This is a genomic window from Streptomyces sp. LUP30, assembly GCF_001746365.1.
Lineage (GTDB): Bacteria > Actinomycetota > Actinomycetes > Streptomycetales > Streptomycetaceae > Streptomyces.
On record NZ_MJAJ01000026.1, the window covers coordinates 1 to 56,057 of the forward strand.

At 72.3% G+C, this 56,057-nt stretch carries 51 protein-coding genes (1 of these 51 running past the window's edge); 23 read left to right on the forward strand and 28 right to left on the reverse strand.

Annotated features, from left to right (window positions below; all coding sequences use genetic code 11):
* On the reverse strand, nucleotides 1-259 hold a 259-nt coding region (locus BG482_RS21755), incomplete at its 3' end, for a DoxX family membrane protein (protein ID WP_141746650.1).
* Between the two features lie 283 nt (nucleotides 260-542).
* Here BG482_RS21755 and BG482_RS21760 point away from each other — a divergent pair.
* Nucleotides 543-869 carry a hypothetical protein gene (locus BG482_RS21760; protein WP_069770754.1) on the forward strand — a complete coding sequence of 109 codons (327 nt, stop codon included), beginning with the start codon at nucleotides 543-545 and terminating at the stop codon, nucleotides 867-869.
* Nucleotides 870-1,196: 327 nt separating this feature from the next.
* Nucleotides 1,197-2,294, forward strand: a complete 1,098-nt coding sequence (locus BG482_RS21765; RefSeq protein WP_256096435.1) for a D-alanyl-D-alanine carboxypeptidase family protein — start codon at nucleotides 1,197-1,199, stop codon at nucleotides 2,292-2,294.
* Nucleotides 2,295-2,575: 281 nt separating this feature from the next.
* Here the strand turns inward: BG482_RS21765 and BG482_RS21770 are convergent, their stop codons facing one another.
* The 4 genes from BG482_RS21770 to BG482_RS21785 form a co-directional block, all read right to left on the reverse strand.
* The gene (locus tag BG482_RS21770; protein ID WP_069770755.1) at nucleotides 2,576-3,331 is read right to left on the reverse strand and encodes an SDR family oxidoreductase; all 756 of its coding nucleotides are present in this window, start codon (nucleotides 3,329-3,331) and stop codon (nucleotides 2,576-2,578) included.
* Nucleotides 3,332-3,446: 115 nt separating this feature from the next.
* Nucleotides 3,447-4,433 (reverse strand): small ribosomal subunit Rsm22 family protein, encoded by a 987-nt coding sequence (locus BG482_RS21775; protein ID WP_069770756.1) that lies wholly within the window; start codon nucleotides 4,431-4,433, stop codon nucleotides 3,447-3,449.
* A gap of 53 nt (nucleotides 4,434-4,486) precedes the next feature.
* On the reverse strand, nucleotides 4,487-5,680 hold the full coding sequence (locus BG482_RS21780; protein WP_370745850.1) for a serine hydrolase domain-containing protein: 1,194 nt from the start codon (nucleotides 5,678-5,680) through the stop codon (nucleotides 4,487-4,489).
* Nucleotides 5,608-6,924 (reverse strand): multidrug effflux MFS transporter, encoded by a 1,317-nt coding sequence (locus BG482_RS21785; RefSeq protein ID WP_079142007.1) that lies wholly within the window; start codon nucleotides 6,922-6,924, stop codon nucleotides 5,608-5,610. The genes BG482_RS21780 and BG482_RS21785 overlap by 73 nt, the downstream gene beginning before the upstream one ends.
* 87 nt (nucleotides 6,925-7,011) lie before the next feature.
* On the opposite strand from BG482_RS21785, the gene BG482_RS21790 reads away from it, so the two are divergent.
* The 3 genes from BG482_RS21790 to BG482_RS21800 all read left to right on the forward strand — a co-directional run bounded on the left by BG482_RS21790 (nucleotide 7,012) and on the right by BG482_RS21800 (nucleotide 9,672).
* Nucleotides 7,012-8,025, forward strand: coding sequence for a Gfo/Idh/MocA family protein (locus BG482_RS21790; protein ID WP_069770757.1), 1,014 nt, complete (start codon nucleotides 7,012-7,014; stop codon nucleotides 8,023-8,025).
* A gap of 114 nt (nucleotides 8,026-8,139) precedes the next feature.
* Nucleotides 8,140-8,772, forward strand: a complete 633-nt coding sequence (locus tag BG482_RS21795) for a TetR/AcrR family transcriptional regulator (RefSeq protein ID WP_069770758.1) — start codon at nucleotides 8,140-8,142, stop codon at nucleotides 8,770-8,772.
* Between the two features lie 162 nt (nucleotides 8,773-8,934).
* The gene (locus tag BG482_RS21800; protein WP_069770759.1) at nucleotides 8,935-9,672 is read left to right on the forward strand and encodes a bifunctional DNA primase/polymerase; all 738 of its coding nucleotides are present in this window, start codon (nucleotides 8,935-8,937) and stop codon (nucleotides 9,670-9,672) included.
* A gap of 58 nt (nucleotides 9,673-9,730) precedes the next feature.
* Here the strand turns inward: BG482_RS21800 and BG482_RS21805 are convergent, their stop codons facing one another.
* Genes BG482_RS21805 through efeO form a run of 4 tightly spaced genes read right to left on the reverse strand, consistent with a single transcriptional unit; the run spans nucleotide 9,731 to nucleotide 14,008 of the window.
* Nucleotides 9,731-10,753 carry a hypothetical protein gene (locus BG482_RS21805; RefSeq protein WP_079142008.1) on the reverse strand — a complete coding sequence of 341 codons (1,023 nt, stop codon included), beginning with the start codon at nucleotides 10,751-10,753 and terminating at the stop codon, nucleotides 9,731-9,733.
* Entirely contained in the window at nucleotides 10,692-11,585 is an 894-nt protein-coding gene (gene efeU, locus BG482_RS21810) for an iron uptake transporter permease EfeU (RefSeq protein ID WP_069770761.1), read from the reverse strand. Before efeU ends, BG482_RS21805 begins: the two co-directional genes overlap by 62 nt.
* A 3-nt stretch (nucleotides 11,586-11,588) precedes the next feature.
* Nucleotides 11,589-12,851 carry an iron uptake transporter deferrochelatase/peroxidase subunit gene (gene efeB / locus BG482_RS21815; RefSeq protein WP_069770762.1) on the reverse strand — a complete coding sequence of 421 codons (1,263 nt, stop codon included), beginning with the start codon at nucleotides 12,849-12,851 and terminating at the stop codon, nucleotides 11,589-11,591.
* 17 nt (nucleotides 12,852-12,868) lie between these two features.
* Complete coding sequence (efeO, locus tag BG482_RS21820; RefSeq protein ID WP_069770763.1) at nucleotides 12,869-14,008, reverse strand: iron uptake system protein EfeO; 1,140 nt, start codon at nucleotides 14,006-14,008, stop codon at nucleotides 12,869-12,871.
* Between the two features lie 281 nt (nucleotides 14,009-14,289).
* On the opposite strand from efeO, the gene BG482_RS21825 reads away from it, so the two are divergent.
* Both BG482_RS21825 and BG482_RS21830 read left to right on the forward strand, forming a co-directional pair.
* The gene (locus tag BG482_RS21825) at nucleotides 14,290-14,934 is read left to right on the forward strand and encodes a PhzF family phenazine biosynthesis protein (RefSeq protein WP_069770764.1); all 645 of its coding nucleotides are present in this window, start codon (nucleotides 14,290-14,292) and stop codon (nucleotides 14,932-14,934) included.
* 105 nt (nucleotides 14,935-15,039) lie between these two features.
* Nucleotides 15,040-15,246: a hypothetical protein gene (locus BG482_RS21830; protein WP_069770765.1), complete on the forward strand. Its 207-nt coding sequence runs from the start codon at nucleotides 15,040-15,042 to the stop codon at nucleotides 15,244-15,246.
* Nucleotides 15,247-15,405: 159 nt separating this feature from the next.
* On the opposite strand, the gene map is transcribed toward BG482_RS21830, so the two are convergent.
* Nucleotides 15,406-16,263 carry a type I methionyl aminopeptidase gene (map, locus tag BG482_RS21835; RefSeq protein WP_069770766.1) on the reverse strand — a complete coding sequence of 286 codons (858 nt, stop codon included), beginning with the start codon at nucleotides 16,261-16,263 and terminating at the stop codon, nucleotides 15,406-15,408.
* A 57-nt stretch (nucleotides 16,264-16,320) separates the two neighbouring features.
* On the opposite strand from map, the gene BG482_RS21840 reads away from it, so the two are divergent.
* Entirely contained in the window at nucleotides 16,321-16,554 is a 234-nt protein-coding gene (locus BG482_RS21840; protein WP_069770767.1) for a hypothetical protein, read from the forward strand.
* 12 nt (nucleotides 16,555-16,566) lie between these two features.
* On the opposite strand, the gene BG482_RS21845 is transcribed toward BG482_RS21840, so the two are convergent.
* Together BG482_RS21845 and BG482_RS21850 are read right to left on the reverse strand one after the other, a co-directional pair.
* Nucleotides 16,567-17,898: an MFS transporter gene (locus BG482_RS21845; protein WP_069770768.1), complete on the reverse strand. Its 1,332-nt coding sequence runs from the start codon at nucleotides 17,896-17,898 to the stop codon at nucleotides 16,567-16,569.
* Nucleotides 17,899-17,968: 70 nt separating this feature from the next.
* On the reverse strand, nucleotides 17,969-18,565 hold the full coding sequence (locus tag BG482_RS21850; protein ID WP_069770769.1) for a hypothetical protein: 597 nt from the start codon (nucleotides 18,563-18,565) through the stop codon (nucleotides 17,969-17,971).
* 103 nt (nucleotides 18,566-18,668) lie between these two features.
* On the opposite strand from BG482_RS21850, the gene npdG reads away from it, so the two are divergent.
* Both npdG and BG482_RS21860 read left to right on the forward strand, forming a co-directional pair.
* Nucleotides 18,669-19,397, forward strand: coding sequence for an NADPH-dependent F420 reductase (gene npdG, locus BG482_RS21855; protein WP_069770770.1), 729 nt, complete (start codon nucleotides 18,669-18,671; stop codon nucleotides 19,395-19,397).
* 56 nt (nucleotides 19,398-19,453) lie between these two features.
* Complete coding sequence (locus tag BG482_RS21860; protein ID WP_069770771.1) at nucleotides 19,454-19,672, forward strand: hypothetical protein; 219 nt, start codon at nucleotides 19,454-19,456, stop codon at nucleotides 19,670-19,672.
* Here BG482_RS21860 and BG482_RS21865 read toward each other — a convergent pair.
* Complete coding sequence (locus BG482_RS21865; protein ID WP_069770772.1) at nucleotides 19,662-20,462, reverse strand: site-2 protease family protein; 801 nt, start codon at nucleotides 20,460-20,462, stop codon at nucleotides 19,662-19,664. The two genes, BG482_RS21860 and BG482_RS21865, sit on opposite strands and share 11 nt — an antisense overlap.
* A 740-nt stretch (nucleotides 20,463-21,202) precedes the next feature.
* On the opposite strand from BG482_RS21865, the gene BG482_RS21875 reads away from it, so the two are divergent.
* A complete protein-coding gene (locus tag BG482_RS21875) occupies nucleotides 21,203-24,667 on the forward strand; it encodes a BTAD domain-containing putative transcriptional regulator (RefSeq protein WP_256096436.1) in 3,465 nt (1,154 codons plus the stop codon).
* Here BG482_RS21875 and BG482_RS21880 read toward each other — a convergent pair.
* From BG482_RS21880 to panB, 3 genes are all read right to left on the reverse strand, one after another.
* Nucleotides 24,664-25,485 carry an ABC transporter permease gene (locus BG482_RS21880; RefSeq protein ID WP_069770775.1) on the reverse strand — a complete coding sequence of 274 codons (822 nt, stop codon included), beginning with the start codon at nucleotides 25,483-25,485 and terminating at the stop codon, nucleotides 24,664-24,666. The genes BG482_RS21875 and BG482_RS21880 overlap by 4 nt on opposite strands.
* Nucleotides 25,482-26,507, reverse strand: coding sequence for an ATP-binding cassette domain-containing protein (locus BG482_RS21885; protein ID WP_069770776.1), 1,026 nt, complete (start codon nucleotides 26,505-26,507; stop codon nucleotides 25,482-25,484). Before BG482_RS21885 ends, BG482_RS21880 begins: the two co-directional genes overlap by 4 nt.
* A 259-nt stretch (nucleotides 26,508-26,766) precedes the next feature.
* Nucleotides 26,767-27,633 (reverse strand): 3-methyl-2-oxobutanoate hydroxymethyltransferase, encoded by an 867-nt coding sequence (gene panB, locus BG482_RS21890; protein WP_069770777.1) that lies wholly within the window; start codon nucleotides 27,631-27,633, stop codon nucleotides 26,767-26,769.
* 179 nt (nucleotides 27,634-27,812) lie between these two features.
* Between panB and BG482_RS21895 the strand changes: the two genes are divergently transcribed.
* The 4 genes from BG482_RS21895 to BG482_RS21910 all read left to right on the forward strand — a co-directional run bounded on the left by BG482_RS21895 (nucleotide 27,813) and on the right by BG482_RS21910 (nucleotide 32,694).
* Entirely contained in the window at nucleotides 27,813-29,405 is a 1,593-nt protein-coding gene (locus BG482_RS21895) for an MFS transporter (RefSeq protein ID WP_069770778.1), read from the forward strand.
* A gap of 80 nt (nucleotides 29,406-29,485) precedes the next feature.
* Nucleotides 29,486-30,118 (forward strand): TetR/AcrR family transcriptional regulator, encoded by a 633-nt coding sequence (locus BG482_RS21900; RefSeq protein WP_069770779.1) that lies wholly within the window; start codon nucleotides 29,486-29,488, stop codon nucleotides 30,116-30,118.
* A gap of 182 nt (nucleotides 30,119-30,300) precedes the next feature.
* Nucleotides 30,301-31,362: an endonuclease/exonuclease/phosphatase family protein gene (locus BG482_RS21905; protein ID WP_069770780.1), complete on the forward strand. Its 1,062-nt coding sequence runs from the start codon at nucleotides 30,301-30,303 to the stop codon at nucleotides 31,360-31,362.
* Between the two features lie 108 nt (nucleotides 31,363-31,470).
* Entirely contained in the window at nucleotides 31,471-32,694 is a 1,224-nt protein-coding gene (locus BG482_RS21910; protein WP_069770781.1) for an MFS transporter, read from the forward strand.
* 253 nt (nucleotides 32,695-32,947) lie between these two features.
* Here the strand turns inward: BG482_RS21910 and BG482_RS21915 are convergent, their stop codons facing one another.
* From BG482_RS21915 to BG482_RS21930, 4 genes are all read right to left on the reverse strand, one after another.
* The gene (locus tag BG482_RS21915; protein ID WP_069770782.1) at nucleotides 32,948-34,987 is read right to left on the reverse strand and encodes an NAD(+) synthase; all 2,040 of its coding nucleotides are present in this window, start codon (nucleotides 34,985-34,987) and stop codon (nucleotides 32,948-32,950) included.
* A gap of 135 nt (nucleotides 34,988-35,122) precedes the next feature.
* Nucleotides 35,123-37,063: a protease pro-enzyme activation domain-containing protein gene (locus tag BG482_RS21920; RefSeq protein ID WP_069770783.1), complete on the reverse strand. Its 1,941-nt coding sequence runs from the start codon at nucleotides 37,061-37,063 to the stop codon at nucleotides 35,123-35,125.
* Between the two features lie 295 nt (nucleotides 37,064-37,358).
* Complete coding sequence (locus BG482_RS21925) at nucleotides 37,359-37,973, reverse strand: DUF305 domain-containing protein (RefSeq protein ID WP_069770784.1); 615 nt, start codon at nucleotides 37,971-37,973, stop codon at nucleotides 37,359-37,361.
* A complete protein-coding gene (locus BG482_RS21930; RefSeq protein ID WP_069770785.1) occupies nucleotides 37,970-38,647 on the reverse strand; it encodes a DUF3105 domain-containing protein in 678 nt (225 codons plus the stop codon). Before BG482_RS21930 ends, BG482_RS21925 begins: the two co-directional genes overlap by 4 nt.
* Nucleotides 38,648-38,814: 167 nt before the next feature.
* On the opposite strand from BG482_RS21930, the gene BG482_RS21935 reads away from it, so the two are divergent.
* Entirely contained in the window at nucleotides 38,815-39,315 is a 501-nt protein-coding gene (locus BG482_RS21935) for an Rrf2 family transcriptional regulator (protein WP_069770786.1), read from the forward strand.
* Here the strand turns inward: BG482_RS21935 and BG482_RS45340 are convergent.
* Nucleotides 39,275-39,463, reverse strand: a complete 189-nt coding sequence (locus tag BG482_RS45340) for a hypothetical protein (RefSeq protein WP_079142010.1) — start codon at nucleotides 39,461-39,463, stop codon at nucleotides 39,275-39,277. The two genes, BG482_RS21935 and BG482_RS45340, sit on opposite strands and share 41 nt — an antisense overlap.
* A gap of 334 nt (nucleotides 39,464-39,797) precedes the next feature.
* Here BG482_RS45340 and BG482_RS21940 point away from each other — a divergent pair, with 334 nt between their 5' ends.
* Nucleotides 39,798-41,159 carry a glutamine synthetase family protein gene (locus tag BG482_RS21940; RefSeq protein WP_069770787.1) on the forward strand — a complete coding sequence of 454 codons (1,362 nt, stop codon included), beginning with the start codon at nucleotides 39,798-39,800 and terminating at the stop codon, nucleotides 41,157-41,159.
* A 95-nt stretch (nucleotides 41,160-41,254) separates the two neighbouring features.
* Here BG482_RS21940 and BG482_RS21945 read toward each other — a convergent pair whose 3' ends face one another.
* Complete coding sequence (locus BG482_RS21945; protein WP_069770788.1) at nucleotides 41,255-41,695, reverse strand: VOC family protein; 441 nt, start codon at nucleotides 41,693-41,695, stop codon at nucleotides 41,255-41,257.
* Between the two features lie 156 nt (nucleotides 41,696-41,851).
* Here BG482_RS21945 and BG482_RS21950 point away from each other — a divergent pair, with 156 nt between their 5' ends.
* Nucleotides 41,852-44,848, forward strand: a complete 2,997-nt coding sequence (locus BG482_RS21950) for a bifunctional [glutamine synthetase] adenylyltransferase/[glutamine synthetase]-adenylyl-L-tyrosine phosphorylase (RefSeq protein ID WP_069770789.1) — start codon at nucleotides 41,852-41,854, stop codon at nucleotides 44,846-44,848.
* Here the strand turns inward: BG482_RS21950 and BG482_RS21955 are convergent.
* Nucleotides 44,845-45,876, reverse strand: coding sequence for a DMT family transporter (locus BG482_RS21955; RefSeq protein ID WP_079142012.1), 1,032 nt, complete (start codon nucleotides 45,874-45,876; stop codon nucleotides 44,845-44,847). The two genes, BG482_RS21950 and BG482_RS21955, sit on opposite strands and share 4 nt — an antisense overlap.
* Nucleotides 45,877-45,948: 72 nt before the next feature.
* Between BG482_RS21955 and BG482_RS21960 the strand changes: the two genes are divergently transcribed.
* Nucleotides 45,949-46,875: a LysR family transcriptional regulator gene (locus tag BG482_RS21960; protein WP_069770790.1), complete on the forward strand. Its 927-nt coding sequence runs from the start codon at nucleotides 45,949-45,951 to the stop codon at nucleotides 46,873-46,875.
* A gap of 28 nt (nucleotides 46,876-46,903) precedes the next feature.
* Here the strand turns inward: BG482_RS21960 and BG482_RS21965 are convergent, their stop codons facing one another.
* Both BG482_RS21965 and BG482_RS21970 read right to left on the reverse strand, forming a co-directional pair.
* Nucleotides 46,904-47,770, reverse strand: a complete 867-nt coding sequence (locus BG482_RS21965) for a phosphatase PAP2 family protein (protein ID WP_069770838.1) — start codon at nucleotides 47,768-47,770, stop codon at nucleotides 46,904-46,906.
* Between the two features lie 150 nt (nucleotides 47,771-47,920).
* A complete protein-coding gene (locus BG482_RS21970) occupies nucleotides 47,921-48,955 on the reverse strand; it encodes a LacI family DNA-binding transcriptional regulator (protein WP_069770791.1) in 1,035 nt (344 codons plus the stop codon).
* Between the two features lie 403 nt (nucleotides 48,956-49,358).
* On the opposite strand from BG482_RS21970, the gene BG482_RS21975 reads away from it, so the two are divergent.
* The 4 genes from BG482_RS21975 to BG482_RS21990 all read left to right on the forward strand — a co-directional run bounded on the left by BG482_RS21975 (nucleotide 49,359) and on the right by BG482_RS21990 (nucleotide 54,512).
* Complete coding sequence (locus BG482_RS21975) at nucleotides 49,359-50,633, forward strand: extracellular solute-binding protein (protein ID WP_069770792.1); 1,275 nt, start codon at nucleotides 49,359-49,361, stop codon at nucleotides 50,631-50,633.
* Nucleotides 50,634-50,747: 114 nt separating this feature from the next.
* Nucleotides 50,748-51,752, forward strand: coding sequence for a carbohydrate ABC transporter permease (locus BG482_RS21980; protein ID WP_069770793.1), 1,005 nt, complete (start codon nucleotides 50,748-50,750; stop codon nucleotides 51,750-51,752).
* A 13-nt stretch (nucleotides 51,753-51,765) separates the two neighbouring features.
* Nucleotides 51,766-52,674, forward strand: coding sequence for a sugar ABC transporter permease (locus tag BG482_RS21985; RefSeq protein ID WP_069770794.1), 909 nt, complete (start codon nucleotides 51,766-51,768; stop codon nucleotides 52,672-52,674).
* Between the two features lie 149 nt (nucleotides 52,675-52,823).
* On the forward strand, nucleotides 52,824-54,512 hold the full coding sequence (locus tag BG482_RS21990; protein ID WP_069770795.1) for an alpha-amylase family glycosyl hydrolase: 1,689 nt from the start codon (nucleotides 52,824-52,826) through the stop codon (nucleotides 54,510-54,512).
* Between the two features lie 112 nt (nucleotides 54,513-54,624).
* On the opposite strand, the gene BG482_RS45345 is transcribed toward BG482_RS21990, so the two are convergent.
* The 3 genes in view from BG482_RS45345 to BG482_RS22000 are tightly spaced (each overlapping or abutting the next) and all read right to left on the reverse strand, a layout consistent with a single transcriptional unit that may run on beyond the window.
* The gene (locus BG482_RS45345; protein ID WP_256096437.1) at nucleotides 54,625-54,936 is read right to left on the reverse strand and encodes a hypothetical protein; all 312 of its coding nucleotides are present in this window, start codon (nucleotides 54,934-54,936) and stop codon (nucleotides 54,625-54,627) included.
* Complete coding sequence (locus tag BG482_RS45350) at nucleotides 54,933-55,310, reverse strand: class I SAM-dependent methyltransferase (protein ID WP_256096438.1); 378 nt, start codon at nucleotides 55,308-55,310, stop codon at nucleotides 54,933-54,935. Before BG482_RS45350 ends, BG482_RS45345 begins: the two co-directional genes overlap by 4 nt.
* Nucleotides 55,307-56,057, reverse strand: the 3' portion of a protein-coding gene (locus BG482_RS22000) for a hypothetical protein (protein ID WP_256096439.1). The gene runs 8 nt beyond the window's last position; 751 of the gene's 759 nt are visible here — the last part of the coding sequence; its start codon lies beyond the right edge, outside the window; the stop codon is at nucleotides 55,307-55,309. The genes BG482_RS45350 and BG482_RS22000 overlap by 4 nt, the downstream gene beginning before the upstream one ends.

The following is a 56,057-nucleotide window of genomic DNA, read 5'->3' on the forward strand; positions in this document are numbered from 1 at the left end:
CGGCCGCCGCCGCGCCCGCCGCCGGGGTGGCCAGCCCCAGCGCCAGCAGTGTGCCGCCGCCGGCCTCCGCCAGGCCCGCCGCCGTCGCGCTGGCCTTGCCGGGCGCGTAGCCCACGGACTCCATGAACTGCCCGGTTCCTTCCAGGCCGTGGCCGCCGAACCAACCGAACAGCTTCTGCGCGCCGTGGGCCGCCAGCACTCCGCCGGTGCCCAGCCGGAGCAACAGCAGGCCCAGATCACGTCGGTCGTAACAGGTCACGGTGACTCCCTGAACTGACAGCAGGAACAAGCAGGAACAAGCAGAACAAGCGGGGACGAGTCGGAATCAGTCGAAATGGGTCGGAAGGCGAGCGGGAACGACGGGAACGACGGGTACAGGCTGTTGAGGCGCGGGGGCGGGTGGGAGCGGGTCGGGGAATCGCCCGTAAACGCCCGGAAGCGCCTTCCACGCGTTTCCACCGTCGCATGTCTCACACCCGCCCGGCCCCTCCTGGAAGCCGTTCGGGTGGCGGGGGCCGGTCGGCGGTGTGAGTGTGGCCGGTATGGCGATTCAGACCGACAGACTCAGCGACCCGGCCGTCAGGGCCTTCGTCGCCGCCGTCAACGCGCACGACGAGGAGGCCTTCCGCGGGCTCCTCACGCCCGACGCGACCATGGCGGACGACGGCTCCGACCGGGACCTCGCCGAGTGGGCCGACCGGGAGATCTTCTCCTCGCGCGGCCACATGGACGTCACCAAGGAGTCGGACGGCGGGCGCGCGCTCCTCGCTGACTACCGCAACGACACCTGGGGCGAGATGCGCACCCGCTGGAGCTTCACCGTGGAGGACGACGGCCGGATCTCCCGGTTCGAGACCGGCCAGGCGTAGCGGGCCCGGCCGCGGAGCCGCGGAGCCGCGGAGCCGTGAGAGTCGGTGACCGACGGCCTCGTCATTCCTCGGCCGAGGCGGGGATATTCCCAGGTGAAAGGGGTTGAGTGGCGATTTCCATTTCGCCTGATCCCCTTGTACGGTCCCGCAGTGAACGCATTCTCGCGCCGTTCTCCGCAGTCGCTCCCAGACCGTTCTCCGCCCCCTTCTCCGCGTCTTTCTCCGCGTCCTTCTCCGCCGCAGCCCTCTCCCCCCGCGCGCTCGCCCCGGCATCCGGCGGCGAATCCGTCCCGGCGCTCCCTGCTGGCTCTCGCCGCAGGAGCGCCGTTGAGCGCCGTCCCGCTCGCGGCGACGCCGGCGGCCGCGGCCGGGACCGTGGTCGGCGGCGCGCGGCTGGCGGCCGACGGGGTGCAGGCGAAGCGGGGCGCCGCCCTGCCGAGGAAGCTGACCGCGCGGTCCTGGCTGCTCGCGGACCAGGACAGCGGCGAGGTGCTCGCCTGTTACCGGGCGCATCAGCGTCTCGCGCCCGCCTCCACGCTGAAGATGCTCTTCGCGGACACGCTGCTGGGCCGGTTCGCGCGCACGGAGCGGCACACCGTGACCGACGCCGACCTGGCCGCCGTTCCGCCCGGCTCCAGCCTGGTCGGCGTCCGGGCCGGGATCGCCTACAGCGTCGAGCAGTTGTGGCAGGGGGTGTTCCTGCGCTCGGGCAACGACGCCGTGCAGGTGCTCGCCCGGATGAACGGCGGGGTCGCGAGGACGGTCGCCGAGATGCAGGCGAGGGCGGCCGATCTCCAGGCGCTGGACACCCATGTCGTCAGCCCTGACGGCTACGACCACCCGGGGCAGCTGTCCTCCGCATACGACCTCGCGCTGTTCGCCCGGCACGGTCTGAAGAACGCCGACTTCCGCGCCTACTGCGCCACGAGCGCCGCCCGCTTCCCGGCCGGCGGCGGGAGGACCTTCGTCATCGAGAACACCGACCGGCTGCTGTCGGGCACATACGGGGTGGCGCCGTACCCGGGCCTGATCGGCGTGAAGAACGGCTACACCAGCAACGCCGGCAACACCTTCGCCGGCGCCGCGACCCGCGCCGGGCGCACCCTCGTGGTCACGGTGCTGCACCCGGCGAGCGGCCACAACTCCGTCTACGAGGAGGCGGCCGCCCTGCTCGACTGGGGCTTCGCGCGGGGGAGTTCGGTCGGGGCGGTGGGGACGCTGGTGGACGCGTTGAGCGAGGGCGGGACGAGGGCGTCGTCCTCGGGGGCGGCGCCGCACGCCGGGGCCCGGGCCTCGTCGGAGGGTGGCGGTCCGGGTGGCTGGGGTGTGCTGGGCGGGGCCGCTGGAGTGGTCGCGCTGGCGGCGGGCGGAGCGTACGCGCTGCGCAGGCGGCGCGGCCGTGAGACGCCGCCGCCCGAGCAGTGACGGTGCGCCGGGTCGGGCGATGGTGCGGCGGCCGTCCCGCGGCTCCGGTGTGCATCTCGCGGTTCCCCGCGAGGTCCACCCCCATCCGGAGCCGTGGGACGGCTGCCTCTCCCCCTCGGCATGGCTTACGGTCCCGCGGTGCGGAACTCTCGTGCTGCACATGTGGAGTTCTTGTGTAGGAGAGTTGAGCATAGGTCTGCTACCGGCCGCAATGGTGCGGACCATGAAATTCCGCTTGTGCAGGTTGACGACTTGACGAGCCGTGGACCGCCGGGGCGCCCTCAGCCCCGCCCGACGTACGGCATCGCGGTCGCCAGCACCGTCGCGAACTGCACGTTCGCCTCCAGGGGCAGCTCGGCCATGTGCCGCACCGTGCGCGCCACATCGGCCACGTCCATCACCGGTTCCGGCGCGGTCTCGCCGTTCGCCTGCAGCGCGCCCGTCCGCATCCGCGCCGTCATGTCGGTCGCCGCGTTGCCGATGTCGATCTGCCCGACGGCGATCCCGTGCGCCCGCCCGTCCAGCGAGAGGGACTTCGTCAGACCGGTCAGCGCATGCTTGGTCGCCGTGTAGGGCGCCGAGAGCGGGCGGGGGGTGTGCGCCGAGACGGAGCCGTTGTTGATGATCCGTCCGCCCCGGGGATCCTGCTCCTTCATCAGCCGGTACGCGCCCTGCGCGCACAGGAACGCCCCGTTGAGGTTGGTGTCCACCACGTGCCGCCAGGCGTCGTAGGGGAGGTCCTCGAACGGCACGCCCCCCGGCCCGAACGTGCCCGCGTTGTTGAACAGCAGGTCCAGCCGCCCGAACCGCTCGCGCACGGCGGTGAACAGGGCCGTCACGTCCTCGGGGCGTGAGACGTCCGTCCGCACGGCGAGACTCCGGCTCCCGGGCGCCAGCGCGGCCGTCTCCTCCAGGGTCTCGGCGCGCCGTCCGGCCAGCGCCACCGACCAGCCCGTGAGCAGCAGTTCGACGGCCACGGCGCGGCCGATGCCGGAACCGGCGCCCGTGACGACCGCGATCTTCGTCTTCGCATCCATGGGCCCGCAGCGTACGGGAGGGTCCGGCATGCGGAACCGGTCCGTCCGCCGGTCGACCGCGGGTACCGGCCGGGCGGGGGAGCGCCCCCTCAAGCAGGTGCGGGCACGGGCCCGTTCAGGAGACCGGCGGCCAGGCGTCGCCCCAGTCGGCGTCCCGGGCCGCCTTGTACAGCTCGCCGTGCTTCTTCGTCACCGTCGTACGGCTCAGCCGCTCCTCGACCTCGCACAGGTCGAGGAGCACCTGGCCCTTGCGGATCTGCGGCCGCCGGACGACGCGGGCAGGGGCCGGGGAGACGGGGAAGCGGGCGGCCGCCACATAGCTGAACTTCTCGTCCTCGTAGGGCAGCGAGCCGCCCTTGACCTGCCGGTGCAGGGAGGAGCGGCTGACCCGCGCCGAGAAGTGGCACCAGTCCGACCCGGGCACGATCGGACAGGCCGCGCTGTGCGGACAGGGCGCGGCGACCCGGAAGCCGGCCGCGATCAGCCGGTCCCGGGCCTCGATCACCCGGGCGTAGCCGTCGGGGGTGCCCGGCTCCACGATCACCACGGCCTGCGCGGCCGACGCGGCAGCGTCCACGAGGGCGGCCCGGTCGGGCGCGGCGAGCTCGTTGAGGACGTACGAGACGGTGACGAGGTCGGCGGTGTCCAGCACCAGGGACGCGTCGATGCGGGCGCGCTGCCAGCGGACGTCCTCGAGCGGCGGGTGCGCTGCGGCGACCTCGCGGCCCAGGGCGAGGGCGGGCTCCGCCCAGTCGAGGACCGTCACCGGGCGGGTCCCGGCCCAGGTCGCGCTCACCGCCCAGGTCGCCGCTCCCGTTCCGCCGCCGACGTCGACCTGGCTCTGCGGCGTCCACCCCGGCGCCGCGTCGGCGAACGCCTCCAGCGCCGAGCGCACCGCCTCGAAGGTCGCCGGCATGCGGTACGCGGCATAGGCGGCGACGTCCGCGCGGTCGCGCAGGATCGGGGCGTCGGTCGGGGTCGCGCCACGGTAGCTGGCGATCAGCCGGTCGACGGCCAGCGAGGCCTGCTTGGGCGGCAGCCCGTCGAGAAGGTCTCCGAGGGCGGTACGGAGGGTCTCGGCGGCGGATGCGGAGAGGTTCACGCACCGATTTTCTCAGGCCGCGCGCCCCGCCCTCACCGCGCACCCCGCCGCCCTCACCGCACCGCCGACGCCATCCGCGTCCCCGCCAGTGCGCGCGGCGCGCTGTCCGGCGTCCTGCGCACCGGATGCACGGTGTTCGCCAGCAGCACCACGAAGGTGTCCGTCGCCGGGTCCAGGACCAGCGAGGTCCCCGTGAACCCCGTGTGGCCGGCCGCGCCCTCGCCGGCCAGCTCGCCCATGAACCAGGGCTGGTCCACCGCGAAGCCCAGCCCCGGCGGCGTCAGCAGCAGCTCCACGAAGTCGGGGCCGAGGACGCGGGCGGGACCGTACGAACCGCCCGCCAGCAGCGTCCGGCAGAACACCGCCAGGTCGCGGCCGGTCGAGAACAGGCCCGCGTGACCGGCCACCCCGCCCAGCGCCCACGCGTTCTCGTCGTGCACCACGCCCCGCAGCATCCCCCGGTCCGCCTTCGCCCACGGCCGGCGCTGGTCCTCGGTGGCGGCCGCGCCGGGGCAGGGCCCGAAGGCGGTCGAGGTCATCCCCAGCGGACGGGTGATCCCCTCGTGGATCAGGACGTCCAGCGTGCGCCCGGTCAGCCGCTCCAGGAGCTGCTGCAGGAGCAGCATGTTCAGGTCGGAGTAGACGTACGCGCCGGGCTCGCCGACCGGCGCCTGCGCACGCAGCAGCTCCAGCCGCTCGGCGTCGTCCGCGCAGTCGTACAGGGGCAGCTCGGGGCGCAGCCCGGAGGTGTGCGTGAGCAGCTGACGGACGGTGACGTCGTGTGCGGCGGCCGCGCCGAAGTCGGGCAGATAGGCGCCGATCCGGGCGTCGATGCCGAGGGTGCCCCGCTCGATCTGCTGGACCGCCGCGACCGAGGTGAACAGCTTGGTGAGGGAGGCCAGGTCGAAGGGGGTGTCCACGGTCGTCGCGACCCGTGCCTCGGGCGGCAGCTCCACGCCCGCGTCGGCCGCCGGATCGTAGGCCGAGTACCGCACCGCCCAGCCCACCGCCTCCTGCACGGCGATCACCGGGCCGCGCCCGGCGACCACGACGGCGCCGGCCGCCCAGGGCCGGTCGCCCACGGTGAGGTCGGCGACGTCACGGACCAGCAGCCGCGTCTCCTCGGGGTCGAGTCCGGCCCGCTCCGGAGTGTCGACGCGCAGTCTCGGTGCGCTCAGCTCTCTTCTCCCGCTCTCGAAGGTCCTCGGCCGGGGAGAGAGTCGTCCAGCTTCCCCGCGTCCGTCCAGGGACGGCACATAACCACGAAGCAGGCCAGCGCCACCAGTGCGGCCGCCACCTGGACGACGGCCATCGGGACGGCGGTGCGCTCTCCGGCGATCCCGACGAGGGGGGTGGCGATCGCGCCGATCAGGAACGAGGAGGTGCCCAGGAGCGCGGAGGCGGAGCCGGCCGAGTGCCGGACCCGCATCAGGGCGAGCGTCTGCGCGTTGGGCAGCGTCACGCCCATCGCGGACATCAGCACGAACAGTGCGGCGGCCACCGGGGCCAGCCCGACCTCGCCGAACACGCCGGCCGTCATCAGCAGCAGCGCGGTCGCGGCCAGCGTCACCGTCGACAGGCCGACCGCCAGCACCCGGTCCAGCCGCACCCGCCCCACCAGGATCTTGCCGTTGATCTGGCCGACCACCACCAGCCCGACCGAGTTCGCGCCGAACAGCAGACCGAACGTCTGCGGAGAGGCTCCGTAGATCTCCTGGACCACGAACGGCGAGGCGGAGATGTACGCGAACAGCGCGGCGAAGGCGAAACCGCCCGTGAGGAGGAAACCGGCGAAGTACCGGTCGGACAGCAGCCCGCGCATCGAGCGCAGGGCTTCGCCGACCCCGCCCGCGTGCCGTCCGTCCGCGGGCAGCGTCTCGGGGAGCCGGAACCACACCAGCGCCGCCAGCACCAGCCCGACCACCGTGAGCAGCGCGAACACCCCGCGCCAGTCCGTCGTCCGCAGGATCTGCGCGCCGATCAGCGGCGCCACCACCGGGGCTACCCCGGAGATCAGCATCAGGGTGGAGAAGAAGCGGGCCATCGCCACGCCGTCGTACAGATCCCGTACGACGGCCCGTGCGATCACGATCCCGGCCGCGCCCGCGAGCCCCTGCAGCAGCCGGAACGCGACCAGCACTTCGACGGTCGGCGCCAGGGCGCACAGGGCGGTCGCCACGACGTACACCGCGAGCCCGGCGAGCAGCGGGCGCCTGCGCCCCCACCGGTCGCTCATCGGGCCGACCACCAGCTGCCCCAGCGCCATGCCGGCCAGGCACGCGGTGAGCGTGAGCTGCACCGTCGCCGCCGGTGCGTGCAGCGTGCGGGTCACCTCCGGCAGCGCCGGGAGGTACAGGTCCATCGACAGCGGGGGAGTGGCGGTCAGTCCGCCCAGGACCAGCGTGACGAGCAGCCCGGTCCTGCGCCGGCCGCGCGGCGGCGCCGGGACGACGGCCTGCGGCGCTTCGGGCACGGCCCCACCCTCCGGCATACGGCTGCCCCTCCCTCTCCGACGTCTCGGCCACCTATGCTCTCAGCTCGAACACACCGACGGGACGGCACGAGGGCGGGGCAGGGTATGACGACGGACACGGTGCGGTGGGGGATCCTGGCGACCGGCGGCATAGCCGGCGCGTTCACGGCGGACCTGATCGACCTGCCCGACGCCGAGGTCGTCGCGGTCGCCTCGCGCACCGAGGTCTCCGCCAAGGCGTTCGCCGAACGGTTCGGCATCCCGCGTGCCTACGGCGACTGGGCCGCCCTCGCGGCCGACCAGGACATCGATGTCGTGTACGTGGCCACCCCGCACGCCGCCCACCGCACCGCCGCGGGGCTGTGCCTGGAGGCCGGGCGCAACGTGCTGTGCGAGAAGGCGTTCACGCTGAACGTGCGCGAGGCCGAAGAGCTCGTGGCACTGGCCCGGCGGCACGACCGGTTCCTCATGGAAGCCATGTGGATGTACTGCAACCCGGTCATCCGCCGCCTCAAGGCCCTGGTCGACGACGGCGCGATCGGCGAGGTCCGCACCGTGCAGGCCGACTTCGGCCTCGAAGGGCCCTTCCCGCCCTCGCACCGGCTGCGCGACCCCGCCCAGGGCGGCGGCGCCCTCCTCGACCTCGGCGTCTACCCGGTCTCCTTCGCCCACCTGCTGCTCGGCGAGCCCTCGGGCATCGCCGCCCAGGCCGTCCTGTCCGCCGAGGGCGTCGACCTGCAGACGGCGCTGGCGCTGTCCTGGGACTCCGGCGCGCTCGCCGCGCTGCACTGCTCGATCTCCGGCGGGACCGGCACCACCGCCTCGGTCACCGGCTCGCGCGGCCGCATCGACATCCCGTCCGGCTTCTTCCACCCTGACCGCCTCGTGCTGCACCGGGCCGGCCGCGACCCGCAGGAGTTCGCCGCCGACCCGGTCGACGGACCCCGTACGACGTTCCGGCACGAGGCCCGTGAGGTCATGCGCGCGCTGCGGGCCGGCGAGACCGAGTCCCCGCTCGTCCCCCTCGACGGTAGCCTCGCCGTCATGCGGACGCTGGACGCGGCCCGCGAACGGATCGGGGTCCGCTACCCGCAGGAAGTCCCGCAGGAAGCCCTGTAGGACGTCCCGCACGAAGCCCCGCAGGGGGCCTTGCGGGAAGCCTCCGAGCGGCCGGGCCCCTCGCCCGGACCGTTCGCGAGACGTGCCGTCTCACAGCCTTGGTACCGTCGGGGCATGGTCACCCAGCCCGGCAAGCCGGCCCCCGACACCAGCCGTCGCAGCGAGCGGTCCCGGCGCGCCATCTACGACGCAGCCCTCGCGCTCGTCGTGGAGGTCGGCTACCCCAGGACCACGATCGAGGGCATCGCCGCCCGCGCGGGCGTCGGCAAGCAGACCATCTACCGCTGGTGGGGTTCGAAGGCCGACGTCCTGCTCGAAGCGTTCCTGGACCTCGGCGAACAGGCCGCCCGCGAGGCCGGCCCGGCCGAGCACGAGCCCTACGTCATCCCCGACACCGGCGACCTCGCCGCCGACGTCAAGGCCGTCCTGCGGGCCACGGTCGACCAGCTGAAGGACCCCCGCTTCGAGGCCCCCTCGCGGGCGCTGGCCGCCGAAGGCGTGGTCAACGAGCAGGTGGGCCGCGAGTTCACGGCCCGGCTGCTGGAACCGTCCATCCAGCTGTACGTCGACCGGCTGCGCTCCGCCCAGCGGGCCGGCCAGGTCCGCGCGGACCTCGACCCGCGCATCGCCCTGGAGTTCTTCATCTCCCCGCTCGCCCAGCGCTGGCTGCAGTACACGGGACCGATCACCTACGAGTACACCGACGCCCTGGTCGACTACGCGCTCCACGGCCTCGCGCCCCGGTGACCACGTGACCCGCCCACCCGGCGGGCGGTGGAGGATCAGGGGCACATGGGCCACTCTGGCCCCACCCGCCCCACCTGCCCCGATTCACGGCTAGGGCCCCCCGATGCGCAGGATGGTGCGACCATAGGGCATGCTGTCCGCACCAGCGAGGCGAGGGGACAGATGAGCGCGGAGTTCGACGGCCGGACCGGACTGTGGGGAAGACTTACGGAGTGGCTGCGCACGAGCGGCCCGACCGAAGCCGCCGAGGGCGGCGACCGTGAGGCCCTGCTGCTGGCCGCCGCCGAAGCGGGGCTGCCCCTGGCGCCCGCCGCGCATCCGGCCCCCGGCTACGGCTGCTCCTGCGACCGGGTCGGCTGTCCGACCCCCGCCCGCCACCCGGTGTCCTTCGCCTGGCAGACGCAGTCCACGACCGACCGCACCCAGGTCGAGCGCTGGGCCCGCCACCAGCCGCAGGCCAACTTCATCACCGCCACCGGCATGACGCACGACGTCCTCGACGTGCCCCTGGAGGCCGGCCGGGAAGCCATGGAGCGGCTGCTCGACGCCGGCGTCGAGGTCGGCCCGGTCGCCGAGAGCGACGACGGACGCCTGCTCTTCTTCACCCTCACCCGCGGCACCCCCGAGGTCGAGGACGAGTGGTGGCCGTGCGAGCTGGACTGCCATCCCGAGACCATGGACGAGCATCCCGGCCTGCGCTGGCACTGCCGGGGCTCCTACGTCCTCGTGCCGCCCGCCCGCCTCACCGGCGAGGACGGGCGGACCGTGCACTGGCTGCGCGGCCCGGAGCATCCGCTGCCCGACCCGCTGACCCTCCTGGAAACCCTCACCGACGCCTGCGCCCGCCACACCGGGCAGGACCAGGACCACTCGACGGGGGCCTGGCCGCTGCGCCGGTGACCGTGAGGTCCCGGGGCCCGAGCCGCAGCCGGGCCGGCCGCGATCGCACCCGCCGGCCTCACTCGCCCTTGGCGCCGGTGAACCCCTCCAGCCGGCTCAGCACCGTCACCTTGCCGCCCTTCGCGCCCTTCGCGGGGCTCAGGGCGATGTCGGCGGCGACGAACTCCATCGTCAGTGACTGCTTGATCTCGCCGGTCGTCAGCGCGCGCACGTCCGCGTTCGGGGCCGGCACGGCGGCGCCCGTGGCCGCCGTCTGCTTCATGTAGTGGTGCGTGGTGAAGAACACCAGCGCCCCGCCGTCCACGGTGCGCAGCGCCAGCGGCGCGTACTCGCCCCCGGTCAGCGGCTGGTCGACGTACTGGGTGGCCAGGCCCGGCTTGGTGGCGTTCTTCGCCCGCGAGGCGCGCAGCGCGTCGGTGTACTCCCCGTTCGCGAAGGCGCCCCGGCCGCTCTGCAGGTAGGCCGTGTAGTCCTTGCTCAGGTCCGCGGGCGCCAGGGTCAGTTCGGCGGTGTCGGCGGGCACGGCCTCGGCCCACCCGTCCTCGTCCTTCTTGAACGCCGGCACCGCGCCCGGCGTCACCAGCGTCAGATACGTGGCCTGCCACGGCCGCCCCCGCCCCTCGCGGGTGAACACCAGCAGCCAGCGCGCGTCGCCGCCCTTGTTGCCCTTGGCGTCGGCGACGAACCAGCGCGGCCAGCCCGCCTTCTCGGGGATGGTGTACTTCACGTCCGACAACACCAGCGGCGTGTGCTGCGGGTTGCCCTTCGGGTTGTTGAGGCGGCCGGCCTTCAGCCGGGCCGCGTCGATGATCCCGAGGGCGCCGGCGGTGCGGTCCGCGTCCAGCGAACCGTCGTACGCCGCGTCCGCCTTGTTGTACGCGGCGGTGAACTGCTCGACGGCCTTGACGGCCTCGCCCTGCGTCGCCGACGGGAGCATCTCCAGCTCACCGTGGACCACCACACAGCCGCTCGCCGTGAGCGAGACGGCGACGAGCGAGGCCCCTACGAGGGCGTACCGGTCACGCCTGCGGAGTCCTCGACGCTTGCGAACCCCGGTCGTCAGGCTGCGTTCCCTGGTCATCAGGCGACTTCACCTTCCCCTTCCCGGAGGCGAACCCTACCGGGGCGAGGAACAGCGCGAGCGTCGGGACCAGGTAGAGCAGCCACACCGTGACCTGGAGGACCGTCGGATCGGGCTGGAAGTTGAACACGCCCTTCAGCAGGGTGCCGTACCAGCTGTCCGGCGGGATCGTGTCGCTGATGTCGAACGCCTTGTCCGTCAGGCCCGCGATCCAGTCGGCCTCCTGGAGGTCGTGGACGCCGTACGCCAGCACGCCCGCGGCCACCACGACGAGCATGCCACCCGTCCAGGTGAAGAACTTCGCCAGGTTGATCCGCAGCGCCCCGCGGTAGAACAGCCAGCCCAGCAGGACGGCCGTCGCCAGACCCAGCGCCGCGCCGATCAGCGGGCGCGGGGTGCCGTCGCCGGCCGCGTGCACGGACGTCCACACGAACAGGGCCGTCTCCAGGCCCTCCCGGCCGACCGCGAGGAACGCGGTGGCCACCAGCGCGCCGGTGCCCATCGCGAGCGCCGCGTCCAGCTTGCCGTGCAGCTCCGACTTCAGGTGCCGGGCGGTGCGCCGCATCCAGAACACCATCCACGTCACCAGCGCGACCGCGACGATCGACAGGGAGCCGCCGAGCGCCTCCTGCGCCTTGAACGTCAGCTCCTGCGAACCGAATTCGAGGACGGAGCCGAAGCCCAACGCGATGACCACCGCGATGGCGATGCCGGCCCACACCGGCTTCAACGCGTCGCGGCGCTCGGTCTTGACCAGGTAGGCGATGAGGATGCAGACGACGAGAGAGGCCTCCAGGCCCTCGCGCAGTCCGATCAGGTAGTTGGAGAACACGGGCTACGCCTCCTCGGAGAACAGCGTCCGGCCCCACCAGTCGTCCTTGTCGCGGACGCCCGGCGGGACGGCGAAGACGGCCGAACCCACATGCTGGATGTACTCGTTGAGCGCGTCGGTCGCGAGATTGCGCTGGATGCGGACGAACCCGTTGCCGACGTCGCGCATGTAGGCGAGGAAGAACAGCCCCGCCTCCAGCCGTCCCAGACCGTCGGTGCCGTCGGTGAAGGAGTAGCCGCGGCGCAGGATCGTCGATCCGTGGTTGGCGTCGGGGTGCGCGAGCCGCACGTGCGCGTCGGGCTTCATCGCCTTCAGGAACGGCTCGTCGCGCTCCTTCGCCTTGCCCACCGGAGCGCCCTCGCCCTTGTCGCGGCCGAAGATGTCCTCCTGCTCCTGCAGCGGGGTGCGGTCCCAGGTCTCGATGTGCATGCGGATGCGGCGGGCGACGAGATAGGAACCGCCCACCATCCACGCCGACTTCGCGGCGACGTCCTTGTCGCCGACCCACACGAACTTCTTCAGCCGGTCCGTCTCCGTGCCGGCGATGTTGCGGGTGCCGTCCTTGAAGCCCATCAGGTTGCGCGGGGTCTGCGCGTCGGGAGTGGTGGAGGAGGTCTTGCCGAAGCCCAGCTGCGACCAGCGGATGACGACCTTGCCCATGCCGATGCGGGCCAGGTTGCGGATCGCGTGCACGGCGACCTGCGGGTCGTCGGCGCACGCCTGCACGCACAGGTCGCCGTTGCTGCGGGCCGGGTCGAGGGCGTCCCCGGCGAACGTGGGCAGGTCGACGAGCGCGTCGGGCCGCCGGTCGGCGAGATCGAACTTCTTGAACAGGGAGGGCCCGAAGCCGACCGTCAGGGTCAGCCGGGACGGCTGGAGTCCCAGCGCCTCGCCGGTGTCGTCCGGCGGCGCCTCGGGGAGACCGCCGTAGGCCCCCTCCCCGACCGCCTTCCCGGCCGTCATCCGGCGCGCCGCCTGCGTCCAGTCCTTCAGCAGCTGCACGAACTCGGCGCGGTCCGTGGTCGTCACGTCGAACGCGGCGAAGTGCAGCCGGTCCTGCACGGGCGTGGCGATGCCCGCCTGGTTCGCGCCGTGGAAGTCGACGGCGCCGCCCGTGTCGGCGCCGACCGGGTCGACGTCGTTGCCGGTGCGGGTCATCGCGACCGCGCCGCCGGCCGCGGCGGCGCCGAGCGCGAGCCCGGCCCCGCCCCAGCCGATCAGCGACCGTCGCGACGGACTGCTGCCCTTGGTCTCCGACTCCGTCATGTTCTTGTGCCCCTCGGTTACTTGGCGACGGCGGCGGCGAGCTTCGACAAGGGCTCGGCGAGCGCGTTGACCGCGTCCGACAGCTCCTTGCGGGCGGCGGCGCCGACCTTGTCGTAGGAGGTGAAGTCGTACGACGTCGTGTTCGGGCGGTACTTGTCCAGCAGCGCGTCCAGCGCGGCGAACTGCTTGTCCAACTCGGTCACCAGGGCCGCGTCGTTGTCCTTGGCGACCGGCTTGAGCAGCTCGTACGACTGCTGCGCGCCCTCGACGTTGGCCTTGAAGTCGACCAGGTCGGTGTGCGAGTAACGCTCCTCCTCGCCGGTGACCTTGCCGGTGGCGACCTCGTCGAGGAGTTCCTTGGCGCCGTTGGCCATGGAGGTCGGGGTGATCACGGCCTTGCCGACCCGCTTCTGCCAGTCGGTCAGGTCGACGGTGAGCTGGTCGGCGAGCGCCTTCTCCTCGGGGCCGATCTTCTTGTCCTGCCAGAGGGCCTTCTCCAGCCGGTGCCAGCCGGTCCACTTCTGGCCGCTCTCCAGGCCGTCGGCGCGGACGTCGACCTTCGGGTCGATGGTGCCGAAGGACTCCGCGACCGGCTCGGTGCGCTCCCAGCCGATGCGCGAGGGCGCGTAGGCCTTCTTCGCGGCCTCGATGTTCCCGGCCTTGACCGCGGCGACGAAGACGGCGACCTTCGGCAGCGTCTCGTCGGCCTGAGTCTGCGCGTAGGCGCGGTAGGCGGCCACGGCCTTGTCCAGGCGGGGGTCGCGCTGGGCGACCGAGCCGCCGGTGACCTTGAGGGTCTGGCGGATGCCGTCGCCCTTCATGCCCGGCTTGCAGGCGATGCGGTACTCGCCCGCCTTCACCTCGGCGGTGACCCGCTGCTTGGTGCCGGGGCCGATGTTCTCCCGCTCGCTGACGATCCGGTCGTCGGGGAAGAGGAGGTACACCTCGGTGACCTTCGAGCCCTTGTTCTCGACGGCGAGCTCGACGTGTCCGGCGGGGATCTCCTTCTTGGAGGTCTCGCACGTGGAGTCGGTGGCGGTCACGCCGATGACCCGGTCGCCGTCCTTCGCGTCGCTCTTGGAGGTGCAGCCGGTGACGGCGGTCAGGGCGGTGACGGCGACCACGGCGGTGGCGACGGACAGTCTGGCGGCTCGCATTCGGGCTCCCAGCGGTGGCTGAAAAATCGCGTGACAGGGCTCACACGGATTGGTGAGGCTCGCCTAACTTATCCAAGGCTTACCTGCGTAATACCCGTCGAGGCCGTGATTCACCTCTCATAGACGCTGTAAGAGCACGAGACGATCACGGAACACCCAAGCGGACACCAAAGACAAGCCAAGGGTGATTCAAGTGTTCCGTTCCGCCCCTCGCGCGCACCGCACGGGCGGCCCCGCCGTCCGGGGCGGGACCGCCCCCCGAGCGGTGCTTCAATTCCCCGGTGACTGATTACGACGTGCTCCGCGTCTTCTGCGCGCCGAACGGCGGCTACGGCAACGAACTGGGCGTGGTCCGCGAAGGCTCGGTGCTCCCGGACCGCGAGGACCGGCAGGACCTCGCGGCGAAACTCGGCTTCAGCGAGACGGTGTTCGTCGACGACCCCGAACGCGGCGTCATCGACATCTACACGCCCACCCTGCGTCTGCCCTTCGCGGGACACCCGTGCGTGGGCGCCGCCTGGCTGCTCGACGTGCCCGAACTCGTCACCCCGGCCGGCGTCGTGGGCACCCGCCTGGACGGGGAGTTCACCTGGATCGAGGCGCGCGCCGAGTGGGCCCCGCCGCGCACCCTCCGGCAGTACGCGACGGCCGCCGAGGTCGACGACCTCCCCGTGCCGCCCAAGGGCGAGTGGATCTACGCCTGGGCCTGGGAGGACGAGCCGGCCGGCCGGATCCGCGCCCGCGCCTTCCCCGGCCGTGACGACGGCGTCGACGAGGACGAGGCCACCGGCGCGGCGGCACTCCTGCTCACCGAACGGCTCGGCCGCGCCCTGAACATCACCCAGGGCGCGGGCTCGCAGATCCTGACGGCCCCCCAGCCGCACGGCTGGGTCGAGGTCGGCGGCCGGGTGTTCCTGGAGCGCTGAGCCCTCCGGGCTAGGGCCTGGGGTCCGTACGGGTGGTGTGGTGTGTGCGGCGGATGGGGAGCGGGGACCTCTGGGCGTGACCACTCGCCCCGTGAGAGGAACACCATGCGTATCCGTTCAGTCCTGGCCGCCACCGTTCTGGGCATCGCCCTCGCCGCCGCCGGCGCGTCGACCGCCACCGCCGACGAGGGCCCCCGCCAGCACCACCACCACTTCGGCGGGGACGAGGGCGTCTGCAGCCCGTACATCGGCGCGGTCGACACGGTGTCGGCGGACATCTTCTGGGCCGGCAAGCACTGCGACCGGTTCTGATCCGGCGCCGGGCCCCCTCGCGGCGAAGCGAGGGGGCCCGGTCCGTCCGCGGGACCGGCCGGCGCCGGAACCGGCCCCCACTCGGAAGAGCCCGCCCTCAAAAGAGCCCGCCCTCAGAAGAGCCCGCCCTCCGAGGAGAGCGGGCTCAGGCGCGGGCGGCTACGGCAGGGTGAGGATCTCCGCCCCGCTCTCCGTCACCACCAGGGTGTGCTCGAACTGGGCCGTGCGCTTGCGGTCCTTGGTCACCACGGTCCAGCCGTCGTCCCACATGTCGTAGTCGTGCGTGCCGAGCGTCAGCATCGGCTCGATGGTGAAGGTCATCCCGGGCCGGATGACGGTCGTCGCGTGCGGGCTGTCGTAGTGCGGGACGATCAGCCCGGAGTGGAACGACGAGTTGATGCCGTGACCGGTGAAGTCCCGCACCACCCCGTACCCGAACCGCTTGGCGTACGACTCGATGACCCGGCCGATGATGTTGATCTGCCGACCGGGCCTGACCGCCTTGATCGCCCGCTCCAGGGACTCCCGGGTCCGCTCCACCAGCAGCCGCGACTCCTCGTCGACGTCACCGACCAGGTACGTGGCGTTGTTGTCGCCGTGCACCCCGCCGATGTACGCCGTCACGTCCAGGTTGACGATGTCGCCGTCGCGCAGGACCGTCGAGTCCGGGATGCCGTGGCAGATGACCTCGTTGACGCTCGTGCACAGCGACTTCGGGAAGCCCCGGTAGCCCAGCGTCGACGGGTAGGCGCCGTGGTCGCACATGTACTCGTGCGCGACCCTGTCCAGCTCGTCGGTGGTGACCCCCGGCGAGATCAGCTTCGCGGCCTCGGCCATCGCCCGAGCGGCGATCCGGCCGGCCCGGCGCATCGCCTCGATGGTCTCGGCGGTCTGCACCTCCGGCCCGGTGTAGGGCGTCGGCGCCGGCTTGCCCACGTACTCGGGGCGGCGGATGTTTCCGGGCACGGAACGGGTGGGGGAGAGCTCCCCTGGGACGAGCAGCGACTGGCCAGACATGCCAGTGAGTCTAACGAGCGGTCATGGGGGAACATGTCGATGGCGAGAGGAGCCGTCATGCCCCTGTTCAAGAAGCGGACCGCCGGCAAACCGGGCGAGTGGTACTACTGCCTGGAGCACAAGAAGGTCGAGGAAGGGCCGGAGTGCCCGGCCAAGGACCGGTTCGGCCCGTACGCCACCCGTGCGGAGGCCGAGCACGCGATGGAGAGCGCCCGCGAACGCAACCTCCAGTGGGAGAACGACCCCAAGTGGCACGACGCCCCGACGGGTGGCGCCGCGGACGAGGACTGACCGGCCGGGCGGTCAGCCCTCCAGGGCGGGCGCGGCCGCCGAGCGCTGAGCACGCACCCGCGACGCGTGCTCGTTCGTTCGTGCGTCGTACGTCATCAGCCGCGGCAGGCACAGCGCCAGCAGCCCCACCGCGCCCACGCACAGCACCCCGCCCGACCAGACGGACGTCCGCACCCCCAGCCAGGCCGCGAGGCCTCCGCTGCGCACCTGGCCGACCGTCGGCCCCACCGAGTAGGACAGCAACTCGATCCCGGCGAGCCGCCCGCGCAGCTCGTCCGGGATCGTCTGGTTCCACATGATCCCGCGGAAGACGCCGCTGACCATGTCGAAGCCGCCCGCGAGGGCCAGGCAGAGCAGGACCAGCCAGACGTTCCCGACGAGCCCGGCGGCGGTGATCGCCCCGCCCCACAGCGCGGCCGACAGCACCACCATCCGCCCGTGCCGGTGCACGCGCGCGGTCCAGCCGCTGGTCAGGCTCACCACCAGCGCGCCCGCCGGCACGGACGCGTACATCAGCCCGAGCGACCACTCGGCGTCCAGCTCGTCCGCGAGGAAGGGGAGCACGGCGAGCGGCATCGCGAGGAACATCGCGGCCAGGTCGACGGCGTACGTGCCCAGCAGCTCCTTGCGGCTCCACGCGTACCGTGCGCCTTCGGCGATCGCCTTCAGCGAGGGCTTCGCGGCCTCCCGGGCGGCGGGGGAGGCCGCGACGCGCACGATGAGCGCGACCGAGACGACGAAGCTCAACAGGTCGGCGCCATAGGCCCAGCCCAGGCCCGCGGAGGCGACGACGACGCCGGCGAGGGCCGGCCCCGCGACCCCGCCCACGGTCCACCGCAGCGAGTTGAGCGAGGCCGCCGCCGGCAGGTGTTCATGGGCGACGATACGTGGCCACAACGAGTCCAGCGCGGGCCGCTGCACGGAGACCAGGGCCGAGGACAGGGCCGCGACCAGGTACAAGGGCCACACGGCCGGGCCCGGCAGCACCGCGTTGACCAGCAGCACCGCACTCAGCAGCCCCTGTCCGGCCTCCGTCCACAGGATGAGCCCGCGCTTGTCCCACGCGTCCGCCAGCGCGCCGCCGTAGAGCCCGAACACCACGAGCGGCACCAGCTCCACCGCGCCGATCGCCCCGACGGCCGCGGCGGACCCCGTCAGCTCCTTCATCTGCACCGGCAGCGCGACGAAGGTGAGGAAGCTGCCGAAGGCCGACACCGTGCCCGAGACCCACAGCCGCCGGAAGTCCCGCGAGGCCCGCCAGGGGGCGAGGTCGGGGAGCAGCCCGCGAAGACCGGAAGGAGAGCCGGAGGACGGGGGAGCGGCGGAGGCGTCGGAGTCTGTCACGAAGGGTCATGGTCGGCCGGAGGGAGAGCCGGGGACAACCGCTTTTCCGACGGCATCGACGCCATCGACGTCACCAGGGGGGAGGGGGCGGCGCGGTCAGACGTTCGGCGAGGCGGGAGAGGCGGTCGGCGAGGCGCCGGCGCCCCCGGGTCGGCGGCAGCGTCTCGCCGGCCGCGGCGCTCACCAGGTGCTGCACGGTGTCCAGGTCCAGCTCGGAGCCGTCCGGCACGGCGAGCGTCTCGTGCGCCAGCGCCGTCAGATCCGCCTCGACGGGACCGAGGGCGAGCACGGTGACCCCGGCCCGGCGTGCGTCCGCCACCCGTTCGAGCAGCGGTGCGTCCGCCGACGGGGACGCCACCAGCAGCGTCTCGCCCCGCCGCGCCGCCTCGATCCGGCCCGGGCCCACCGCGAGGTGCGCGGGGTCGCCGGGGCGCGGATCGTGGCGGACCAGCGTGGGCGCCAGCTCCGGCGTGCCGGACCACGCCGCCTCGTCCACCAGGTGCGCGGCGAGATGCCAGGGCTCGTACTCCGCCGTGCCCGCCAGCAGCAGCCCGCCCCCGTGCGACACGACCGACCCCCGCAGCACCCCGGCGAACCTCCGGGTGGCCCCCAGCCACTCGGTCCCGGCGAGCACCTCACGCAGCAACGCGACCCGTACGGCGTCCATGCGCCCGCATGCTGCCGCAACCCGCCGCCGCCGGCCCGGGGTTCGCCCCCCGTTCACCCGACATGGGGAAGGGCGGCCGGAAGCGCCCACGTAAAGTCGGCCCATGACCTCTACCGACAGTGCTCACAACACCCCCGGGGACGCCCCGGCGAAGGCCCCCGCCAAGGACCCCTGGGACCTTCCCGACGTGTCCGGACTGGTCGTCGGCGTGCTCGGCGGCACCGGCCCGCAGGGCAAGGGCCTCGCCTACCGCCTCGCCAGGGCCGGCCAGAAGGTGATCATCGGCTCGCGCGCCGCCGACCGCGCCAGGGCTGCCGCGGACGAGCTCGGACACGGCGTCGAGGGCGCCGACAACGCCGAGACCGCGCGCCGCAGCGACATCGTGATCGTCGCCGTCCCGTGGGACGGCCACGGCAAGACGCTGGAGTCCCTGCGCGAGGAACTGGCCGGCAAGCTCGTCGTCGACTGCGTCAATCCGCTCGGCTTCGACAAGAAGGGCGCCTACGCGCTCAAGCCGGAGGAGGGCAGCGCGGCGGAACAGGCCGCCGCCCTGCTGCCGGACTCGCGCGTCGCCGCCGCCTTCCACCACCTGTCGGCGGTCCTGCTCCAGGACCCGGAGATCGACGAGATCGACACCGACGTGATGGTGCTGGGCGAGGAGCGGGCCGACGTCGAGATCGTGCAGGCGCTGGCGGGCCGTATCCCCGGCATGCGCGGAGTCTTCGCGGGCCGGCTGCGCAACGCCCACCAGGTGGAGTCCCTGGTCGCCAACCTGATCTCGGTCAACCGCCGCTACAAGGCCCACGCCGGGCTGCGCGTCACCGACGTCTGAGCGGATGGGGGACACTGGACGGCGAAGCAGTGTCCCCCCGACAGGAGCCGACCGACATGCCCGCCCTGCCCCCGCCCAGCCCGACCCGGCGACTCGCCCTCTACACCCTCGTCGTCTGCGTGCTCGCCGTGGCCGCGGCCGTCGTCTCCTTCGTCCAGGGCAGCTTCCTGGGGATCGTGTGGGTGCTGCTCGCGGGCCTGTCGTCCAACATGACCTGGTACTACCTGAAGCGGGACAAGGCGCGCAGGGCGGACCGCACCCAGGTCACCGGCTGACCGAGCAGAACTCGTTCGTGCCCTCCCAGAAGCGGTACAGCGACTGACCGCAGTACGTGTCCACGTCGCTGATGCCGAGACCGCGCAGCAGTGCGTCGACCACGTCGAAGAACGCGCCGTTCACCGACGGCACCCACAGCAGCGCGAACACGAACAGCAGGCCGAACGGCGCGAACGGCTCGACCTGGCGCTTCACGCCGTACGACAGCCAGGGCTCGATGACCCCGTAGCCGTCCAGACCGGGCACCGGCAGGAAGTTCAGGATCGCCGCCGTCACCTGGAGCATGGCGAGGAAGCCGAGCGCGAACCGGAAGTCGTCCGGCACGCCGTCCAGCGCGTCCAGCCAGAACGGCGCCGTGCACACCACCGCGAACAGCACGTTCGTCAGCGGTCCGGCCGCCGAGATCAGACTGTGCCGCCACCGCCCCCGGATCCGGTTGCGCTCGATGAACACCGCGCCGCCCGGCAGACCGATCCCGCCCATGATCACGAACAGCACCGGCAGCACGATGCTGAGCAGGGCGTGCGTGTACTTGAGCGGGTTGAGGGTGAGATACCCCTTCGCGCCGACCGAGATGTCGCCGCTGTGCAGGGCGGTCCGCGCGTGCGCGTACTCGTGCAGGCACAGGGACACGATCCAGGCCGCCGTCACGAACAGGAACACCGCGACGCCGGGCTGCTCGGCGAAGCCCGTCCAGGTCGCCCAGCCGGTGACCGCGGTCACGGCCAGGATGCCGACGAAGACGGGACTGATCCGCCGCTCGCCGTGACGGGTGGTGGCGGTCGTCATGGGGCCCCCTGAGGTCGTACGCACGTGTGGAACTGCCCGACCGTACCGGGCACACCGGGGAAACGTCTCATGCCGGGCCCCGGGTTCCGCCCCGCGCCGGTCCGCCCGCCGGGCTCCCGCCGACGCCCGCGGCCCCCGGACGGGCCGAGCAGGCCGAGCAGGCCGAGCAGGCCGTGGGGACCGCCCGCCCGGACCGTGAGAACCGGTCGCGCCGGGCGCACCACGGGGACGTGCCGGACCCCGGCGGCCGAGCCGACCACGGGGATCGAGCGGACCATGGCGGCCGAGCGGATCACGGGGGCCGAGCGGACCTCGGCGGCCGAGCGGACCTCGGCGGTCGAGCGGACCCCGGCGGCCGAGCCGACCACGGGGGATCGAGCGGACCATGGCGGTCGAGCGGATCACGGGGGTCGAGCCGACCTCGGCGGCCGAGCGGACCTCGGCGGTCGAGCGGACCCCGGCGGCCGAGCCGACCACGGGGGATCGAGCGGACCATGGCGGCCGAGCGGATCACGGGGGTCGAGCCGACCTCGGCGGCCGAGCGGACCTAGGCGGTCGAGCGGACCCCGGCGGCCGAGCCGACCACGGGGGATCGAGCGGACCATGGCGGTCGAGCGGACCACGGGGGCCGAGTGGATCACGGGGGCCGAGTGGATCACGGGGCCGGGGAGCCGTGACGGCCGTCGCCACTCCGGGCGAACCCCGTGACCGTCGCCGCCCGCGCCGGGGACAATGACCCCGTGCGCTACCGCATTCTCGGCACCACTCAGGCACTCCGCCCCGACGGGACCCCCGTGGCCGTCGGCGGGGCGCGCCTGCGTGCCCTGCTCACCGTGCTGGCGTTGCGCGCCGGGCGGAGCGTTCCGGCAGGGCTGCTGACGGAGGAGGTCTGGGCCGGGGACCTGCCCGCCGACGCGTCGGGCGCGCTGCAGGCGCTCGTCGGACGACTGCGCCGGACGCTCGGAGCGGAGGAGATCCGTTCCGCCGAGGGCGGCTACCGGCTGGCGGTCGCTCCCGACGACGTCGACCTGCACCGTTTCGAGCGGCTGACCGGCGACGGGACGCGCGCTCTGGCCGACGGCGATCCCGCCAAGGCGGCCGTCCTGCTGGACGACGCGCTCGCCCTGTGGCACGGCCCGGCCCTCGCCGACCTGCCCGACCGGGCCCCCGAGGCCGCCCGCTGGGAGGCCCGTCGCCTGGACGCGGCGCGCGCCCGGCACACCGCCGCGATCGCCCTCGGCCACGCCGGGCAGTCGCTGCCCGAGCTCACCGCGCTGTGCGACGCCCACCCGCTCGACGAGCCGCTCCAGGCCCTGCGGCTGCGCGCCCTGCGCGACGCGGGCCGCACCGCCGAGGCGCTGGCCGCCTATGACGAGGTGCGCCGGCTGCTGGCGGACCGCCTCGGCGCCGACCCAGGGCCCGAACTGCGCACCCTGCACGCCGAACTGCTCGCCGGGCAGGCCCGGGAGGCCCCTGATCCCCCGGGAGCACCGGCGGAGACCGGGGCAGCGGCCGTCCGGTCGGCGCAGGTCCCGCGGGCCGGGGCGACGGCCCCACCGGGCAACCTCCGGGCGCGGCTCACCTCGTTCGTCGGCCGGGAGGACGACATCGCGGCCATCCGGGGCGACCTCGCGAGCGCCCGCCTCGTCACCCTGCTGGGGCCCGGCGGGGCCGGTAAGACACGGCTGTCGCAGGAGGCCGCCGAGGCCGTGGGGGACACGGCGCACGACGGCGTCTGGCTGGCCGAGCTCGCGCCCGTGGCCGACCCGGACGCCGTGGCGCAGGCCGTCCTCACCGCCGTGGGGGCGCGTGAGACCGTGCTGTACGGCGCCGGCGCCGAGGAGCTGCGGGCCGTCGCCGAGCGCCGCGGCGACCCCGTGGAGCGGCTGGTCGAGCACTGTGCCCGACGCCGCATGCTCATCCTCCTGGACAACTGCGAACACGTGGTGGAGGCGGCCGCCCGGCTCGTCGAGGAACTGCTGGCGCGCTGTCCCGGGGTGACGGTCCTGGCCACCAGCCGTGAGCCCCTCGGCGTGCCCGGGGAGGTCCTGCGTGCGCTGGACCCGCTGCCGGAACCGGCCGCGCTGCGGCTGCTGGCCGACCGGGGCGCGGCCGCCCGGCCGGGGTTCCGCGTCGAGGACGACCCCGAGGCCTGCGCCGAGATCTGCCGGCGCCTCGACGGCCTGCCCCTCGCCGTCGAGCTGGCCGCCGCCCGGCTGCGGATGCTGACGCCCCGCCAGATCGCCGACCGGCTCGACGACCGTTTCCGTCTCCTCACCTCCGGCAGCCGTACGGCGCTCCCCCGCCAGCAGACCCTGCGGGCCGTCGTCGACTGGTCGTGGGACCTGCTCGACGAGGACGAACGCGACGTCCTGGCCCGGCTCTCCGTCTTCGCCCGGGGCTGCGACCTCGCCGCGGTCGAGACCGTCTGCGCGCCGCCCGCCCCGCCGGACCTCGGCCCCTCGGCTGCCACCGCCCGCGACCGAGCCCACGACTCCCGCACGCCCCATGCCTCCCGCACGCCCCACGCCTCCCGCGCTCCCCGGAGCCCCCTGGACTCCCTCGCCTCCCTGGTCGACAAGTCGCTCGTCGTCGCCGCTCCAGGGCCCGGCGGGGGCATGCGCTACCGGCTTCTGGAGACCGTCGCCGAGTACGCGGGCGAGCGGCTCGACGAGTCGGGGCGGAGGGAGGCGGCCGAGCGGGCGCATCTGACGTACTACCGCGAACTCGCCCGCACCACCGAGCCGTTGCTGCGCGGGTCGGGTCAGCGCGAGGCTGTCGACCGCTTCCAGCTGGAGTACGAGAACCTGCGCACGGCGCTGCGCCGGGCCGTGGACGCGCGCGACGAGCAGGAGGCGCTCAGCCTGACCCTGTCACTGGTCTGGTACTGGCAGATGCGCGACCTGCGTCTGGAGGCCCGCGCCTGGTGCGCCGAGGTCATGGCCCTGGGGCCCGACCCGTTCGCCGAACCACTGCGCCGGGCCGCCCCGGTGTGGAGGCCGTGCACCGACGACCCTCCCCCGCTGACCGGCGAGATGCTTCTGGAGGCCCGCCGGGGCGTGCACCTGGCGCATCTCGCCTCGATAGCCCCCGAGTCGACGGCCCTGCGGAGCCCGGACGCGCGGGCCAAGCTGCGACTGATCGCCGAGGCCTACGAGCCGGGACTCCCGCAGACCTGCCGGGCGCCCGGCCTGCTCTGGTTCTTCGCCGTGCTGATGATCGGCGACGTGGAGCGCATCCGCGAGATCATCGACGCCAACATCGGCACCTGCCGCCGCACGCCGGGCTACGAGTGGGAGCTCGCCTCCTGTCTGCAGCTGCGCGCCAACATCCTCGCCAACCGGTCCGACTGGGCCCGGAGCGCGTTCCGCGACGCCGACGAGGCGCTGGAGATCTTCCGGCAGCTCGACGACGCCTGGGGCACCGCCGAGGCGCTCTCCGCCCGCGCCGAGGCCCATGAGCGGCTGGGCGCCTACCGCAGGGCCGCCGCGGACTACGAGGACGCCATCGACCACGCCGAACGGCTGAACGCCCGGGCGCAGGCGGCGGTCCTCGGGGCGCGGCTGGGCAGCGTGCTGCTGGAGGTGGGGGACGAGGAGCGGGGCGAACGCCTGCTGCGCGAGGTGATCGACGGGGCCGAGCACATCGGGGACGAGGCCGTCCCGGCGGCCCGTCTCTTCCTCATCGGCTGGCTCGGCAGCACCGGTCGCCGGGGCGAGGCGCGTGAGCAGATCCGGCTGCTGCGCGAGGGTTTCGACTTCGTGCACTTCGCGGCCTTCGACGCCTTCGTGCAGGGCGCGGAGGCCTGGCTGGACGCCGCCGATGCCCGGTACGCGCGGGCGTTGACCGGCGTCCGCGTCGCTCTGCTGCGGGCCGGCGACCCGCTGTCCCTGGCCGTCGCCCCGCAGATGCGCTCCGTCTACCTGTGCGTCGCCGCGAGCGCTCTCGTCGGCGTGGACGGCGGCAGCCGCGCCGGGGCCGCCGCCCGCTGTCTGGGCGCCGCCGACGCGCTGCTGCCGCCGGGGCACGTGCACACGCGCTGGGAGCGGGAGGCGCACGACCTGGCCTTGGCCGGCGCCCGGGCCGCCCTCGGCGACGAGGAGTTCACCGCCGCGTACGCCGAGGGCGGCGGCCTCTCCTACGAGGAGGCCACCGCCCTGGTGGAACGCGCATCGATCGATCCGCCTGGGCCGGACACGGCCTAACTCTTGGTGCGGAACTTGTGGATGGCGATCGGGGCCATCAGGGCGGTGATCCCGACCGACCAGGCCAGCGTGATCCACAGGCCGTGCGCGACCGGGCCGCCCGACATCAGACCGCGCGCCGCGTCCGCGAGCGCGGACAGCGGGTTGTAGTCGGTGAAGGCCTGGAGCCAGCCCGGCATCGACGCCGTGGGGGCGAAGATCGACGAGCCGAACTGCAGCGGGAAGAGCACCAGGAACCCCATGGCCTGCACGGACTGCGCGTTCTTCAGGACCACGCCCAGGGTGAGGAACACCCACATGATCGACGAGGCGAACACCGTGGACAGCCCCACGGCCGCGAACAGTCCCGGCCAGCTCTCGATGTCGAATCCGACCAGGACGGAGACGATCATCAGCACGGTCGTCGCGAAGAGCATCCGGACGATCTCCACCGAGATCTTCGCGAACAGCACCGAGCCGCGCCCGATCGGCAGCGAGCGGAACCGGTCCATGACGCCGGAGTTGAAGTCCTGGCTGAAGCCGGTGCCGACGCCCTGGGACAGCGTCATGCTCATCATCGCGATCATGCCGGGGATCACGTACTGGACGTAGCCGTCCTGGCCGCCGCCCAGCGCCTGCCCGATGGAGCCGCCGAAGACGTACACGAACAGCAGGGTGAAGACGATCGGCATCAGCAGCGCGTCGAACATCGACTCCGGGTCCTGCCGGATCCACAGCAGGTTGCGGCGGATCAGGGCGCCGGTGTGGCGCAGGTGGCCGCGCAGCGGGATGCGGGCGTCCGCCTCGATGTCGGCGATCGGAGCGGTCGTGGTGCTCATACGGAGACCTCCTCGCGGGTGTCGGCGGGCGAGGCGTCGTCCGCGGCGCCGGCGCGGTGGCCGGTCAGGGAGAGGAACACCTCGTCCAGGCTGGGCAGTTCGGTGGTGATGGAGGCCAGCGTGATGCCCCGGGCGGTGACCGCGCCGACCACGGCGGTCAGCTGCTCGTCGCTGAGGACCGGCACCAGGACCGAGCCGCGCTCGGCGTCCACGGTCGTGGTGGCGAGCCCGGTGAGGCCCAGGTCGTCGATCCACCCGGCGAGCGGGCGCAGTTGTGCCGGGTCGGCGGGGCGGACCCGCAGCGCGCGGCCGCCGACCTTCGCCTTCAGTTCCTCGATGGCGCCGTTCGCGATGACCTTGCCCCGGTCGACGACGGTCAGCTCGGAGGCGAGCTGCTCGGCCTCCTCCATGTACTGGGTGGTGAGCAGGACGGTCACGCCCTCGCCGACCATCCGCTTGACCTCGGCCCAGACCTCGTTGCGGGTGCGGGGGTCGAGTCCGGTGGTCGGCTCGTCCAGGAACAGCACCTGCGGACGTCCGATCATCGACGCGGCCAGGTCGAGCCTTCGCCGCATGCCGCCGGAGTACGTGCTCGCCGGGCGCTTGGCCGCGTCCGTGAGGGAGAAGCGTTCCAGCAGCTCGTCGGCGCGGGTCCGGGCGTCCTTGCGGGACAGGTCGAGCAGCCGCCCGATGAGATACAGGTTCTCCCACCCGGGGAGCTTCTCGTCCACGGACGCGTACTGCCCGGTGAGCCCGATGACCCGGCGCAGCTGCCGGGGCTGGCGTACGACGTCGTAGCCGACGACGGTCGCGTGTCCGCTGTCGGGGGCGAGCAGGGTGGACAGGATCCGCACGAGGGTGGTCTTCCCGGCGCCGTTCGGACCGAGCACCCCCATCACGGTGCCCTCGTGCACGTCCAGGTCGACCCCGTCCAGGGCCTTCGTCTCGCCGTAGTGCTTCACCAGCCCCCGAACGGTCACGGCGCTCGTCACGCCTTCGGGCTTCTTGTCGATTCGTGTCATGGAGGCAACAGTGCCGCCCCCCACCGACAAACCACCGACAGGTCACCGACAGCGGCCGGCGTGGCCGACAGATCCCCGACGAGCACCGCCGCCACCGGTCGAGGGACCACGACGGCGCGCGGTCACCTCCGCGGAGCGGCGCCGGTTCGGGCGCGAAGGGGGACAGCCCGCCGACGGGGGACGGTCGGCGGGCTGTCGTGGTGCGGAGTGGGTCGGGGGTGGATCGTGGTGCGGGGCCGGTCGTGGTGCGGGGCCGGCTCTAGTGGACGGAGTGCTCGTCCAGTGGGAACGTTCCGCCGACGACGTCCTCCGCGAACGCCTTCGCCGCGTTCCCCATGACCTCACGCAGGTTCGCGTACTGCTTGACGAACTTCGGCACCCGGCCCCCGGTCAGACCGAGCATGTCGGTCCACACCAGCACCTGCGCGTCGGTCTCGGGGCCGGCGCCGATGCCGACCGTCGGGATGTGCAGCACGCGCGTGACCTCGGCCGCCAGCTCCGCCGGCACCAGCTCCAGCACCACCGCGAACGCGCCCGCGTCCTGCACGGCCTTGGCGTCCCGCAGCAGCTGGGCGGCCGCCTCCTCGCCGCGGCCCTGCACCCGGTAGCCCATCGCGTTCACGGACTGCGGGGTCAGGCCGATGTGCGCCATGACCGGGATGCCGGACTCCACCAGCAGCTCGATCTGCCGGTGCGAGCGCTCGCCGCCCTCCAGCTTGACGGCCCCGACGCCGGCCTCCTTGACCAGACGGGTCGCCGAGCGCAGCGCCTGCACCGGCCCCTCCTGGTAGGAGCCGAAGGGCAGGTCGCCGACGATCAGCGCGCGGGAGGTGCCTCGTACGACCGCCGCCGACAGCATGGTCATCTCGTCGAGGGTGACGGGCACGGTCGTCTCGTAGCCCAGGTGGCAGTTGCCCGCCGAGTCGCCGACGAGCATCACGGGAATCCCGGCCTCGTCGAAGACGGACGCGGTCATCGCGTCGTACGCGGTGAGCATGGGCCACTTCTCGCCGCGCTCCTTGGCCAGCGAGAGGTCGCGGACGGTGATACGGCGTGTGCCCTTGCCCCCGTACAGCGCCTTGCTGCCGTCGGTGGACTTCGTCTGGGCAGCCGAGAACTGCGTCATTGCAACGGCTCCTTCGTCATCTCGGGGCGCCCTCACGGCGTCCCCGGACCACCCCCCATGGTGGCACCTCGTGCCAGTGAGGGCCAGAGCGCCCCCTGTGGGTAAAGCCTCAGTAAGAAACGCGTCGACGGTATCGATACGAGACGGTTCCGTATCGGAAGTGTTCTAGGCTCGACGTCATGACTACTCCTGCCGTCCCCACCGCTCCGCGCATACCGGAAGCGGTGCACCGGCGTCGTTGGGCGATCCTCGGCGTCCTGATGCTGAGCCTGCTGATCGTGGTGCTCGACAACTCGATCCTGAACGTCGCGATCAAGACGATCTCGACGCCCGCCCCGACGGGCCTCGGGGCCACCCAGAGCGAGCTGGAGTGGGCGATCAACGCCTACACCCTCGTCTTCGCGGGACTGCTGTTCACCGCCGGGCTCCTCGGCGACCGCATCGGCCGCAAGAAGGTCCTGCTCGGGGGACTGGCGGTGTTCGGCATCGGCTCCGCGCTCGCCGCCGAGTCCGGCTCGCCCACCCAGCTCATCGCCTTCCGCGCGCTCATGGCCCTCGGTGCGGCCTTCGTGATGCCCGCCACGCTGGCCGTCCTGATGAACGTCTTCGACCGGGAGGAGCAGCCCAAGGCGATCGGCATCTGGGCCGGCGGCGTTGGACTCGCCATCGCCATAGGTCCCATCACCGGCGGACTGCTGCTCGGTCACTTCTGGTGGGGTTCGGTCTTCCTGATCAACGTGCCGATCGTGCTGCTCGCGTTCGGGCTGATGCTGTGGCTGGTGCCCGAGTCCCGCGACCCGAAGCCCGGCCGCGTCGACCTCGTCGGCGTCGTCCTGTCGGTGGTCGGTCTCGTCCTGCTCGTGTACGGCATCATCAAGGGCGGTGAACTGGCCGACTTCACGGACCCGACGGTGCTGGCGACGATCGGGGGCGGCCTGGTCGTCCTGGCCGCGTTCGTGGTGTTCGAGAAGCGCAGCGACCACCCGTCCGTCGACATGGACTACTTCAAGAACAAGGTGTTCTCGGCCGCGATCTCCGTCATCGCACTGGTCTTCTTCGCGCTGATGGGCGTGACCTTCTTCTCGGTCTTCTACACCCAGAGCGTGCGCGGCTACTCGCCGCTGCAGACCGGCCTGCTGCTGCTGCCGCTGGCCGCGGCCCAGCTGATCTTCGCGCCGCGCGCCCGGCTCGTCGTCGACCGCATAGGGATCCGGGCGACGACCACGGCGGCGATGCTCGTCCTCGCCGCGACGCTCGTCGCGTTCGCCACCCTGGACGCCGACACCCCGATCTGGCTCCTGGAGATCGTCTTCTTCTTCATGGGCGCGGGAATGGCCCACATCATGACCCCGACCAGCGTCGTCATCATGCAGGCCCTGCCCCGCGAGAAGGCGGGCTCCGCCTCGGCGCTGAGCAACACCTTCCGTCAGGTCGGCGGCGCGCTCGGCATCGCCGTGCTCGGCTCCGTGCTGTCGACGTCGTACCGCAACGGCATCGAGGGTCACCTCGGGGCGCTGCCGGCGGGCCTGCGCGACACGGCGGGCGAATCCATCGAGGCCACCCTCGGGGTCGCCGACAAGCTCGGCGACCAGGGCCGGGCGCTGGTCGTGCCCGCCCATGACGCCTTCCTGCACGCCATGCACGTCACCGCCCTGTGCGGGGCCGGGGTGGCCCTCGTGGGCGCGATCGTGGTGGCCGTCTTCCTGCCGGGCCGGCCGAAGCCCGCTCAGGAGGAGGCGGAAAAGGAGGAGTTGGCGCGGGCGAAGCCCTAGCGGACGGGGGCGGAGCGGCCGGGAGTGGCCGTTCCGCCCGTCGTCCGGGCGACAATTCTCCCAGCCCGACGAAAGGAACAATGGACGTGAGCCCCGCCGACAGCACAGCCGCGGAGCAGCCGGTCCGGGGCCGGCCCCGGAGCGAGGCCGTGGAACGGGCCATCATCGAGGGCGTGATGAAGCTGCTGGAGGAGGGCGTACCGCTCGCCGAGATCTCCATCGAGCGCATCGCCCGCACCGCCGGTGTCGGCAAGGCCGCCATCTACCGCCGCTGGAGCGGCAAGGAAGAACTCTTCGTCGACGTCCTGCGCACCGCCGAGCCCGACGACCTGGAACTCCCCGGCACCTCCATGCGGGACGACCTGATCGTGCTGCTGGAGTCGCTGCGCCGGCGAGGCCTCGTCAACCGTTCCTCGGCCATCCTGCACAACGTGCAGGCCCAGATGAAGAGCAGCCCGAAGATCTGGGCCGCCTACAACAACACGGTCATAGCACCCCGGCGCAGGCTGGGGATCGAAGTCCTGCGCCGGGGCCAGCGCAACGGCGAACTGCGTCTCGACGTGGACGTCGATCTCGTGAACGACCTGTTCGTCGGGCCGATGCTGGTCCGCGCCGTCCTGCGGCCCGACGCCGACCTGCCCGAGTACCTGCCGGAGCGCATCGTCGACACACTGCTGGCCGGGCTACGCCCCGTCAGCGCCCCCGTTCCGTAACGCGCATGTGCGTGTTGCGTCACAGAGCGGGCCACGCGTCCCGGGGCCGGAACCCCTGAGGGCGCCCCGTTCGTCCTCCTGCCCGTACGGCCGTCACGAGACGGCGAGAACGAAGCCGATCATCGCCTAGGGTCGTACCCGGGGGGACGTACGGTGTGCACGGCAGGCAGTGAGGCGACGGTATGGCGCAGCAGGCGTACATGACGGAGACGGACGACAACGGCGGCTCGGGACACGAGCCTCGGGGAGCCCGGCTCCGGCGCCTGATCGGACGCTTCGTCGGCCGGCTGTCGACGGGCTGGCGCGGCGATCCGCGCATCTGGCGGCGCGGTCTGGTCCTCGCCGGCATCGCGCTGGCGCTCGCCCTGGTGATGCTGCTGCACTCGCGCATCCCCAACCGGTTCGGCAACCTCGGCAGTCTCACGGAGACGTTCCTGCCCTGGATCGGCGTCTTCGTCCCGGTGCTGCTGGTGCTCGCGCTGGTGCGCAGGTCGGCGACCGCGGTGATCGCCGTCGTCCTGCCGGCCGTGGTCTGGGTGAATCTCTTCGGCGGACTCCTCGTCGACCGGACCGGCAGCGGCGGCGACCTGACCGTGGCCACCCACAACGTCAACGCCGACAACCCCGATCCGGCCGGCACCGCCCGTGACGTGGCCGCGTCGGACGCGGACGTGGTGGCCCTGGAGGAACTGACCGCCACGGCGGCGCCGGTGTACGAGAAGACGCTGGCGGCGACGTATCCGTACCACTCGGTGCAGGGCACGGTCGGCCTGTGGAGCAAGTACCCGCTCAGCACCGTGAAGCCCGTCGACATCAAGCTGGGCTGGACGCGCGCGATGCGGGCGACCGTGGCGACGCCGCAGGGCGAGGTCGCCGTCTACGTCGCCCATCTGCCCTCGGTGCGGGTGAAGCTGCGGGCCGGTTTCACGGCCCGGCAGCGCGACACGAGCGCGGACGCGCTGGGCGAGGCGATCGCCGACGAGAAGCTGACCCGGGTGATCCTGCTGGGCGACCTCAACGGCACCATGAACGACCGCTCGCTCAACGCCGTGACGTCGCAGATGCGTTCCACGCAGGGCGCGGCGGGCAGCGGCTTCGGGTTCAGCTGGCCGGCGTCGTTCCCGATGGCCCGGATCGACCAGATCATGGTGAAGGGCGTGGACCCGGTCACCTCCTGGACGCTGCCGCAGACGGCCAGCGACCATCTGCCGGTGGCGGCGCGTGTGAAGGTCACCACACCGTAACCGGGGCGTCGCCTGCCGGAATACCGGGCCGGGGAGACTTTGTTCCGTACTTGAACATACGAAGCGTATGGTGAACGGAACCCGCTCTCTCTGAAAGGCAAGTTCTTCATGCCCCTGGCCCTGCTCGCCCTGGCCGTGGGTGCCTTCGGCATCGGCACCACCGAGTTCGTGATGATGGGTCTGCTGCCCGAGGTCGCGGACGACCTGCACATCTCGATCCCGGCGGCCGGACACCTCGTCTCCGCGTACGCGCTGGGCGTCGTCATCGGTGCGCCGCTGCTGGCCGCGGCGACGGCACGGATGTCCCGCCGCACGGTCCTGATGTCCCTGATGGCCCTCTTCGTCACGGGCAACGCGCTCTCGGCGCTCGCTCCGGACGACGGCTGGCTGCTGGCCGCCCGCTTTCTCAGCGGTCTGCCGCACGGCGCCTTCTTCGGCGTGGGCGCGGTGGTCGCGACCAACCTGGTCGCCCCGGAGCGCAAGGCCCGCTCGGTGTCGCTGATGTTCCTCGGCCTCACGGTCGCCAACGTCGCCGGCGTCCCCGTCGCCACCCTCATGGGCCAGCACCTCGGCTGGCGTGCGACCTTCCTCGGCGTCAGCGTCATCGGCCTCGTCGCCATCGCCGCCCTGGCCCTGCTCATCCCGCGCGACCACGCCCAGGCGCCCGCCGTCGGCCTGCGCCGTGAACTGGCCGCACTGCGCTCGCTGCCCGTCTGGCTGGCACTCGGCACCACCGTGGCCGGCTTCGGCGCGCTGTTCTCCGCGTACAGCTACATCACGCCGATGCTGACGGACTCCGCCGGGTTCGCCGACTCCAGCGTGACGCTGCTGCTGGCACTGTTCGGCGTCGGCGCGACCGCCGGAAACCTGCTGGGCGGCCGCCTCGCCGACCGCGCGATGCGCCCGACGCTCTTCGCCGGCCTCACCTCGCTGGTCCTGGTCCTGGCCCTCTTCCCGCTGCTGATGACGACCCAGTGGGGCGGCGCGCTGGCCGTGGTCCTGCTCGGCGTGGCGGCGTTCGTCACGGGATCGCCGCTGAACCTGATGGTGATGGAGAAGGCGGCCGACGGCCCCTCCCTCGCCTCCTCGGCCAACCAGGCGGCCTTCAACATGGCCAACGCCGGCGGCGCCTGGCTCGGCGGCCTGGCCCTCACGGCCGGCTTCGGCGTCACCTCGCCCGCGCTGGCCGGCGCGGTCCTGGCCGCCCTCGGCCTGCTCGTCGCGGGCATCGCGTACGCCGTGGACGCCCGCCGCACCCAGCGGCCCGCCTTCCGCGACCGCGTCGTCGCCACCCACCGCCCCCGCCCGGCGACGGCAGAAGCCCACCACTGACAACCGGGCCCGGCCCCCTCAGGGGTCGGGCCTGTCCGGCGCCTGCCGGGTGGGGTGTGCGCAGGGGGGCCGGGGCGTGGCCCCGGCCTTCAGGGGTGCGGGGAACTGCGCGACCGGCCACAGCGGGCCCGCACGTTCCCACCGGCCCCCGGCCCGCGCCTTCCACCGCCCCACCGGCCACGGTCTGCCGGGCGCCGGTACCGGCCCACCGGTACCACCGACCGGCACCCGGCCGCCGGGCGGCAGCCCCCGCTCACTCGTCGAAGCGTGCGAGGTCCCGCAGCCAGGCCGCCGCCGAACTGTCCGACGGCGCCCGCCAGTCACCCCGCGGCGACAGCGAACCCCCCGCCGACACCTTCGGCCCGTTGGGCATCGCCGACCGCTTGAACTGCGCGAACGCGAAGAAGCGACGGCAGAAGACTTCCAGCCAGCGCCTGATCTCGGCCTGGTCGTAGGCCACCCGCTTCGCGTCGGGGAAGCCCGGCGGCCAGTCGCCGGCGTCCGCGTCGTGCCAGGCGTGCCAGGCCAGGAAGGCGATCTTCGACGGCCGGAAGCCGTAGCGCAGCACATGGAAGAGCGTGAAGTCGTGCAGCGCGTACGGGCCGATCCTCGACTCGGTGGACTGCATCTCCTCGCCCGGCACGAGCTCCGGGCTGATCTCGGTGTCGAGGATCGCGGCGAGCGTCCTGCCGGTCTCCTCGTCGAACTGACCGCTGCTGACGACCCAGCGGATCAGATGCTGCATCAGCGTCTTCGGCACGCCGGAGTTGACGTTGTAGTGGCTCATCTGGTCGCCCACGCCGTACGTGGACCAGCCGAGCGCCAGCTCCGACAGGTCGCCGGTGCCCAGCACGATGCCCCCGCGCTGGTTGGCCAGCCGGAACAGGTAGTCGGTGCGCAGCCCGGCCTGCACGTTCTCGAAGGTGACGTCGTACACCGGCTCGCCGGAGGCGAACGGGTGGCCCATCTCCCGCAGCATCAGTCGCGCGGTGGGCGTGATGTCCAGCTCGGCCGCGGTGACGCCGAGCGAGTTCATCAGCTTGTGGGCGTTGTCCTTGGTGTGGTCGCTGGTGGCGAAGCCGGGCAGGGTCCAGGCCAGGATGTCGCTGCGCGGGCGGCCCGCCCGGTCCATCGCGCGGGCCGCGACGATCAGCGCGTGCGTGGAGTCGAGACCGCCGGACACCCCGATGACCACCTTGGGGCCGCCGATCGCCGCCAGCCGCTGCTGGAGCCCCTCGACCTGGATGTGGTACGCCTCGTAGCAGTCCTGGGCGAGGCGGTCGGCGTCGGCCGGCACGAACGGGAAGCGCTCCAGACGGCGGCGCAGCCCCAGGTCGGCGGAGGGCGGGTCGAGCATGAACCCGACCGTGCGGAAGTCCTCGGTGCGCGCACGGTGCGTACGGCGGTTGTCGTCGAAGGTGCCCATCCGCTGCCGCTCCTGCCGCAGCAGGTCGAGGTCGACGTCGGCGACCGCGTACTCGTCGCCGAGCGGGAACCGCTCGGTCTCCGCCAGCAGCACGCCGTTCTCGTAGACCATGGCCTGGCCGTCCCAGGACAGGTCGGTGGTCGACTCGCCCAGTCCGGCGGCGGCGTAGACGTACGCGGCCAGACAGCGGGAGGAGGCCGAGCGGCACAGCAGCTTGCGGTCCTCGGCCCGCCCGACCGTGATCGGGCTGCCCGACAGGTTGACGAGGACGGTCGCGCCGGCGAGCGCGGCCTCCGCGCTGGGCGGCACCGGCACCCACATGTCCTCGCAGATCTCCGCGTGCAGCACCAGAGCGGGGACGTCCTGCGCGGTGAACAGCAGGTCGACTCCGAACGGCACGGTCTCGCCGCCGACGCGGACGGAACCGCCGCGCTCGTCGGCGCCGTCGCCGATCTGCCGGCGCTCGTAGAACTCCCGGTAGTTCGGGGGGTACGACTTGGGCACGACGCCGAGGACACGGCCCCGGTGCACGACCACCGCGCAGTTGTAGACCCGGTTGCGGTGCCGGAGCGGGGCGCCCACGACGAGGACCGGCAGCAGACCGGCCGATCCGGCCACCACCTCCTGCAGCGCCGACTCGACCTCGTCGAGCAGCGCGTCCTGCAGCAGCAGGTCCTCGATGGAGTAGCCGCACAGCACCATCTCCGGGAAGACGGCGACGGCCACCCCCTCCTCCGCGCACCGGCGCGCGTGGCGCAGGACCGCTTGGGCGTTGGCCGGCGGGTCGGCGATGACGGTGTGACCCGTGCATGCGGCGACACGCGCGAAACCGTGCTGATAAAGGGACCAGAAGTTCGACTCAGGCACGGGCCCAGTCTAATCGTCAAAGCGACGCGATCGGGGGCGCGGGGGTGTGCGCCGCCCCGGGAACCGCGTCCACGCGCGACGAAGGGGCGCGGGTGACCTGCCCCGCGCCCCTTCAAAGCGCCTGCCTGCTGCGCCTCAGTGCTTCTTGTACGACTCCACGTAGCCGTTCGTGGGCGTGCCCACGCCGGTGACGTCGTCGTAGCCCTTCACGGCCGACAGCGAGCTGTCCTTGCCGAGGCTGCGCACGGAGGTCAGCAGACCACCGGTCGCGTCGATGCTGTTGGCGAAGTCGACGCGCACGACCGCGAGGCCGGACCCGGTCGGGTTGTCCGTGACGTCGTGGTAGACCCGCGACCCGAACTTGGAGTAGATCGACGGGTTGGCGAAACCGATCGCCACGCCGCCGTGCGCCTCCTGGGCCAGAGCCTGCACGGCCGCGATGACCGGCGCCGCCAGCGAGGTGCCGCCGATGCGGTACTCGCTGTACTGCTGGGTCCCGTCCGGGAAGGTCTGGGTCTGGCCGACCTTGAAGCCGGTGTTCGGGTCGGCGATCGCCGCGATGTCCGGGACGACGCGGTTGCCGGCGGCGTTGTTGGCCGTGGCGAGCGCGCTCGGGACGACGCCCTTCTGGTAGTACGGCTGGGCGACCGTCTTGCTGGTGCCGCCGCCCGCGCCCGAGGTGAACGCGCCCGGGAAGCCCGTCCAGCTCTTGCCGTCGGCCGACAGCGAGGCCTTGTCGGTGCCCCAGCCGGTCTCCCACAGGTACTTGTCGTTCTTGCCGACCGCCAGCGAGGTGCCGCCGACCGCCGTCACCCACGCCGAGTTGGCCGGGGTGTCGACCTGCTTGGTGCCGGTGTTGGCGACCTCGTCGCCGTTGTCGCCGGAGGAGAAGTAGAAACCGATTCCCTCGACCGCGCCGAACTGGAAGACCTGGTCGTAGGCGGCCGCCAGGTCCGGCGTCTGGTTGGCCTCGATGTCGCCCCACGAGTTGGAGACGATGTCGGCCAGGTGGTTGTCGACGACCTTGCTGAGCGAGTCGAGCAGGTCGTCGTCGAAGCAGGACGCGGCGCCCACGTACGTGACGTTCGCGGCCGGCGCGACCGCGTGCACGGCCTCGACGTCGAGGGTCTCCTCGCCGTACCAGCCGGCCGCCCCGCACTCCTCGGTCTTCGTGTAGTTCGCCGGCAGGACCTGGCGCAGCTGCCCGGTCTTCCAGGACGCGTCGCCGTGCGCCTTCGCGTACGTCGCCGCGTCGAAGGCGATGGTCGGAGAGGCGAAGGCGTCGGTGATGGCGACGCGCACGCCCTTGCCGGTGAACTTCCCGGCCCCGTAGGCGGACCGCAACTGCTTGCCGGTGTACCCCTGCACGGCGTACGGGATCTTCTTGCCGTACGCCGACGGGAGGCTGCTCGCGGTGTTGGAGCCGTAGTACGAGGAGAACGGCCCCGAGTTCTTGAACACCGCGTCCGGCGGCGGCAGCTGGTCCTTGGAGGCGGCCTTGTGCGGCGCGTTGTCCAGACCGGTGACGGTCAGGACGGCGCCGTCCAGACTCGCGGGCGCCGTCGCGCTCTTCGCCGGTGCGCGGTAGGTCTTGGCGCCCTTGGCGAAGTTGTGCAGCTGGGTGCCGAACGCCTTCTCGGCGGCGGCCACGTCACCGCTGACGGAGACGTAGTGCCGGCTGGTGCCGGTCACCTTCAGACCGGCTGCCGTCAGCCACGACTTGACCGCCGCCACCTGGGCGTCGGTCGCCCCGAAGCGGGCCTGCGCCTGGTCGGCGGAGAGGTACTTGCCGTAGGCGGCGGAGCTCGGGTCGGAGACCGACTTCGCGTACTGCGCGAGGCCGGTCGCGTCGCGTCCCGCGAGGTAGACGCGAGCGGAGACCTGGGCGCTGTCCGCGGTCGCGCCCTTGTCCGCCTTGGCCGTGGCCCACGCGGGCTTGGTCCCGGCGAGCGTGTCACGGGCCGGGCTGTCCGCGGCGTGCGCCGCGGGTATGCCGAGCGCCAGCGCGCCGGCGATCATGGGCAGTGTCGCTGCCATGCTCGCTCCGGCGCGCAGCGCGGCGCGATTGGATCTCATAGGACCCCCTGTATGTGGTTCGACGCGAGTGGATCACTCGACGTGCTGGCCACTCTTACGACGAACACTTCATGCCTGGGGAATGCGAACACCAAGAAGCGCCCAAGTGACCGCTTGCTGTGCTGATTTGACGGATACGTCCGTGAAGTCGAGGGAAAACCCTATGGATTGACCGAGAGGCCCGTGCGGCGGAGTGCCGGACCGGCCGCGGAGCCCGAATTGGGGCCCGGCGTGGAGCCGGGCGCGGCATGATCGCGCCCCGTCCGCCGACAGGCCCCGCCCCGCCCCGTCTCGGCTACGGCTTTGCCCCGCGCGCCTTCAGCAGGTCCGTCATCAGGCCGATCTCCGACTGCTGGGCCTCCACCATGCCCTGCGCGAGCCGCTTCTCCACGTCCACCGTGCACTTCTGCACGCATCCCTCGGCCATGTGGATGCCGCCCTTGTGATGTGCGGTCATCAGCTGCAGGTAGAACACCTCGGCCGCCTTGCCGTTCAGCGTCCCGAGCTTCTTCAGGTCGGCGTCGGTGGCCATTCCCGGCATCAGCGCGCCGTCCTCGCCGCCGCTCATGCCGGCCATGCCCATCCAGCCCATCGGCCCGTCCGACGACACCTTCGGCAGCCCCCACAGATCGAGCCAGCCGAGCAGCATGCCGCGCTGGTTGGCCTGCGTCTGCGCGATGTCGTACGCGAGCCGCCGCACCTCCACGTCCGTCGTCCGGTCGCGCACGATGTACGACATCTCGACGGCCTGCTGGTGATGCACCGCCATGTCGCGGGCGAACCCGGCGTCCGCGGAGCCGGCCGCGGGGATCCCGGTGCTCGTCCCGCGGTCCTCGGCCACCGAGTAGGTGACGGCCCCCGCGGCGACCAGCACTCCGGCCACGGCGACCGCCACTCCCGCGTACCTCACTGCGACAGACCTCCGGTGCACGCGGCGCCGGGCTCGGGCGTCTGGGCGCCCTGCACGAACTTCTCGAAGAACGTGCCCACGTTCGGGTCGCTCGCGCCGGTCACCGTGCGCTGGTGTCCCCACGCGGTGAGCACGATCGGGTCGGCCTGGTCGGCGTCGGGGCTCATGAGGGTGTACGGCGTCTTCCGGACCTTGGCGGCCAGGGCCTCGACGTCGGCCTTGGCCGCCTTGCTGTTGTACGTCACCCAGACCGCGCCGTGCTCCAGCGAGTGCACGGCGTTCATGTTGTCGATCGCCTTGGTGTAGACGTCACCCTCGCAGTTCATCCACACCTGGTTGTGGTCGCCGCCGACGGGCGGCTCCGTCGGGTACTTGACCCTCTTGGCCACGTGCGTGCGCCCGAGCTTGCCCTTCCACGTCCTGACCCCGTCCGCCCCGGTGGTGAAATCGCCCGAGGACGACGAGGAGGACGACTTGGCGTCGCCGTCGGCGCCGTCGTCCTTCGACTGCGACTTCACGACGAACACCCCGCCCGCGACGAGTGCGGCGACGGCGACGACGCTGCCCGTGATCACGAGAAACCGGTTGCGCCGCTCACGGGCCAGTTCGGCCCGCCGCATCTCCTCTATGCGCTCCTTGCGCGTGGCGCTGGTGTTCTGGCTGGCGGAACCCATGAGGCCTGTCCTTCTGGGGAAAGGGGCGGGACGGTCGGGACGCTGCTGACGTACGGGTCAGCTGATCGTAAGGGGGGAAGGGGGAATCTCGTAGACCGGTCACCGCCGCACGACCGGAACCCGCGCATAATTTGAAGCCGAGATGCGCATTATCTACGCTTCGGTGCATGCGGCTGTTGCGATCCACCGACCTGGCACTGCGCGTCCTCATGCGGCTCGCGGTGACCGGCGACGACCCGGCCGCCACCCCCACTCCCACGACGCGTGACGTGGCCGCCGCCATGGACGTCCCCTACACGCACACGGCCAAGGTCGTGGCCGAGCTCCAGCACATGGGCCTGCTGGAGGCCCGCAGGGGCAGAGGCGGGGGACTGGCGCTGACCGAGCAGGGCCGCACCGCCTCCGTGGGCGCGATCGTGCGCGCCTTCGAGGGCGACGGCGACGTCGTCGAGTGCGAGGGGACCACCCCCTGCCCCCTGCGCTCGGCCTGCCGGCTGCGGGGCGCCCTGCGCCGGGCCCAGGAGGCGTTCTTCGCGTCCCTGGACCCGATCACGCTCGCGGACATCGTGGCGGACCCGACGGGCCCGCTGCTGCTCGGCATCTCCCGGCCCGCCCGGTCGCACCGCCCTAGCGTCGCCGAGTCCGGTAGTGCCTCGTCAGGGCCGTGATCCGCGCCGGGTCCGCCCCGCCGTTGAGCTCGGCCAGGAGATCGTCCGGGCACAGCTCGTACAGATCCCCCCACCACCGCCGGCCCCGGTTGTCCCAGATCCGGTAGCCCCCGGGCACGCCCCGGGCGACATAACGCCTCCTGCTCACCGCCCCCTCCAGACGCTCGCAACATCTGCGGATGATAGGACGGGGCGCGACCGCCGTCCCCAGGACGCGCGCGGCGCCGCCCGCGGCGGGCAATTTCGGGTGGCGGGGCCGAGACGGAGGGGGTCGGGCATTACGAATGCCGGTGCGAGCAGGCAAGATGGGCTGCAGAGCAGTACCTCTGCCGGACGCGAGGCGTTCAGGTCCGGGTCGCCGAGGCGATCATGGTCCGCAACGCGGATGAAACGCCGGCGTGGTGTGATGCTCAGGTGCCCGACCGCCTCTTTCGTGGGACGGGAGACAGGCGGCCTGACCAGCAAGGATGGGGAAGCGGAAGATGGACAAGCAGCAGGAGTTCGTGCTCCGGACGTTGGAGGAGCGCGACATCCGGTTCGTACGGCTGTGGTTCACGGACGTTCTGGGCTTCCTCAAGTCCGTCGCCGTGGCCCCCGCGGAGCTGGAGCAGGCGTTCGACGAGGGCATCGGCTTCGACGGCTCCGCGATCGAGGGCTTCGCCCGGGTCTACGAGTCCGACATGATCGCCAAGCCGGATCCGTCGACCTTCCAGGTCCTGCCCTGGCGGGCGGAGGCCCCGGGCACCGCCCGCATGTTCTGCGACATCCTCATGCCGGACGGCTCGCCCTCCTTCGCCGACCCCCGCTACGTCCTCAAGCGCGCCCTCGCGCGCGCCTCCGACCTGGGCTTCACCTTCTACACCCACCCGGAGATCGAGTTCTTCCTGCTCAAGGACAAGCCGACCGACGGCTCCCGCCCGACCCCGGCCGACAACTCCGGCTACTTCGACCACACCCCGCACAACGTCGGCATGGACTTCCGCCGCCAGGCGATCACCATGCTGGAGTCGATGGGCATCTCGGTCGAGTTCTCCCACCACGAGGGCGCCCCCGGCCAGCAGGAGATCGACCTGCGCTACGCCGACGCCCTCTCCACGGCCGACAACATCATGACGTTCCGCCTGGTCATGAAGCAGGTCGCGCTGGAGCAGGGCGTCCAGGCGACGTTCATGCCCAAGCCGTTCAGCGAGCACCCCGGCTCCGGCATGCACACCCACCTCTCCCTCTTCGAGGGCGACCGCAACGCGTTCTACGAGTCGGGCGCGGAGTACCAGCTGTCGAAGGTCGGCCGGTCGTTCATCGCCGGTCTGCTGAAGCACGCCGCCGAGATCGCCGCCGTCACCAACCAGTGGGTCAACTCCTACAAGCGCATCTGGGGCGGCTCCGAGCGCACCGCGGGCGCCGGCGGCGAGGCGCCCTCGTACATCTGCTGGGGCCACAACAACCGCTCCGCCCTGGTCCGCGTGCCGATGTACAAGCCCGGCAAGACGGGCTCGGCGCGCATCGAGGTCCGCTCCATCGACTCCGGCGCCAACCCGTACCTGGCCTACGCCATGCTGCTCGCCGCCGGACTCAAGGGCGTCGAGGAGGGCTACGAGCTCCCGCCGGGCGCCGAGGACGACGTCTGGGCCCTGTCGGACGCCGAACGCCGCGCCATGGGCATCGAGCCGCTCCCGCAGAACCTCGGCGAGGCGCTCACCCTGATGGAGCGCAGCGACCTCGTCGCCGAGACGCTCGGCGAGCACGTCTTCGACTTCTTCCTGCGCAACAAGAAGCAGGAGTGGGAGGAGTACCGCTCCGAGGTCACCGCCTTCGAGCTGCGCAAGAACCTGCCGGTGCTGTAGCGCGCGGGCGGGAGCGGATCTTCGGGACCGGCGGCGGTGGCCGCCGGTCCTTTTCACCGGTGCGGTCGCCCCGCGGCCGTCCGTCGTCCGGGCGGCTACTGCCCCTGCGCTGCCAGCGCCGCCAGCACCTTGTGCAGGGGTTCCTCCTCCCGGCGGCGGTACTCCTGGACGGACCAGCCGTTGCCGTCCGGGTCCTTGAAGTACAGGAAGGTCCCGCCGTCCCGCGGTGCGAGCTGCCGGGGCTCGCTGACCTCCACGCCCCGGGCGGTCAGTTCCTCGTACGCCGCCTTCGCGTCGGTCACACAGAGCTGCAGGCCGTGGTACGTGCCCGGCTGCGGCACGCCCGTCGGGACCTGCAGGCCGTCCACCAGGGCGATCGAACAGCCCGAGCCGGGCGGGGTGAGCTGCACGATCCGTACGCCCTCCATCACCTCGCCGTCGATGTCGACGTGGAATCCGACCTTGTCGCGGTAGAACTCCTTGGCCCGGTCCACGTCCGACACCGGCAGCAGGATCACTTCGAGCGTCATGTCCATGGGTGACTCCCCTTGTCCGTCCCTAGTCACGTCGGCCCCGCGGAAAGGGGCCCGGCACGCCTTTCCCCACAGAACCGGAATCCGGCCCGCAGCGCCAGTGAGACGTGCGGGTTAGGCTCGACTGCGGACGAGCTTGATCGCAGGAGGAGGCCGGGGATGATGGCGCCGGGGCGCAGGAGCAGCACCTTCACACGGCTGCTGCGGCACGGCTTCACCGATCCGTCCGCCTCCGAGCGGCTGCTGGACGGACCCGAGTTGTCCCCCGTGCGGGACGACCCCTTTCTGCTGGAGGCCCTCGCGGCCACCGCCGACCCCGATCTCGCGCTGCACGGCCTCGTCCGGCTGCTGGAGGCGCAGCCGGGCCCCACCGCCCGGCGCGAACTGCTCGACACGCTGATCGCGGCCAAGCCGCTGCGCGACCGTCTGCTGGGGGTGCTGGGGGCGTCAGCCGCGCTGGCCGACCACCTCGCCCGGCATCCGCGGGACTGGGAGGCGCTGGTCACCTACGAGCCCCGGGACCTGCATCCGGGGGTGGAGGAGTTCGAGCGGGGGCTGGCCGAGGCCACGGATCCCGTGCTGCTGCGGGTCGCCTACCGGCGCTGTCTGCTGTCCATCGCGGCGCGTGACGTGTGCGGGACGACCGACCTCGCCGAGACCGCCGCCGAGCTCGCCGACCTCGCCACGGCGACGTTGCGTGCCGCTCTGCGGCTGGCCCGGACCGCCGCGCCCGACGACGCCGCGCTGTGCCGGCTCGCCGTGATCGCCATGGGCAAGTGCGGCGGCCACGAGCTGAACTACGTGTCGGACGTCGACGTCATCTTCGTCGGGGAGGCCGTCGACGGCGCCGACGAGGACAAGGCGATGCGGGCCGCCACCAAGCTCGCCTCGCACATGATGCGCATCTGTTCCGAGACCACGGTGGAAGGGTCCATCTGGCCCGTCGACGCCAATCTGCGGCCCGAGGGCCGCAACGGACCGCTCGTGCGGTCGCTCAGCAGCCATCTCGCCTACTACCAGCGATGGGCCAAGACCTGGGAGTTCCAGGCCCTGTTGAAGGCCCGTCCGGTGGCCGGCGACCTGGAGCTGGGGGCCGAGTACGTCGCCACCGTCGAGCCCCTGGTCTGGAAGGCCGCCGAGCGGGAGAACTTCGTCGTCGACGTGCAGAGGATGCGGCGCCGCGTCGTCGAGAACATCCCGGCCGCCGAGATCGACCGCGAACTGAAACTCGCGCCGGGCGGCCTGAGAGACGTCGAGTTCGCCGTGCAGCTCCTCCAGCTGGTGCACGGCCGGGCCGACGGGTCGTTGCGCAGCGGTACCACACTGGACGCGCTCCAGGCGCTCGCCGCCGGGGGGTACGTCGGCCGGACGGACGCGACGCAACTCGACGCCGCGTACCGGTTCCTGCGGTCGATGGAGCATCGGATCCAGCTCTACCGGCTGCGGCGCACCCACCTGGTGCCGGAGGACGAGGCGGACCTGCGCCGGCTCGGCCGCTCCCTCGGGCTGCGCACCGACCCGGTGGCCGAGCTGGGACGCGAGTGGAAGCGGCACGCCGCCGTGGTGCGGCGGCTGCACGAGAAGCTGTTCTACCGGCCGTTGCTCGACGCGGTCGCCCAACTCGCGCCGGGCGAGACCAGGCTGAGCGCCAAGGCAGCCAAGGAGCGGCTGATCGCGCTCGGTTACGCCGATCCGGCCGCCGCGATGCGGCACCTGGAGGCGCTGGCCTCCGGCGTCTCGCGCAAGGCAGCCATCCAACGCACCCTGCTGCCCGTTCTGCTGGGCTGGTTCGCGGACTCCGCCGACCCGGACGCGGGGCTGCTCAACTTCCGCAAGGTCTCGGACGCGTTGGGCAAGACCCCCTGGTATCTGCGGCTGTTGCGGGACGAGGGAGCCGCCGCGGAGAACCTCGCGCGCGTGCTGTCCGCCGGACGCCTCGCCCCCGACCTGCTGATGCGGGCGCCGGAGGCGGTCGCGCTGCTCGGCGACGGGGAGAGCGGGAGGCTGGAGCCGCGCGCCCGGGGCCCGTTGGAGCAGGAGATACTCGCCGCGGTGAAACGGGCCGGCGGGGCCGTGCAGGCGGTCACCGCGGCGCGCGGGGTGCGACGGCGTGAGCTGTTCCGCACGGCCGCCGTGGACATCGTCGGCTCGTACGGCACCGAGGGGCAGCCCGCCGAGGCCGATCAGGGCGCCCTGGTGGACCTGGTGGGCGGCGCCGTGTCGGATCTGACGGCCGCCACCCTGGCCGGGACCCTGCACGCGGTCGTGCGGGAGGGCTGGGGGGACGACCTCCCGACGCGCTTCGCCGTCATCGGCATGGGCCGCTTCGGGGGCCACGAGCTGGGCTACGGCTCCGACGCCGACGTGCTGTTCGTCCACGAGCCCCGGGACGGCGTCGACGAGCGGGAGGCCGCCGAGGCCGCCAACAAGGTCGTCTCCGAGATGCGCCGGCTGCTGCAGATCCCGAGCGCCGATCCGCCGCTGCTCGTCGACGCGGACCTGCGTCCGGAGGGGAAGTCCGGTCCGCTCGTGCGCACGTTGAAGTCCTACGAGGCCTACTACCGGCGGTGGTCGCTGGTCTGGGAGGCGCAGGCGCTGCTGCGGGCCGAACCCGTCGCGGGGGACGAGGAGTTGGGGCGGCGGTTCATCGCGCTCGCCGATCCGCTGCGGTATCCGGCGAGCGGGCTCTCCGAGGAGTCCGTGCGGGAGATCCGCCGGCTGAAGGCCCGCATGGAGTCGGAGCGGCTGCCCCGGGGCGCCGACCCGAAGCTGCACACGAAGCTCGGTCCGGGCGGGCTGTCCGACGTCGAGTGGACCGTGCAGTTGCTGCAGATGCGGCACGGGTCGTCGACCGCGGGCCTGCGGACCACCCGTACCCGGGAGGCGCTCGCCGCCGCCCGTGCCGCCGGGCTCATCACGCAGGACGACGCGGCGACGCTGGACGAGGCGTGGGTGCTGGCCACTCGGGTGCGCAACGCGGTGATGCTGGTGCGCGGACGGGCCGGGGACACGTTCCCCTCCGACCCCCGTGAACTGGTCGCCGTGGGGCGGTACTTGGGATACGGCCCGGGACGGGTGGGGGACATGCTCGACGACTACCGGCGAACTGCCCGCCTGGCCCGGGCAGTCGTGGACGAGCTGTTCTACGGAGGCTAGCGGGAGCGGAGTCTGCGACCGCCCGGCTGCGGCGGCGCGGGGACGGGAAGTGAGGCGCCGCCGCCCGCTGTCGCACCGCAGCCCGCCGCCGCCGTCTCGCGGACGCTCGCCGTCACACGGTCGGCCGCCGCTCCCCGGCCGTCGGCCGTGAGGGGGCGGGCCGCCGCCCTCCCGCCGGTGCGGGTCATGGCCACCGCCACGAGGACGACCGTCATGCCGGCGAGTACGCGGGGGCCGATGTGTTCGTCCAGGAGCGTCGCGCCGAGCGTCACGGAGACCACCGGGAGCAGATAGCCGACGGTGGCCGCCGAGGTCGGGCCCTCGTCCGCGATCAGGCGGTAGTTGAGGTAGAAGGTCACGCCCGTGCCCAGGACGCCCAGGGCGGTGACCGCCAGCAGGGCGGTGGCGTCCGGGTGGAGGGGGCCGGCCGCGGGGAGGGCCAGGGCGCTCAGGCCCGTGGCCGTCAGGAGCTGGGCCGCCGACATCGCCAGCGGCGCCTCCTTGGTCGTGAGGTGGCGGGCCATGTAGGCGAAGGCCACCGCGTAGCTGGCGGCCGCCGCGAGCAGGGCCAGCGCGGGCGGGCTGAGGAGACCCCCGTGGTGCCAGGGGGCGAAGATCAGCACCGTGCCGGCGAAGCCCAGGCCGAGGCCGGTGAGGCGGACGGGGTGGGTGATCCGTTCGCCGCCGAAGGTCATGCCGATGAGCAGGGACCACAGCGGCGTCGTGGCGTTGAGGACGCCCGCCAGGCCCGAGTCGAGGTGCTGCTCGCCCACGGCGAACAGGGCGAAGGGAAGGGCGTTGCAGAAGAAGGCGGCCACGACGAGGCGCCGCCAGGTGGTCCAGGAGCGGGGGAGTCGCTGGGCGGCCCGGCGGGCCAGCACGAGGAGGACGGCCGAGCCGAGCGCGCAGCGGGCGATGGTGATCTGGGCCGGGGTCAGGCCGTGGCTGAGGGCGAGCTTGATCCACAGGAAGCCCGACCCCCAGAAGAGGGCCAGGGCGGCCATGCGGAGAGTGGAGGCGAGGGGCATGTCCTCTACGGTGGCCGGACTGTCCTGTGAGCACAAGTGAAAGGTTCTTGATGGTTCGTTAAGGTGGACTGCATGATTGATGTGCGACGGATGCAGGTGTTGCGGGCGGTCGTGGACAGCGGGTCGGTGACGGGGGCCGCGGCCGTGCTGGGGTACACGCCGTCCGCCGTCAGTCAGCAGATCGCGGCCCTGGAGAGGGAGGCGGGGGCCGAGCTGCTGGAGCGGGTGGGGCGGGGGGTGCGGCCCACGGCCGCCGGGCTGCTGCTCACCGAGCACGCGGACGCCCTGGGGCGGCAGCTCGCCGAGGCCGAGGCCGCGCTCGCCGATCTGCTGGCGGGGCGCAGCGGGCGGTTGTCCGTGCGGTATTTCGCCACCGCGGGGGCGGGACTGGTCGCACCTGCGGTGGCGAGGCTGCGGGAGCTGCATCCCGGAGTGCGGCTGGATCTGCGCCTGAGCGCCCCGGAGGAGGCGTTCGCCGAGGTCAGGGAGGGGCGGGCCGATCTGGCACTGGTGGTGCGGGGTGAGGAGGCGAGCGGCGTACGGCTGGTGCCGCTGCTCGACGATCCCTACCTCGCCGTCCTGCCGCGCGGACACCGGCTCGCCGGGCGGCGGAGCGTGCGGCTGGCGGAGCTGGCCGAGGAGGACTTCGTGGGCAGCGAGTGGCCGGGGCCCTGTCTCGACGCCCAGCTCGACGCGTGCGCGGCCGTCGGGTTCCGGCCCCGGTTCGTCGTCGAGAGCGAGGACTACATGACCGCTCAGGGCTTCGTGGCCGCCGGGCTGGGCGTGAGTCTGGTGCCGCGGCTCGGGCTGGGCAGCCGGAATCCGGGGGTCGTCGTGAGGGAAGTGCGTGATCCCGTTCCGGTGCGGACCGTTCAGGCGGTCGTGCGGGAGACGGCGCCGTCGCAGCCCGCGCTGGACGCGTTCGTGGAGGCGCTCAGGGCGGCCGCGCTGCCCCGGGGGCCGGTCCGCCCGTCCGGTCGGCCCGCGCACGCTTCCTGAGTTCCGGCTCCGGTCCGAGCGCCGGCCGTCAGGTCTTCGAGCCGGTCCGGAGCCGGGTCCTGACCGCTCTCCTCGCCGGCACGCTCCTCGGCAGGGTGTACGGCAGCGCTCCGTACCAGAGGCGCGCCACGGCGAAGCCGAAGGCCAGGCACAGGACGCCGCCCACCGCGTCCAGCCAGAAGTGGTTGGCCGTGGCGACGATGACCACCAGGGTCGCCGTCGGGTACAGCACGCCCAGGATGCGCACCCAGGGCAGCCTGGCCAGGGCGAAGACGGTCAGGCCGCACCACACGGACCAGCCGATGTGCATGGACGGCATCGCCGCGTACTGGTTCGACATGTGCTTGAGGTCGCCGGACGCCATCGACCCCCAGGTGCGATGGGCCGCCACCGTGTCGACGAAGTCGCCGCCCGGCATCAGGCGCGGCGGCGCGAGGGGGTACAGGTAGTAGCCGGCCAGGGCGACGGCCGTGGTCGCGAAGAGCACCAGACGGGCGGCCGCGTAACGGCCAGGATGGCTGCGGTAGAGCCAGACCAGGACGGTCAGGGTGACGACGAAGTGCAGCGTCGCGTAGTAGTAGTTCATGCCTACGATGAGCCAGGTCACCGAGTTCGCCGCGTGGTTGACCGACTCCTCCATCGCGATGCCGAGGGTGTGCTCGGCGCGCCAGATCCAGTCCGCGTTGCGCAGCGCGGCACCACGCTGCTCGGGGACCGCGTTGCGCACGAGCGAGTACGTCCAGTAACTCACCGCGATGAGCAGGATCTCGAACCAGAGGCGCGGACGGCGCGGGGTGCGCAGCGAGCCGAGGCGGCGCTGTCGTGTGCGGGCCGTGACAGGCTGGGGAACGGCCTGCTCACGGCCTTCCAGTGGTGTCACAGTCGATTCACCCATGGACACAAAGTCTGCCAGAAAAGCCCTCTTGGCCCGATCATCCCTCGGTAGGGCACGGTCCGCACGTTCTACGGCGGAAAGACCCCTTGGTCTCCTCCCGGCGTACCGGGCGACGGCCCCGACGCCTCCGCCGCGCGGACGACGTCCGTCCTAGTGCCGGACGCGGTCCCCGGGGGCCGAGGCGGTCGAGCCCCGCACCACCAGCTCCGGCATGAACACGAACTCGCTGTGCGGCGCGGGCGTTCCGCCGATCTCCTCCAGGAGGGTGCGGACGGCGGCCTGGCCCATCGCCGGGACCGGCTTGCGCACGGTCGTCAGGGGCGGGTCGGTGAAGGCGATCAGCGGGGAGTCGTCGAAGCCGACCACCGAGACGTCCCGGGGGACCGCGAGACCGCGCTGCCTGGCCGCCCGTATCGCGCCCAGCGCCATCATGTCGCTGGCGCAGACGATCGCCGTGCAGCCCCTGTCGATCAGGGCGTTGGTCGCCGCCTGGCCGCCCTCCAGGGTGTAGAGCGAGTGCTGGACCAGCTCGGTCTCGATCGTCTCCGGGCTGAGCTGCAGCTGCTCGTGCATCGTCCGCACGAAACCCTCGATCTTGCGCTGGACCGGCACGAAGCGCTTGGGGCCGAGGGCCAGACCCACCCGGGTGTGCCCGAGCGAGATGAGGTGGGTGACCGCCAGGGTCATGGCCGCCCGGTCGTCGGGGGAGATGAAGGGGGCCTGCACCTTGGGGGAGAAGCCGTCCACGAGGACGAAGGGCACGCCCTGGGCGCGCAGCTGCTCGTAGCGCTCCATGTCGGCCGTGGTGTCCGCGTGCAGGCCGGAGACGTAGATGATGCCGGCGACGCCCCGGTCGACCAGCATCTCGGTCAGCTCGTCCTCCGTGGAGCCGCCCGGGGTCTGGGTGGCGAGGACGGGGGTGTAGCCCTGGCGGGTCAGCGCCTGACCGATGACCTGGGCCAGGGCCGGGAATATGGGGTTCTCCAGCTCCGGCGTGATCAGGCCGACCAGGCCGGCGCTGCGCTGGCGCAACCGGACGGGGCGCTCGTAGCCCAGGACGTCCAGAGCGGCGAGCACGGACTGACGGGTGGTGGCGGCGACGCCAGGCTTGCCGTTGAGGACGCGGCTGACGGTCGCTTCGCTCACCCCCGCCTGGGCGGCGATGTCGGCAAGCCGTGTGGTCACAGGGGTGGACTGTACCGGTCGGGCGCTGCCTTGCACACCGACCGGTCGCCGTGGGCGGCCTGGTGAACGGGCCGCGCCGGGCTGCTGCGTCATCGCGCTCCCTCGTGAAAGTGATGGCAAGAGCTTTCAGAGTCTTGCACAGTGGCCGCCCACCCCGCTGTGAGGCCGGTCAACCGTGACAACAACGGTCTCACGGCAGTCGAGGAGAGGTCACGCACGCGTCACGCGCGGATAACTTCAGAGACTTCTTGCACTTTTTTGCTGCAAGGTCTTTCGTGCCGCTTGCAACGCTGTTACGTTCACGTCGCCCGGCGGCAGCAACGGCGCGGTCGGCAAGTCGGCAGGACGGCGGACGGGACCGCCGCCTGCAGCTATACGGGCTTTCACCCTCAAGGAGAAACTCATGCGGCGTGGCATAGCGGCCACCGCGCTGGTGGCGTCCTTCGCCCTCGCGGCGACGGCCTGCGGCGGAGACGACAGCGGCAGCGACAACTCGTCCGGGCCGGTCACCATCACCTGGTGGGACACCTCCAACGCCACCAATGAGGCGCCCACGTACCAGGCCCTGGTCAAGCAGTTCGAGGCCGCCAACAAGGACGTCAAGGTCAAGTACGTCAACGTGCCCTTCGACCAGGCGCAGAACAAGTTCGACACGGCCGCCGGTGCGTCCGGCGCCCCGGACGTGCTGCGCTCCGAGGTCGGCTGGACCCCCGCCTTCGCCAAGAAGGGCTTCTTCCTTCCGCTGGACGGCACCGACGCCCTGAAGGACCAGTCCGCGTTCAAGCCGAACCTGCTGGAGCAGGCCAAGTACGAGGGCAAGACCTACGGCGTCCCGCTGGTCACCGACACCCTCGCGCTGGTGTACAACAAGGCCCTCTTCGCGAAGGCCGGCATCACCACCGCTCCCAAGACCTGGGACGAGCTGAAGACCGCGGCCGCCACCGTCAAGGACAAGACCGGCGTCGACGGCTACTGGGGCTCCACCCAGGCCTACTACGCCCAGTCCTTCCTCTACGGCGAGGGCGCCGACACCGTCGACGCCAAGGCCAAGAAGATCACCGTCGCTTCGCCGGCGGCCAAGAAGGCATACGGCACCTGGCTGGGCCTCTTCGACGGCAAGGGCCTGCACAAGGCCGACACCACGGCCGACGCGTACGCCCACATCCAGGACGCGTTCGTCAACGGCAAGGTCGCCGCGATCGTGCAGGGCCCGTGGGAGATCACCAACTTCTACAAGGGCGGCGCCTTCAAGGACAAGGCCAACCTCGGCATCGCGACCGTCCCGGCCGGCTCCACCGGCAAGGCGGGCGCCCCGACCGGCGGCCACAACCTCTCGGTCTACGCCGGCTCGGACAAGGCCCACCAGGCCGCCGCGCTGAAGTTCGTGAACTTCATGACCTCCGCGTCGTCCCAGGCGGCCATCGCCCAGAAGAACTCCACGCTGCCCACGCGCGACGACGCCTACACCGCCGCCGTCAAGGCCGACCCGGGCATCGCCGGTTACCAGACCGTCCTGTCCGCCGCCCAGCCGCGCCCGGCGCTGCCGGAGTACAGCTCCCTGTGGGGTCCGCTCGACACCGAACTGCCCAAGATCGCGGGCGGCAAGGAGACCCTGGACAAGGGTCTGAGCAACGCCGAACTCGCCATCGCCAAGCTGGTGCCGGACTTCAGCAAGTGAGTCCGCGTGGCCGCCGGGTCTCTCCCAGCACGGTGGGAGAGACCCGGCGGCCACCGGCCTGTGAGCCGTACCCCTGTCGACGATCCAGCGTGAAGATCCAGAAGGTGTCGAACCATGACAGTCGCCATCGACCGCGCTACCGGCAAGCGCCGCGGTGACCGTGAGCCGGGGTCCGGGCTCTCCGGACGCCTGAAGCGCGGCTACCACAAGCACTGGTACGCCTACGTGATGATCGCCCCGGTGGCGGTCGTCCTCGGCGTCCTCGTGCTGTACCCCCTGGTGTACGGCCTCTACCTGACGCTGACCGACGCCAACAGCCTCAACACCGCGCGCACGATCGGCGTCAACCACATCGACGCCACCTACAAGTTCATCGGCCTGGACAACTACGCCGACATCCTGTGGGGCCCCACCGCCTACGACCGCTTCTGGTCGCACTTCATCTGGACGATCGTGTGGACGGCGGCCTGCGTCGCCCTGCACTACGGCCTCGGCCTCGGCCTCGCCCTGCTCCTCAACCAGAAGCTGCGCGGACGGACCCTGTACCGGATGGTCCTGGTGCTGCCCTGGGCGGTGCCCACGTTCGTCACGGTCTTCGGCTGGCGTTTCATGCTCGCCGACGGCGGCGTCATCAACTCCGCGCTGGACGCCCTGCATCTGCCCTCGCCCCTGTGGCTGGAGGACACCTTCTGGCAGCGGGTCGCCGCGATCATGGTCAACACCTGGTGCGGTGTGCCGTTCATGATGATCTCGCTGCTCGGCGGCCTGCAGGCGATCGACGCCTCCCTCTACGAGGCCGCCGAGATGGACGGCGCGAGCGCCTGGCAGCGCTTCCGCTACGTCACCCTGCCGGGTCTGCGCTCGGTCAGCTCGACCGTCGTCCTGCTGGGCATCATCTGGACGTTCAACCAGTTCGCCGTCATCTTCCTGCTGTTCGGCAACACCGCTCCCGACGCGCAGATCCTGGTCACCTGGGCGTACTACCTCGGCTTCGGACAGCAGCCGCGTGACTTCGCGCAGTCCGCCGCCTACGGCATCCTGCTGCTGGCCATCCTGATCGTCTTCACCTCGTTCTACCGCCGCTGGCTGAACCGCAACGAGCAGCAGCTCGCGATCTGAGGCAGGAGTCCCCATGAGTACCACCACAGCCGAGACCCCCGCCCCGGTGGCCGAGCAGCGTTCCGCCGAGGCCCCGCGCCGGGCCCGGCGACGCGGCGAGAACAGCCTCGCCGGCTCGCTCGCCTCGCACGGCGTCCTGGTCGTCGCGAGCCTGATCGCGCTCTTCCCGATCGCGTGGCTGGTCTATCTGTCCCTCGGCCCGGACAAGGACGACTATCTGCACCCGGGCGGCATCTGGGACAAGATGACGTTCGCCAACTACTCGTTCGTCCTCCAGCACACCGAGTTCCTCGACTGGCTGAAGAGCTCGCTCATCGTCACGCTCGGCACCACCGCCATCGGCGTGCTCATCGCCGCCACCACCGGCTACGCCGTCTCGCGCATGCGCTTCCCCGGCTACAAGAAGTTCATGTGGGTGCTGCTCGTCACCCAGATGTTCCCGGTCGCCGTGCTCATGGTGCCGATGTACCAGATCCTGTCCGACCTGCAGCTCATCGACAACTACCTCGGCCTGATCCTCGTCTACTGCACGACGGTCATCCCGTACAGCGCCTGGCTGCTCAAGGGGTACTTCGACACCATCCCCTTCGAGATCGACGAGGCGGGACGCGTCGACGGGCTCACCCCGTTCGGCACCTTCTTCCGACTGGTGCTCCCGCTGGCCAAGCCCGGCCTCGCGGTAGCCGCCTTCTACAACTTCCTCACCGCGTTCAGCGAGGTCGCCTTCGCCTCGACGTTCATGCTCAGCGACGACAAGTACACGCTTGCCGTCGGTCTGCAGTCGTTCGTCAGCGAGCACGACGCCCAGCGCAACCTGATGGCCGCCACGGCCGTGCTGATCGCGATACCCGCCGCCGCGTTCTTCTACCTCGTGCAGAAGAACCTGGTGACCGGACTGACCGCGGGCGGCACCAAGGGGTGACGCAGCCCCGCCTGCTCGGTCCCCCGAAAAGCCCGGGGCGGCCGCGGTCGCCATCCGACCCCGCTGTGACCGCGGCCGCCTCGTCACCCGTTCTCCAGACATCCCCGAACACCCCTGACCCGATGACTCCGTTAGGTACCAAGGACGCCATGAGCCAGCAGCCCGCAGCCCCGGCCCCCGCCCCCACCTCGGCCGTCGTCACCGTCGCCAAGCGCCGCGACTGGTGGCGGGACGCGGTGATCTACCAGGTCTACCCCCGCAGCTTCGCCGACAGCGACGGCGACGGCATGGGCGACCTGGAAGGCGTCCGCTCCCGTCTGCCGTACCTGCGCGACCTCGGCGTGGACGCCGTGTGGCTCAGCCCCTTCTACGCATCCCCGCAGGCCGACGCCGGCTACGACGTGGCCGACTACCGCGCGGTGGACCCGATGTTCGGCAACCTGCTCGACGCCGACGCCCTGATCCGCGACGCCCATGAGCTGGGTCTGCGGATCATCGTCGACCTGGTGCCGAACCACTCCTCCGACCAGCACGAGTGGTTCAAGCGGGCGCTCGCGGAGGGCCCCGGCTCGTCCCTGCGCGACCGCTACCACTTCCGCCCCGGCAAGGGGGTCAGCGGCGAACTCCCGCCCAACGACTGGGAGTCCATCTTCGGCGGCCCGGCGTGGACGCGGATCACCGAACCGGACGGCTCGGCCGGCGAGTGGTACCTCCACCTCTTCGCCCCCGAACAGCCCGACTTCAACTGGGACCACCCGGCCGTCGGCGACGAGTTCCGCTCCATCCTGCGCTTCTGGCTCGACATGGGCGTCGACGGATTCCGCATCGACGTGGCCCACGGCCTGGTCAAGGCCGCCGGGCTCCCCGACCTCGGCGCCCACGACCAGCTGAAACTGCTGGGCAACGATGTCATGCCGTTCTTCGACCAGGACGGCGTCCACGAGATCTACCGCCAGTGGCGGCTGATCCTGGACGAGTACTCCGGCGAGCAGATCTTCGTGGCGGAGGCGTGGACCCCGACGATCGAGCGCACCGCGAACTACGTCCGCCCCGACGAACTCCACCAGGCGTTCAACTTCCAGTACCTGAGCACCGCGTGGGACGCGGCGGAGCTGCGCGAGGTCATCGACCGCACCCTGGACTCGATGCGGCCGGTCGGCGCACCGGCCACCTGGGTCCTGTCCAACCACGACGTCACCCGCCACGCGACGCGCTTCGCCAACCCGCCCGGCCTCGGCACCCAGATCCGCACCGCGGGCGACCGCGAACTCGGCCTGCGCCGGGCCAGGGCGGCCACGCTGCTGATGCTGGCGCTGCCCGGCTCCGCGTACGTGTACCAGGGCGAGGAACTCGGTCTGCCCGACGTCGTCGACCTGGCCGACGAGGTCCGCCAGGACCCGGCCTACTTCCGCGGCGCCGGCCAGGACGGCTTCCGCGACGGCTGCCGGGTGCCGATCCCGTGGACGCGCGAAGGCTCGTCGTACGGCTTCGGCGACGGCGGCAGCTGGCTCCCCCAGCCCGCAGGCTGGGGCGAGCTGAGCGTGGCGGCCCAGACGGGGGCCCCGGGTTCGACCCTGGAGCTGTACCGCTCGGCCCTCGGCATCCGCAGTTCCCGCCCCGACCTGGGCGCCGGCGACTCGGTGGAGTGGCTGAAGGCCCCGGAGGGCGTCCTCGCCTTCCGGCGCGGGGAGTTCGTGTGCGTCGCGAACACGACGGGGGAGTCCGTGACGACCCCGGCGTACGGGCGGGTGCTGCTCGCGAGCGACGAGGTGACCGAGACGGACGCCGGCGAGGCGAAGCTGCCGGCGGACACGACGGTCTGGTTCACGACCGCGTGACCGCGGGACCGCGGGGCCGTCTCAGCTCCTGAGGGCCCGAACGCCGCGCGCAGGGCCCGCCGTTCCTCCTCAGGTCGGCGGGCCTTCGGCGTGCGGGGGTCGTTCTCGCCGGCTACGCGGGACGTCGTGCCAGAAGGTAGGTGCGTCGGCTCGGATGTTCGACCCCGGGATGCGGTTCCCGGTCGAGGCGCGCGGTGAGGGCGAGGCCGGCCCGGTCGAGGGCCGCCGTCTCCGCGGCCGGGTCGAGGTAGCGGAAGGTCAGGTCGACGGAGTGGCCCCACCACTCGTCGAGGTGGGCCTCCTCTCCGGCGCGCAGATCCGGGTCGCTGGTGTGGAAGGCGACGAGCACGGGGGCTCCGGGCCGCAGCACCCGGGCGAACTCGGCGTAGGCGGCGGCCCGTTCGGCCGGTCCGAGATGGATCACCGCGTAGAGGCACAGGAAGCGCCCAGGGCGCCCGAGCGGATCGGCAGGGCGCTCATGTCCGCCGCGAGGAACGGCAGACCGGTCCCGCGGCGCGCCACGGCGCACATGGCCGGGGACAGGTCCACGCCGAACGGCCGGGCGGCGAGGCGGGCGTCGTGCCGGGAGGCGAGGCGGCCCGTCACCTGGCCCGGACCGCAGCCGACGTCCGCGACCGGGCCGTCGGCGGCCAGTTCGGCGAAGGCGTCCAGCAGGGCGCGGTCGAGGGGCTTGCCGTCGAGTTCGTCGCCGATCTCACGGGCGTAGCGCTCGGCCACGGCGTCGTAACTGCGGCGGGTCGTCAGGGGTGTCCCGGCGTCCGGGGAGCCGGCCGTCATGCCCAATTCCGGCCGGGGCGGACCAGGACCTCGGACCCGATCGGGGTGAACCCGGTGGCGAGGAAGGCGCGCAGGGAGCGCGCGTTCCCCGGGGCGACGGCCGCGAAGATAGGCTCGCCCTCGGGGACCAGGGTCAGCGCGTCGCCCAGCAGCGACCTGCCCCGTCCGCGGTCGCCGTCCTCGGGGCGGTGCAGTTCGACGCTGATCTCGGGCCGTCCGGCGAGTCCCGCCGCGAGGGTGACCAGTCCCCGGGTGTCGCCGAACACCCTGACGTCGGAACGCAGTTGCCGCGCGAACCGGACCCGGGGGTGCTCGTCGGCCCCGGTGAGCGGGAGCAGCCGGGCGGGGCCGCCGGCGCCACGGCCCACCAGGGTGGCGTCGACGACGCCGATCCAGCCTCCGGGCCCGGCCAGGGCGCGCAGGAAGTCCGGGGACAGGGAGCCGCCGAACCCGTCGGGGCCGTGGGCGCGCACCTTCGGGGCGGGCAGCGCGGTGGCGACGACGGCGTGGCCGGTGAAGGCGACCGAGCACTCCAGGCCGCCGGGCAGTGCGGGCAGGACCGTGACGGCCCCGTCGGCCGGCGGAAAGCGCCCTTCGGCGGCGTCGAGCAGGCGCCCCAGCAGCGGGTGCGGAGACGGCGACGCGGGCGGGGACGCAGACGGCGAGGCAGACGGCGACGCAGGCCGATCCGTGGGCGCGGGCGCGGTGTCCCGGGTTCCGCGCGGGGCGGTCCGGTCGGGGGAGTCG

Bases quoted from the DNA above. Each gene is read 5' to 3' on its own strand.
- BG482_RS45350 (WP_256096438.1), bottom strand. From the start codon at position 55,310: ATGACGGCCGGCTCCCCGGACGCCGGGACACCCCTGACGACCCGCCGC.
- BG482_RS21880 (WP_069770775.1), bottom strand. From the start codon at position 25,485: ATGAGCACCACGACCGCTCCGATCGCCGACATCGAGGCGGACGCCCGC.
- BG482_RS21840 (WP_069770767.1), top strand. From the start codon at position 16,321: ATGCCCCTGTTCAAGAAGCGGACCGCCGGCAAACCGGGCGAGTGGTAC.
- BG482_RS21910 (WP_069770781.1), top strand. From the start codon at position 31,471: ATGCCCCTGGCCCTGCTCGCCCTGGCCGTGGGTGCCTTCGGCATCGGC.
- BG482_RS21990 (WP_069770795.1), top strand. From the start codon at position 52,824: ATGAGCCAGCAGCCCGCAGCCCCGGCCCCCGCCCCCACCTCGGCCGTC.
- BG482_RS21930 (WP_069770785.1), bottom strand. From the start codon at position 38,647: ATGGGTTCCGCCAGCCAGAACACCAGCGCCACGCGCAAGGAGCGCATA.
- BG482_RS21760 (WP_069770754.1), top strand. From the start codon at position 543: ATGGCGATTCAGACCGACAGACTCAGCGACCCGGCCGTCAGGGCCTTC.
- BG482_RS21985 (WP_069770794.1), top strand. From the start codon at position 51,766: ATGAGTACCACCACAGCCGAGACCCCCGCCCCGGTGGCCGAGCAGCGT.
- BG482_RS21885 (WP_069770776.1), bottom strand. From the start codon at position 26,507: ATGACACGAATCGACAAGAAGCCCGAAGGCGTGACGAGCGCCGTGACC.
- BG482_RS21785 (WP_079142007.1), bottom strand. From the start codon at position 6,924: ATGCCGGAGGGTGGGGCCGTGCCCGAAGCGCCGCAGGCCGTCGTCCCG.
- BG482_RS21860 (WP_069770771.1), top strand. From the start codon at position 19,454: ATGCCCGCCCTGCCCCCGCCCAGCCCGACCCGGCGACTCGCCCTCTAC.
- BG482_RS21895 (WP_069770778.1), top strand. From the start codon at position 27,813: ATGACTACTCCTGCCGTCCCCACCGCTCCGCGCATACCGGAAGCGGTG.
- BG482_RS21865 (WP_069770772.1), bottom strand. From the start codon at position 20,462: ATGACGACCGCCACCACCCGTCACGGCGAGCGGCGGATCAGTCCCGTC.
- BG482_RS21830 (WP_069770765.1), top strand. From the start codon at position 15,040: ATGCGTATCCGTTCAGTCCTGGCCGCCACCGTTCTGGGCATCGCCCTC.
- BG482_RS21960 (WP_069770790.1), top strand. From the start codon at position 45,949: ATGATTGATGTGCGACGGATGCAGGTGTTGCGGGCGGTCGTGGACAGC.
- BG482_RS21790 (WP_069770757.1), top strand. From the start codon at position 7,012: ATGACGACGGACACGGTGCGGTGGGGGATCCTGGCGACCGGCGGCATA.
- BG482_RS21770 (WP_069770755.1), bottom strand. From the start codon at position 3,331: ATGGATGCGAAGACGAAGATCGCGGTCGTCACGGGCGCCGGTTCCGGC.
- BG482_RS21965 (WP_069770838.1), bottom strand. From the start codon at position 47,770: ATGGGTGAATCGACTGTGACACCACTGGAAGGCCGTGAGCAGGCCGTT.
- BG482_RS21940 (WP_069770787.1), top strand. From the start codon at position 39,798: ATGGACAAGCAGCAGGAGTTCGTGCTCCGGACGTTGGAGGAGCGCGAC.
- BG482_RS21935 (WP_069770786.1), top strand. From the start codon at position 38,815: ATGCGGCTGTTGCGATCCACCGACCTGGCACTGCGCGTCCTCATGCGG.
- BG482_RS21800 (WP_069770759.1), top strand. From the start codon at position 8,935: ATGAGCGCGGAGTTCGACGGCCGGACCGGACTGTGGGGAAGACTTACG.
- efeO (WP_069770763.1), bottom strand. From the start codon at position 14,008: ATGCGAGCCGCCAGACTGTCCGTCGCCACCGCCGTGGTCGCCGTCACC.
- BG482_RS21920 (WP_069770783.1), bottom strand. From the start codon at position 37,063: ATGAGATCCAATCGCGCCGCGCTGCGCGCCGGAGCGAGCATGGCAGCG.
- BG482_RS21905 (WP_069770780.1), top strand. From the start codon at position 30,301: ATGGCGCAGCAGGCGTACATGACGGAGACGGACGACAACGGCGGCTCG.
- BG482_RS21950 (WP_069770789.1), top strand. From the start codon at position 41,852: ATGATGGCGCCGGGGCGCAGGAGCAGCACCTTCACACGGCTGCTGCGG.
- npdG (WP_069770770.1), top strand. From the start codon at position 18,669: ATGACCTCTACCGACAGTGCTCACAACACCCCCGGGGACGCCCCGGCG.
- BG482_RS21850 (WP_069770769.1), bottom strand. From the start codon at position 18,565: ATGGACGCCGTACGGGTCGCGTTGCTGCGTGAGGTGCTCGCCGGGACC.
- efeB (WP_069770762.1), bottom strand. From the start codon at position 12,851: ATGACGGAGTCGGAGACCAAGGGCAGCAGTCCGTCGCGACGGTCGCTG.
- BG482_RS21945 (WP_069770788.1), bottom strand. From the start codon at position 41,695: ATGGACATGACGCTCGAAGTGATCCTGCTGCCGGTGTCGGACGTGGAC.
- BG482_RS21805 (WP_079142008.1), bottom strand. From the start codon at position 10,753: ATGACCAGGGAACGCAGCCTGACGACCGGGGTTCGCAAGCGTCGAGGA.
- BG482_RS21900 (WP_069770779.1), top strand. From the start codon at position 29,486: ATGGACGTGAGCCCCGCCGACAGCACAGCCGCGGAGCAGCCGGTCCGG.
- BG482_RS21975 (WP_069770792.1), top strand. From the start codon at position 49,359: ATGCGGCGTGGCATAGCGGCCACCGCGCTGGTGGCGTCCTTCGCCCTC.
- BG482_RS21795 (WP_069770758.1), top strand. From the start codon at position 8,140: ATGGTCACCCAGCCCGGCAAGCCGGCCCCCGACACCAGCCGTCGCAGC.
- BG482_RS21980 (WP_069770793.1), top strand. From the start codon at position 50,748: ATGACAGTCGCCATCGACCGCGCTACCGGCAAGCGCCGCGGTGACCGT.
- map (WP_069770766.1), bottom strand. From the start codon at position 16,263: ATGTCTGGCCAGTCGCTGCTCGTCCCAGGGGAGCTCTCCCCCACCCGT.
- panB (WP_069770777.1), bottom strand. From the start codon at position 27,633: ATGACGCAGTTCTCGGCTGCCCAGACGAAGTCCACCGACGGCAGCAAG.
- BG482_RS21955 (WP_079142012.1), bottom strand. From the start codon at position 45,876: ATGCCCCTCGCCTCCACTCTCCGCATGGCCGCCCTGGCCCTCTTCTGG.